This window comes from Streptomyces sodiiphilus, from assembly GCF_039529215.1.
Taxonomy (GTDB): Bacteria; Actinomycetota; Actinomycetes; order Streptomycetales; family Streptomycetaceae; genus Streptomyces; species Streptomyces sodiiphilus.
In genome coordinates, this window is the sequence record NZ_BAAAMJ010000054.1 from 1 (window position 1) to 56049 (window position 56049).

Annotated in this window: 55 protein-coding genes (1 of these 55 only partly in view); 39 read left to right on the forward strand and 16 right to left on the reverse strand. The window is 72.0% G+C overall.

Annotated elements, in window-relative coordinates:
• Positions 1-180 precede the first annotated feature (180 nt).
• The gene (locus ABD299_RS20455; protein ID WP_344264685.1) at positions 181-915 is read left to right on the forward strand and encodes an HAD family hydrolase; all 735 of its coding nucleotides are present in this window, start codon (positions 181-183) and stop codon (positions 913-915) included.
• A gap of 27 nt (positions 916-942) precedes the next feature.
• Here ABD299_RS20455 and ABD299_RS20460 read toward each other — a convergent pair whose 3' ends face one another.
• Together ABD299_RS20460 and ABD299_RS20465 are read right to left on the reverse strand one after the other, a co-directional pair.
• Positions 943-1611, reverse strand: coding sequence for a response regulator (locus tag ABD299_RS20460; protein WP_344264688.1), 669 nt, complete (start codon positions 1609-1611; stop codon positions 943-945).
• A 42-nt stretch (positions 1612-1653) separates the two neighbouring features.
• Positions 1654-2580, reverse strand: coding sequence for a RecB family exonuclease (locus ABD299_RS20465; protein ID WP_344264690.1), 927 nt, complete (start codon positions 2578-2580; stop codon positions 1654-1656).
• Between the two features lie 89 nt (positions 2581-2669).
• Between ABD299_RS20465 and ABD299_RS20470 the strand changes: the two genes are divergently transcribed.
• From ABD299_RS20470 to ABD299_RS20480, 3 genes are all read left to right on the forward strand, one after another.
• Positions 2670-3914 (forward strand): site-2 protease family protein, encoded by a 1245-nt coding sequence (locus ABD299_RS20470; RefSeq protein ID WP_425581384.1) that lies wholly within the window; start codon positions 2670-2672, stop codon positions 3912-3914.
• A gap of 42 nt (positions 3915-3956) precedes the next feature.
• Positions 3957-4856: a tRNA (adenine-N1)-methyltransferase gene (locus ABD299_RS20475; protein WP_344264693.1), complete on the forward strand. Its 900-nt coding sequence runs from the start codon at positions 3957-3959 to the stop codon at positions 4854-4856.
• Between the two features lie 100 nt (positions 4857-4956).
• Positions 4957-5517, forward strand: coding sequence for a hypothetical protein (locus ABD299_RS20480; RefSeq protein ID WP_344264696.1), 561 nt, complete (start codon positions 4957-4959; stop codon positions 5515-5517).
• Positions 5518-5535: 18 nt separating this feature from the next.
• On the opposite strand, the gene ABD299_RS20485 is transcribed toward ABD299_RS20480, so the two are convergent.
• The gene (locus ABD299_RS20485) at positions 5536-5847 is read right to left on the reverse strand and encodes a ferredoxin (RefSeq protein ID WP_344264699.1); all 312 of its coding nucleotides are present in this window, start codon (positions 5845-5847) and stop codon (positions 5536-5538) included.
• Between the two features lie 241 nt (positions 5848-6088).
• On the opposite strand from ABD299_RS20485, the gene arc reads away from it, so the two are divergent.
• From arc to prcA, 5 genes are all read left to right on the forward strand, one after another.
• On the forward strand, positions 6089-7855 hold the full coding sequence (gene arc, locus ABD299_RS20490; protein ID WP_344264702.1) for a proteasome ATPase: 1767 nt from the start codon (positions 6089-6091) through the stop codon (positions 7853-7855).
• A 167-nt stretch (positions 7856-8022) separates the two neighbouring features.
• On the forward strand, positions 8023-9534 hold the full coding sequence (gene dop, locus ABD299_RS20495) for a depupylase/deamidase Dop (protein WP_344264705.1): 1512 nt from the start codon (positions 8023-8025) through the stop codon (positions 9532-9534).
• A 120-nt stretch (positions 9535-9654) separates the two neighbouring features.
• Entirely contained in the window at positions 9655-9873 is a 219-nt protein-coding gene (locus tag ABD299_RS20500; RefSeq protein WP_344264708.1) for a ubiquitin-like protein Pup, read from the forward strand.
• Between the two features lie 253 nt (positions 9874-10126).
• The gene (prcB, locus tag ABD299_RS20505) at positions 10127-10972 is read left to right on the forward strand and encodes a proteasome subunit beta (protein ID WP_344264711.1); all 846 of its coding nucleotides are present in this window, start codon (positions 10127-10129) and stop codon (positions 10970-10972) included.
• Positions 10973-11003: 31 nt separating this feature from the next.
• The gene (gene prcA / locus ABD299_RS20510; protein WP_344264714.1) at positions 11004-11765 is read left to right on the forward strand and encodes a proteasome subunit alpha; all 762 of its coding nucleotides are present in this window, start codon (positions 11004-11006) and stop codon (positions 11763-11765) included.
• A gap of 49 nt (positions 11766-11814) precedes the next feature.
• Here the strand turns inward: prcA and ABD299_RS20515 are convergent, their stop codons facing one another.
• Entirely contained in the window at positions 11815-12870 is a 1056-nt protein-coding gene (locus tag ABD299_RS20515; RefSeq protein WP_344264717.1) for a LacI family DNA-binding transcriptional regulator, read from the reverse strand.
• A gap of 63 nt (positions 12871-12933) precedes the next feature.
• Between ABD299_RS20515 and ABD299_RS20520 the strand changes: the two genes are divergently transcribed.
• From ABD299_RS20520 to ABD299_RS20570, 11 genes are all read left to right on the forward strand, one after another.
• Positions 12934-14196 carry an MFS transporter gene (locus ABD299_RS20520; protein WP_344264720.1) on the forward strand — a complete coding sequence of 421 codons (1263 nt, stop codon included), beginning with the start codon at positions 12934-12936 and terminating at the stop codon, positions 14194-14196.
• 9 nt (positions 14197-14205) lie between these two features.
• On the forward strand, positions 14206-15567 hold the full coding sequence (gene pafA / locus ABD299_RS20525) for a Pup--protein ligase (RefSeq protein WP_344264723.1): 1362 nt from the start codon (positions 14206-14208) through the stop codon (positions 15565-15567).
• A 219-nt stretch (positions 15568-15786) separates the two neighbouring features.
• Complete coding sequence (locus ABD299_RS20530; protein ID WP_344264726.1) at positions 15787-16788, forward strand: FKBP-type peptidyl-prolyl cis-trans isomerase; 1002 nt, start codon at positions 15787-15789, stop codon at positions 16786-16788.
• A 76-nt stretch (positions 16789-16864) separates the two neighbouring features.
• Positions 16865-17236, forward strand: coding sequence for an FKBP-type peptidyl-prolyl cis-trans isomerase (locus ABD299_RS20535; RefSeq protein WP_344264729.1), 372 nt, complete (start codon positions 16865-16867; stop codon positions 17234-17236).
• Between the two features lie 145 nt (positions 17237-17381).
• Entirely contained in the window at positions 17382-18329 is a 948-nt protein-coding gene (locus tag ABD299_RS20540; RefSeq protein WP_344264732.1) for a helix-turn-helix transcriptional regulator, read from the forward strand.
• Positions 18330-18344: 15 nt separating this feature from the next.
• Positions 18345-19307, forward strand: coding sequence for a helix-turn-helix transcriptional regulator (locus tag ABD299_RS20545; protein ID WP_344264735.1), 963 nt, complete (start codon positions 18345-18347; stop codon positions 19305-19307).
• A 35-nt stretch (positions 19308-19342) separates the two neighbouring features.
• A complete protein-coding gene (locus tag ABD299_RS20550) occupies positions 19343-19567 on the forward strand; it encodes a hypothetical protein (protein ID WP_344264738.1) in 225 nt (74 codons plus the stop codon).
• A 139-nt stretch (positions 19568-19706) separates the two neighbouring features.
• Positions 19707-19988 carry a Sec-independent protein translocase subunit TatA gene (gene tatA / locus ABD299_RS20555; RefSeq protein WP_344264741.1) on the forward strand — a complete coding sequence of 94 codons (282 nt, stop codon included), beginning with the start codon at positions 19707-19709 and terminating at the stop codon, positions 19986-19988.
• Positions 19989-20044: 56 nt separating this feature from the next.
• Positions 20045-20980: a twin-arginine translocase subunit TatC gene (gene tatC, locus ABD299_RS20560; protein WP_344264744.1), complete on the forward strand. Its 936-nt coding sequence runs from the start codon at positions 20045-20047 to the stop codon at positions 20978-20980.
• A 17-nt stretch (positions 20981-20997) separates the two neighbouring features.
• On the forward strand, positions 20998-21900 hold the full coding sequence (locus ABD299_RS20565) for a diacylglycerol kinase (protein WP_344264747.1): 903 nt from the start codon (positions 20998-21000) through the stop codon (positions 21898-21900).
• A gap of 92 nt (positions 21901-21992) precedes the next feature.
• Positions 21993-24827: a DEAD/DEAH box helicase gene (locus tag ABD299_RS20570; RefSeq protein WP_344264750.1), complete on the forward strand. Its 2835-nt coding sequence runs from the start codon at positions 21993-21995 to the stop codon at positions 24825-24827.
• A gap of 26 nt (positions 24828-24853) precedes the next feature.
• Here ABD299_RS20570 and ABD299_RS20575 read toward each other — a convergent pair whose 3' ends face one another.
• Entirely contained in the window at positions 24854-25762 is a 909-nt protein-coding gene (locus ABD299_RS20575) for a 5'-3' exonuclease (protein WP_344264882.1), read from the reverse strand.
• A gap of 178 nt (positions 25763-25940) precedes the next feature.
• On the opposite strand from ABD299_RS20575, the gene ABD299_RS20580 reads away from it, so the two are divergent.
• Genes ABD299_RS20580 through ABD299_RS20595 form a run of 4 tightly spaced genes read left to right on the forward strand, consistent with a single transcriptional unit; the run spans position 25941 to position 30506 of the window.
• Positions 25941-27041 (forward strand): iron ABC transporter substrate-binding protein, encoded by a 1101-nt coding sequence (locus ABD299_RS20580; protein WP_344264753.1) that lies wholly within the window; start codon positions 25941-25943, stop codon positions 27039-27041.
• Positions 27042-27049: 8 nt separating this feature from the next.
• Positions 27050-28711 (forward strand): ABC transporter permease, encoded by a 1662-nt coding sequence (locus tag ABD299_RS20585; protein ID WP_344264756.1) that lies wholly within the window; start codon positions 27050-27052, stop codon positions 28709-28711.
• On the forward strand, positions 28708-29784 hold the full coding sequence (locus ABD299_RS20590) for an ABC transporter ATP-binding protein (protein WP_344264759.1): 1077 nt from the start codon (positions 28708-28710) through the stop codon (positions 29782-29784). The genes ABD299_RS20585 and ABD299_RS20590 overlap by 4 nt, the downstream gene beginning before the upstream one ends.
• The gene (locus ABD299_RS20595; protein WP_344264762.1) at positions 29784-30506 is read left to right on the forward strand and encodes a helical backbone metal receptor; all 723 of its coding nucleotides are present in this window, start codon (positions 29784-29786) and stop codon (positions 30504-30506) included. The genes ABD299_RS20590 and ABD299_RS20595 overlap by 1 nt, the downstream gene beginning before the upstream one ends.
• Positions 30507-30516: 10 nt before the next feature.
• Here the strand turns inward: ABD299_RS20595 and ABD299_RS20600 are convergent, their stop codons facing one another.
• Positions 30517-30957, reverse strand: a complete 441-nt coding sequence (locus ABD299_RS20600; protein ID WP_344264765.1) for a Rieske (2Fe-2S) protein — start codon at positions 30955-30957, stop codon at positions 30517-30519.
• 113 nt (positions 30958-31070) lie between these two features.
• Here ABD299_RS20600 and ABD299_RS20605 point away from each other — a divergent pair, with 113 nt between their 5' ends.
• The 7 genes from ABD299_RS20605 to ABD299_RS20635 all read left to right on the forward strand — a co-directional run bounded on the left by ABD299_RS20605 (position 31071) and on the right by ABD299_RS20635 (position 36498).
• On the forward strand, positions 31071-31898 hold the full coding sequence (locus tag ABD299_RS20605; protein ID WP_344264767.1) for a HipA family kinase: 828 nt from the start codon (positions 31071-31073) through the stop codon (positions 31896-31898).
• Positions 31895-32308 carry a DUF3037 domain-containing protein gene (locus tag ABD299_RS20610; RefSeq protein WP_344264769.1) on the forward strand — a complete coding sequence of 138 codons (414 nt, stop codon included), beginning with the start codon at positions 31895-31897 and terminating at the stop codon, positions 32306-32308. The genes ABD299_RS20605 and ABD299_RS20610 overlap by 4 nt, the downstream gene beginning before the upstream one ends.
• 120 nt (positions 32309-32428) lie before the next feature.
• A complete protein-coding gene (fabG, locus tag ABD299_RS20615; RefSeq protein WP_344264771.1) occupies positions 32429-33190 on the forward strand; it encodes a 3-oxoacyl-ACP reductase FabG in 762 nt (253 codons plus the stop codon).
• 15 nt (positions 33191-33205) lie between these two features.
• Positions 33206-33970: an SDR family oxidoreductase gene (locus tag ABD299_RS20620; RefSeq protein WP_344264775.1), complete on the forward strand. Its 765-nt coding sequence runs from the start codon at positions 33206-33208 to the stop codon at positions 33968-33970.
• 196 nt (positions 33971-34166) lie between these two features.
• Positions 34167-34847: a uracil-DNA glycosylase gene (ung, locus tag ABD299_RS20625; protein ID WP_344264884.1), complete on the forward strand. Its 681-nt coding sequence runs from the start codon at positions 34167-34169 to the stop codon at positions 34845-34847.
• A 141-nt stretch (positions 34848-34988) separates the two neighbouring features.
• Positions 34989-35444 (forward strand): hypothetical protein, encoded by a 456-nt coding sequence (locus tag ABD299_RS20630; RefSeq protein ID WP_344264777.1) that lies wholly within the window; start codon positions 34989-34991, stop codon positions 35442-35444.
• Positions 35445-35592: 148 nt separating this feature from the next.
• Positions 35593-36498 (forward strand): Gfo/Idh/MocA family protein, encoded by a 906-nt coding sequence (locus tag ABD299_RS20635; protein WP_344264780.1) that lies wholly within the window; start codon positions 35593-35595, stop codon positions 36496-36498.
• A gap of 34 nt (positions 36499-36532) precedes the next feature.
• Here the strand turns inward: ABD299_RS20635 and ABD299_RS20640 are convergent, their stop codons facing one another.
• Positions 36533-37435 carry an undecaprenyl-diphosphate phosphatase gene (locus ABD299_RS20640; protein ID WP_344264782.1) on the reverse strand — a complete coding sequence of 301 codons (903 nt, stop codon included), beginning with the start codon at positions 37433-37435 and terminating at the stop codon, positions 36533-36535.
• Between the two features lie 41 nt (positions 37436-37476).
• The gene (locus ABD299_RS20645; protein ID WP_344264784.1) at positions 37477-38229 is read right to left on the reverse strand and encodes a TVP38/TMEM64 family protein; all 753 of its coding nucleotides are present in this window, start codon (positions 38227-38229) and stop codon (positions 37477-37479) included.
• A 127-nt stretch (positions 38230-38356) separates the two neighbouring features.
• Between ABD299_RS20645 and ABD299_RS20650 the strand changes: the two genes are divergently transcribed.
• Complete coding sequence (locus tag ABD299_RS20650; RefSeq protein ID WP_344264786.1) at positions 38357-39202, forward strand: spermidine synthase; 846 nt, start codon at positions 38357-38359, stop codon at positions 39200-39202.
• 27 nt (positions 39203-39229) lie between these two features.
• On the opposite strand, the gene ABD299_RS20655 is transcribed toward ABD299_RS20650, so the two are convergent.
• On the reverse strand, positions 39230-40285 hold the full coding sequence (locus tag ABD299_RS20655; protein WP_344264788.1) for a DUF8017 domain-containing protein: 1056 nt from the start codon (positions 40283-40285) through the stop codon (positions 39230-39232).
• Between the two features lie 303 nt (positions 40286-40588).
• Here ABD299_RS20655 and ABD299_RS20660 point away from each other — a divergent pair, with 303 nt between their 5' ends.
• Together ABD299_RS20660 and ABD299_RS20665 are read left to right on the forward strand one after the other, a co-directional pair.
• Positions 40589-41260 (forward strand): DedA family protein, encoded by a 672-nt coding sequence (locus ABD299_RS20660; protein WP_344264887.1) that lies wholly within the window; start codon positions 40589-40591, stop codon positions 41258-41260.
• A 16-nt stretch (positions 41261-41276) separates the two neighbouring features.
• Positions 41277-42026, forward strand: coding sequence for an acyltransferase (locus tag ABD299_RS20665; RefSeq protein WP_344264791.1), 750 nt, complete (start codon positions 41277-41279; stop codon positions 42024-42026).
• Between the two features lie 162 nt (positions 42027-42188).
• Here the strand turns inward: ABD299_RS20665 and ABD299_RS20670 are convergent, their stop codons facing one another.
• Positions 42189-42617, reverse strand: a complete 429-nt coding sequence (locus ABD299_RS20670) for a CoA-binding protein (RefSeq protein WP_344264794.1) — start codon at positions 42615-42617, stop codon at positions 42189-42191.
• A 56-nt stretch (positions 42618-42673) separates the two neighbouring features.
• On the opposite strand from ABD299_RS20670, the gene ABD299_RS20675 reads away from it, so the two are divergent.
• From ABD299_RS20675 to ABD299_RS20685, 3 genes are read left to right on the forward strand one after another with little or no spacing between them, the layout of a single operon-like run.
• Positions 42674-43300: a YigZ family protein gene (locus ABD299_RS20675; RefSeq protein WP_344264797.1), complete on the forward strand. Its 627-nt coding sequence runs from the start codon at positions 42674-42676 to the stop codon at positions 43298-43300.
• A 54-nt stretch (positions 43301-43354) separates the two neighbouring features.
• A complete protein-coding gene (locus tag ABD299_RS20680; RefSeq protein ID WP_344264800.1) occupies positions 43355-44509 on the forward strand; it encodes an exonuclease SbcCD subunit D in 1155 nt (384 codons plus the stop codon).
• Positions 44506-47514, forward strand: a complete 3009-nt coding sequence (locus tag ABD299_RS20685) for an AAA family ATPase (protein WP_344264803.1) — start codon at positions 44506-44508, stop codon at positions 47512-47514. Before ABD299_RS20680 ends, ABD299_RS20685 begins: the two co-directional genes overlap by 4 nt.
• Before the next feature lie 80 nt (positions 47515-47594).
• On the opposite strand, the gene ABD299_RS20690 is transcribed toward ABD299_RS20685, so the two are convergent.
• Together ABD299_RS20690 and ABD299_RS20695 are read right to left on the reverse strand one after the other, a co-directional pair.
• Positions 47595-49283, reverse strand: coding sequence for a DUF885 domain-containing protein (locus ABD299_RS20690; protein WP_344264805.1), 1689 nt, complete (start codon positions 49281-49283; stop codon positions 47595-47597).
• A 66-nt stretch (positions 49284-49349) separates the two neighbouring features.
• Positions 49350-49835, reverse strand: coding sequence for an Lrp/AsnC family transcriptional regulator (locus ABD299_RS20695; protein WP_344264808.1), 486 nt, complete (start codon positions 49833-49835; stop codon positions 49350-49352).
• Between the two features lie 60 nt (positions 49836-49895).
• Here ABD299_RS20695 and ABD299_RS20700 point away from each other — a divergent pair, with 60 nt between their 5' ends.
• Positions 49896-51089, forward strand: coding sequence for a trans-sulfuration enzyme family protein (locus tag ABD299_RS20700; protein WP_344264811.1), 1194 nt, complete (start codon positions 49896-49898; stop codon positions 51087-51089).
• Here ABD299_RS20700 and ABD299_RS20705 read toward each other — a convergent pair.
• Positions 51022-51690, reverse strand: a complete 669-nt coding sequence (locus tag ABD299_RS20705; protein WP_425581381.1) for a GNAT family N-acetyltransferase — start codon at positions 51688-51690, stop codon at positions 51022-51024. The two genes, ABD299_RS20700 and ABD299_RS20705, sit on opposite strands and share 68 nt — an antisense overlap.
• A gap of 181 nt (positions 51691-51871) precedes the next feature.
• Positions 51872-52621 carry an SDR family oxidoreductase gene (locus tag ABD299_RS20710; RefSeq protein ID WP_344264814.1) on the reverse strand — a complete coding sequence of 250 codons (750 nt, stop codon included), beginning with the start codon at positions 52619-52621 and terminating at the stop codon, positions 51872-51874.
• A gap of 239 nt (positions 52622-52860) precedes the next feature.
• Between ABD299_RS20710 and ABD299_RS20715 the strand changes: the two genes are divergently transcribed.
• Positions 52861-53604, forward strand: a complete 744-nt coding sequence (locus ABD299_RS20715; RefSeq protein WP_344264890.1) for a GntR family transcriptional regulator — start codon at positions 52861-52863, stop codon at positions 53602-53604.
• 40 nt (positions 53605-53644) lie between these two features.
• On the opposite strand, the gene ABD299_RS20720 is transcribed toward ABD299_RS20715, so the two are convergent.
• Positions 53645-54814, reverse strand: a complete 1170-nt coding sequence (locus tag ABD299_RS20720; protein ID WP_344264817.1) for an ROK family protein — start codon at positions 54812-54814, stop codon at positions 53645-53647.
• A gap of 117 nt (positions 54815-54931) precedes the next feature.
• Positions 54932-56049, reverse strand: partial view of an adenylosuccinate lyase gene (gene purB, locus ABD299_RS20725; protein ID WP_344264820.1) — the 3' portion only. The gene runs 313 nt beyond the window's last position; only the last 1118 of its 1431 coding nucleotides appear in the window; the start codon falls outside the window, past its right edge; the stop codon is at positions 54932-54934.

A 56049-nucleotide genomic window follows, 5' to 3' on the forward strand; every position in this document is an offset into this window, starting at 1 on the left:
ATCGTCCTCCACCACCCCGAAGCCACCTACTTCAACGCCCGCTGACGTACTCCGATCAGGTGAGAGGCCGGGAGATCGCCGGTCAGCCGCAGTACACTGACCGGTCCGGTACTGGCCGTCCGTGCCCCGGAAGGGAAGCACGGGCGGCCTTCCCGTCCTCACGGAGGCAGGTGCACGCGGATGACGAGTACCCCGACCGCTGTCGGCAGGCGGACGCGCACCGGGCCGACGCCGCACGCCGTCCTGCTGGACATGGACGGAACCCTCGTCGACACCGAGGGCGTCTGGTGGGACGCCGAGGTCGAGGTCTTCGCCTCACTCGGACACCACCTGACCGACGAGCACCGTACGGTCGTCGCCGGCGGCCCCATGAGCCGCAGCGCCACGTACCTGATCGATGTCACCGGGGCGGACATCACCCTGGAGGACGTGAGCGTCCTGATCGACGCAGCGTTCCTCAACCGCATCGAGCGGGGGGTGACCCTGATGCCGGGCGCTCGCCGGCTGCTCACCGAACTGGTGGTGCACCGGGTGCCCACCGCCCTGGTCTCGGCATCGCACCGGCCGGTTGTCGAGCGCATGCTGCGGGCCCTGGGGCCGGAGAACTTCGAGATCACGGTGGCCGGGGACGACCTCGCCCGCTCCAAACCGCACCCGGACCCCTACCTCACTGCGGCCGGCCTGCTCGGGGCGGCGCCCTTGCACTGCGTCACAGTGGAGGACACCGCCACCGGAGTGGCCTCCGCGGAGGCAGCCGGCTGCCAGGTCGTGGTCGTGCCTTCGGTCAACCCCATCCGCCCGGCCCCGGGCCGGACGGTCGTCGACTCACTCGAGCAGGTCGACCTGCCCTTCCTGCGCTCCCTGCCCCCACCGCCCTCCCGGACCGCCGGCGCCCTCCGCCCCGCGACGGCATGAGCCGCGGGTGCCGGCGTGGGCCCGCCGTCAGCTCCCGGGGCGCACCAGCCCGCTCTCGTAGGCATAGACGGCGGCCTGGACCCGGTCCCGCAGCTCCAGCTTCGTCAGCACATGCCCCACATGGGTCTTCACCGTCGTCTCGCTGACGAACAGGTCCGCGGCGATCTCCGCGTTCGACAGACCGCGAGCCACCAGCTTCAGAACCTCGACCTCGCGCTCGGTGAGCGTGGCCAGGGAGTCCGGCAGCGACTCCTCGCCGGTGGGGAGCCTGCCCGCGTACTTGTCGAGCAGGCGGCGGGTGATGCTCGGGGCAAGCATCGCCTCTCCCGCCCCCACCACGCGGATGGCCTGCACCAGTTCGGCGGCCGGGGCGTCCTTGAGGAGAAAGCCGCTGGCACCGGCCCGCAGCGCCTCCACCACGTACTCGTCGAGATCGAACGTCGTCAGCACCAGAACCTTCACCGGGCCGTCCTTGGCCGGGCCGGTGATCCGGCGGGTCGCCTCCACGCCGTCCATCCGGGGCATCCGGATGTCCATCAGCACCACATCGGGCTGCAGAGCCCGCACCTGATCCAGAGCCTGCACACCGTCGCCGGCCTCGCCGACCACGGCGATATCCCGCTCGGCCTCCAGGATCATCCGGAAACCGGTGCGGAGCAACGGCTGGTCATCGACCAGCAGAACGCGGATCGGCACGGGCGAATCCTTCCCCGGGGCGGTGGACTCCTCCATTGTCGCTCACGCCGGGGCCGCGCCGGTGTCCGGGCGTTCCCCGGCCGGCTGCGCGCCGGAAGGGCCCGTCGACTGGCCGGGCAGCTCGACGGGGAGCGGCGGCTGCACGGTCAGCGGGTAGGGCGGCGGAGTGCCACCGAACTCCGGACACCGGGCGCGGTGATCGCACCAGTCGCACAGCCTGCTCCGCTTCGGCCGCCAGTCACCGGACTCGGTGGCCCGCGAGATCGCGTCCCACAGGGCGAGCAGCTTGCGCTCCACCGCCAGGAGTTCGGACTCCTGCGGGTCGTAGGTCAGGACGTCTCCGCTGCCCAGATAGACCAGCTGCAGACGGCGGGGCACCCGCCCGCGCAGCCGCCACAGCACCAGGGCGTAGAACTTCATCTGGAACAGCGCGTCCCCCGCGTACTCCGGCCTGGGGGCCTTGCCCGTCTTGTAGTCGACGATGCGCACCTCGCCGGTGGGAGCGATGTCCACCCGGTCGATGACACCGCGCAGCCTCAGCCCCGAGTCGAGCGTCGTCTCCACGAAGAGCTCCCGTTCGGCGGGCTCCAGACGCGAAGGATCCTCCAGACCGAACCACCGCTCGACCAGTGCCTCCGCATCGGCGAGCCACTCCGCCAGCCGCGGGCCCCCGGCCTGTGCCTCCTCCCCGGGAAACAGCTTCGCCAGCTCCGGGCGCCTGGCCAGCAGGCGCTGCCACTCACCGACGACCAGCGACCGCGCCCGCGGCACGCTGCGCTCCTCGGCCGGGACGTCGAACACCCGCTCCAGCACGGCGTGCACCACGGTGCCGCGGGTCGCCGCAGGATTCGGCTCCTCCGGCAGCTTGTCGATCACCCGGAACCGGTAGAGCAGCGGGCACTGCATGAAGTCGGCCGCCCTGGAAGGCGACAAGGACCGGGGAGGCGAGGCGGCGGAGGACCCGTTCATGGGAGGAACCCTACGGCCCGTGACCGACAGATCGGCGCATACCATCGACCGGGGCAGGCACCGCGCACGTGGCCGCGGAGCCCCGGCACCTGCCCGACAGGACCAGTGCGAGGGGAACCGTGCGAGACACCGAAAGCGACCGGCCGCAGCGCCCGAAGAAGGCCGGCGGCGGGCTCCTCATGGGGCGTGTCCTCGGCGTGCCCATCTATGTCGCCCCCAGCTGGTTCCTGGTCGCCGCCCTGATCACCTGGTTCTTCGGCAACCAGCTCGACCGGGTGCTCCCCGAGCTGGGGAACGGCCGCTACCTCGTCTCACTCTTCTTCGCGGTCGCCTTCTACGGCTCGGTACTGGTCCACGAACTCGCCCACACCGTCGCCGCGCTCCGTTTCGGCCTGCCCGTCCGCCGGATCCAGCTGCAGTTCTTCGGTGGCGTCTCGGAGATCGAGAAGGAGTCCCAGACCCCCGGCCGGGAGTTCACCCTCGCCTTCGTGGGCCCGCTGCTCTCGCTCCTGCTGGCCGGTGTCTTCTGGGCCGGACTGCTGGCGGTCGAGGCCGGCACGGTTCCCGGTGTGCTGCTCGCCGGCCTGGCCATCTCCAACCTCATCGTGGCGGTCTTCAACCTGCTGCCCGGCCTCCCGCTGGACGGCGGCCGGATGCTGCGCGCACTGGTCTGGAAGATCTCGGGCGACCCGATGACGGGCACCGTGGCGGCGGCGTGGACCGGCCGGGCCCTGGCCCTGGTGGTGCTCATCGGTCTGCCGCTGGCCACCCACGCCGGAGGGTTCACCGACCGGGACTCCTACACCGGGGCGGACTCGCTCACCGACGCCCTGCTGGCCGCGATCCTCGCCGCCATCATCTGGACCGGCGCGGGCAACAGCCTGCGGGTGGCCAGGCTCCGGCAGCGGCTCCCCGCTCTGCAGGCCCGCCGGCTCACCCGGCGTGCCGTCCCGGTGAGCCCCGAGACCCCGTTGTCGGAGGCGCTGCGCCGGGCCAACGACGCCGGCGCCCGCGCGCTGGTCGTGGTCGACGCCTCGGGGGACCCGGTGTCGCTGGTCCGTGAGGCGGGTATCGCCGAGGTGCCCGAACACCGCCGCCCCTGGGTCCAGGTCAGCACGCTCGCCGAGGATCTCACCGACGGGATGAGGGTCCCCGCGGAGCTGAGCGGCGAGCCGCTGCTGGAACACCTGAGGGCCACCCCCGTCACCGAGTACCTGGTGGTGGAGGAAACGGGCGAAATCTACGGCGTGCTCTCCACCGCCGATGTCGAGCGGGCGTTCGTCGAGGCGATGGCCAAGGACCGCCGGCCTCCCGGGGGACCGGCGGCGGACTGACGCCGGTGCGGAGGGCCCCACTCCCTGGACTAGGCTGGAGCCATGTCCGAACCGACCGGTGCTGCCCGCCGTCGCGGGCCCTTCCAGGTCGGGGACCAGGTACAGCTCACCGACCCCAAGGGCCGCCACTACACCTTCACGCTCGAAGCCGGGAAGAGCTTCCACACCCACAAGGGTGCCTTCCCGCACGACGAGCTGATCGGCGCCCCCGAGGGAACCGTCGTCCGGACCACCGGTAACGTCGCTTATCTCGCGCTGCGCCCCCTGCTCCCCGACTACGTCCTGTCCATGCCGCGTGGCGCCGCCGTGGTCTACCCCAAGGACGCGGGGCAGATCCTGGCCATGGCCGACATCTTCGCCGGTGCCCGGGTGGTCGAGGCCGGCGTCGGCTCCGGCTCGCTCAGCACCTTCCTGCTGCGCGCCATCGGCGACCACGGCATGCTGCACTCCTACGAGCGCCGGGCCGATTTCGCCGACATCGCCCGGCAGAACGTGGAGCGCTACTTCGGCGCCCCGCACCCCGCCTGGCAGCTGACGGTCGGTGACCTCCAGGACAACCTCACCGACACGGACGTGGACCGCGTCATCCTGGACATGCTCGCGCCCTGGGAGTGCCTGGACGCCGTTTCCAAGTCCCTGGTCCCCGGCGGAATCGTGTGCGCCTACGTGGCCACCACGACCCAGCTGGCCCGGACGGTGGAGTCCATCCGTGAGCACGGCACCTTCAACGAGCCGACGGCGTGGGAGACCATGGTGCGGACCTGGCACGTCGAAGGGCTCGCCGTCCGGCCGGACCACCGCATGATCGGCCACACCGGGTTCCTGCTCACGGCCCGCCGCCTGGCCGACGGTGTGGAGCCTCCCCGCCGCCGCCGGAGGCCTGCTCCGGGGGCTTACGGGGAGGACTACACCGGGCCTGGCTCAGGCAGCGGACGCGGCTGACCTTAGCCCCGGGCCGCCCCCCGGCGTTCCGCCCGGGTGTGAGATATGACACGATGCGGGCAACCCCGCTCCCGTTTCGTTCTCACAGGAGTTCCCCCGCGTGCAGCCTCCGGCCGGCCCTGCCCTCCCGCACACCCGAAGCCGCCCCGTCCACTGGGTCGCCACCGCAGCCGTGCTCGCGGCGGTCACCGGCGGTGCCGCGCTGATGCGGCCGCCCGAGGCGGCGGCCGGCCAGCCCGGCCCGGTCGCCGCGGGGCCGGACCCGGCCGCCGCGGAGTACCCCCTGGACTGCGGTCCGCACCCGGTGCTCGTCACCGACCACGTCTTCGTGGACTTCGACGGTGACGGGCGGGCGGAGACGGTCGCGGTGGTCCGCTGCGACGCCGGCAGCGGCACCCCGCCCAGCGGCATGTACGTCCTGGCCCGCCCGGCGGACGCCACTGCCCCGCCCCGGGTGGCGGAGGTCCTGGTGGATCCGGAGGAGGGCATGACCGTCGAGCGGCTCCAGGCGCGCGAAGACGGCGTCTCGGTGCGCCTGCTGGGCTACTCCTCCCCGGAGGTGCCGCGCTGCTGCCCGGATCTCCAACGGGACGTCAGCTGGCACTGGCAGGACGGCCGGCTCTCGGCACCCCGGGCCGCGGCGGTGCCGGCCCCCGCCTGACGGTGAACCGGAGCGCGGTCAGGCGGCGTCCGGCCCGTAGACCTCGGTGCCGTCCGAGACCCGGCGCACATGGATGCAATCCCCCGGGCACTCCTTGGCGGAGGCCACCACATCGGTGAGCAGCGGCAGAGGCACCGGCGCGGTCGCTCCCGGCTCGGTCAGCAGGTCGGCCTCCTCGCCCGCCGGCGCCGGCGGCTTGACGTAGGCCAGGCCGTCGATGTCGAGCTCGAAGACCTCCGGGGCGTACTGCGCGCAGATGCCATCACCCGTGCAGAGGTCCTGGTCGATCCAGACCTCGAGCTCCTCGGTGGCATCGTGCTGGGCGGTCATATTGCCTGCCGTTCCTGTGCGCGTGAAGAAAAGGACTGCTCCCCCGTGGGGGTTGGCCGTCCTCGACCTTACCGCCGGCCGCTTTCCCGCGGGGCGGTGCGGGTATTCCCCTGGCGTGAGGGAGTACGCAAGGGTGAAGATCGGACACACCGCGACCGTCTTTGTGATCTAGGGGTTTCGAACGACACCGGTCCAGGTAGGGTCTGAAAGCGTCCAGCTCCCCTTGGAGGAGGTGAGGACCGTGGCATCCCACGATGACGACAGCAACCGCGGCTTCCACGCCGGTCGGGGGTCCGACGACCCGGCCCGGCAGGTTGCCGATCTTGAGCAGGAGATCACCGTCCTGCGTCGCAAGCTGGCCGACTCTCCGCGGCACACTCGGATTCTCGAGGAGCGGATTGTCGAGCTGCAGACGAATCTCGCCGGCGTCACGGCACAGAACGAGCGCCTCGCGGGCACGCTGCGTGAGGCCCGTGACCAGATCGTGGCCCTCAAGGAGGAGGTCGACCGGCTCGCGCAGCCACCGGCCGGCTTCGGCGTGTTCCTCGAGGCGAACGAGGACGGTACCGCCGATATCTTCACCGGGGGCCGCAAGCTCCGGGTGAACGTCAGCCCGAACCTTGAACTCGGCGAGCTCCGGCGTGGCCAGGAGGTCATGCTCAACGAGGCGCTCAACGTAGTCGAGGCCATGGCCTACGAGCGTGCCGGCGAGATCGTCACGCTCAAGGAGGTCCTGGAGGACGGCGAGCGGGCCCTGGTGGTCGGTCACACCGACGAGGAACGCGTGGTGCGGCTCGCCGAGCCGCTGCTGGACACCACCGTCCGCGCCGGTGACGCCCTGCTGCTGGAACCCAAGTCCGGTTACGTCTACGAAGTCATTCCCAAGAGCGAGGTCGAGGAGCTCGTCCTCGAAGAGGTCCCGGACATCGACTACACGAGGATCGGTGGCCTGGGAGGCCAGATCGAGCTGATCCGCGACGCAGTCGAGCTCCCCTATCTGCACCCCGACCTGTTCCGGGAGCACGAGCTGAGGCCCCCCAAGGGCGTGCTGCTCTACGGTCCGCCGGGATGCGGCAAGACCCTCATCGCCAAGGCGGTCGCCAACTCCCTTGCCAAGAAGGTCGCCGAGGTGACGGGCCAGCCCGCCGGGAAGAGCTTCTTCCTGAACATCAAGGGCCCCGAGCTGCTGAACAAGTACGTCGGGGAGACCGAGCGGCACATCCGGCTGGTCTTCCAGAGGGCCCGGGAGAAGGCGAGCGAGGGGACCCCGGTCATCGTCTTCTTCGACGAGATGGACTCCCTCTTCCGCACGCGTGGCTCGGGTGTCAGCTCGGACGTGGAGAACACGATCGTCCCCCAGCTGCTCTCCGAGATCGACGGCGTGGAGGGCCTCGAGAACGTCATCGTCATCGGTGCCTCGAACCGTGAGGACATGATCGACCCCGCGATCCTGAGGCCCGGCCGGCTCGATGTGAAGATCAAGATCGAGCGGCCGGACGCCGAGGCGGCCAAGGACATCTTCTCCAAGTACCTGACGGCACGCCTTCCGCTGCACGCCGACGACCTCGCCGAGCACCAGGGCAACCGGGAGGCGGCGGCGGCCGGCATGATCCAGTCGGTCGTGGAGCAGATGTACGCGGAGACGGAGGAGAACCGCTTCCTCGAGGTCACCTACGCCAACGGTGACAAGGAGGTCCTCTACTTCAAGGACTTCAACTCCGGCGCCATGATCCAGAACATCGTGGACCGGGCGAAGAAGATGGCCATCAAGGCTTTCCTCGACCACAACCAGAAGGGCTTGCGGGTGTCCCACCTGCTCGCCGCCTGCGTGGACGAGTTCAAGGAGAACGAGGACCTGCCCAACACCACCAACCCGGACGACTGGGCCCGCATCTCGGGCAAGAAGGGCGAGCGGATCGTCTTCATCCGCACGCTCGTCACCGGGAAGCAGGGCGCCGACAGCGGCCGCTCGATCGATACCGTGGCCAATACGGGCCAGTACCTGTAGCACGATCAGTCCGGCTGCGGGCCCGCGGGAGCGGCCCCGCAGCCGGACTGTTTTCCCCGCACAGTCCAGAGGAAACCCGCAGTGATCTCCCCATCGCAGCCCGTGGCGCATACGCTCATGTGCGACGGCGCACCGGTGAGGGGGCGCCGCTGGGCAAGGAGGGCCGCATGACCGTACGGCGAGTGATGGGCATCGAAACCGAGTACGGCGTCTCTGTCCCCGGTCACCCGAACGCCAATGCCATGCTGACCTCCTCCCAGGTCGTGAACGCCTACGCGGCGGCGATGCACCGGGCGCGCAGGGCTCGGTGGGACTTCGAGGAGGAGAACCCGCTGCGCGACGCCCGCGGCTTCGACCTGGCCAGGGACAACGCCGACGCCAGCCAGCTCACCGACGAGGACATCGGGCTGGCCAACGTGATCCTGACCAACGGCGCCCGGCTCTACGTCGACCACGCCCACCCCGAGTACAGCGCCCCGGAGACGACCAACCCGTTCGACGCCCTGCTGTGGGACAAGGCGGGTGAGCGCATCATGGCCCGGGCGGCACAGCGGGCGGCGGAGGTGCCCGGTGCCCAGCCCATCCAGCTGTACAAGAACAACACCGACAACAAGGGCGCCTCCTACGGCACGCACGAGAACTACCTCATGCTGCGGGAGACGCCGTTCTCCGACATCGTCAGGCACCTGACGCCCTTCTTCGTCTCCCGCCAGGTCGTCACAGGAGCCGGCCGGGTGGGGATCGGCCAGGACGGCGGTGAGCACGGATTCCAGATCAGCCAGCGCGCGGACTACTTCGAGGTCGAGGTGGGCCTGGAGACCACCCTCAAGCGGCCCATCATCAACACCCGGGACGAGCCGCACGCCGATTCCGAGAAGTACCGGCGGCTGCATGTGATCATCGGGGACGCCAATCTCTCCGAGGTCTCGACCTACCTCAAGCTCGGCTCCACGGCCCTGGTGCTCTCCATGATCGAGGACGGGTTCATCGCCGTGGACCTTGCCGTGGACCAGCCCGTGCGCACCCTGCACCGGGTCAGCCACGACCCCTCGCTGCGGGAACTGGTCACGCTGCGCAGCGGCCGGACACTCACCGCGGTGCAACTGCAGATGGAGTACTACGAACTGGCCCGCAAGTACGTGGAGGACCGCTGGGGCGCGGACGCCGACGACCAGACGAGGGACGTGCTGGCCCGCTGGGAGGACGTCCTGATCCGTCTGGAAAGCGACCCGATGAGTCTGGCGGGCGAGCTGGACTGGGTGGCCAAGCTGGAACTGATGGAGGGCTACCGCCGCCGCGACGGCCTGGACTGGGACGCTCCCCGGCTGCACCTGGTCGACCTCCAGTACGCGGACGTGCGCCCGGACAAGGGCCTGTACAACCGGCTCGCCTCCCGCGGCCGGATGACACGGCTGCTGAGCGAGGAGGACGTGGAACGGGCCTGCGGCAGCCCGCCGGACGACACCCGCGCCTACTTCCGGGGCCGCTGCCTGGAGAAGTACGCGGACGACGTGGCGGCGGCCTCCTGGGATTCGGTCATCTTCGACCTCCCCGGGCGCGACTCCCTGCAGCGCGTGCCCACCATGGATCCGCTGCGTGGTACCCGGGCGCACGTCAAAGATCTTCTCGACCGCTGCGACCGGGCGGAGGATCTTGTCCGGGCGCTGTCCGGCGGCTGACCGGGCACCGGAGCGGGAATCCTGGAGGTGACCAGGCGTTGTAGCACTCGAGGGGCCGATGTCGGTCCGTGCGAGTAGGGTCTGATCTTGTACGTCCGAGCTGAGCATGGGGTGAGGGAGATGGCGACCAAAGACACCGGCGGCGGCCAGCAGAAGGCGTCGCGGAGCACCGGAGAGACCGAGGAGGAGACTCAGGAGGCGGAGGTCTCCGAGGAGCTCAAGGAGCGCCAGGAGGCGCTGACGGACGATGTCGACTCCGTCCTGGACGAGATCGACGACGTGCTCGAGGAAAACGCCGAGGACTTCGTCCGCAGCTTCGTGCAGAAGGGCGGGCAGTAGCCGGTCCCCGGCTGCCCGGAAGTCCGTGCCCCCGGCCGGTCCCTCTCTGACGGGCCGGCGGGCGGCCCGGGCCTGTCCGGGTTTCGGAGGCGGGCGTGCGGTACCGCGGGAGATCCCGGGAGTCCATGTGGATCATGGGTGCATCAGGGGTAGGGTCCGTGGCACACCCGCTTCGGCCCGGCAGCGCCGGGCGGGCGCAGCAGCAGCATCCGGACGTGTTCCAGCGGGCCGTCTCCTACTCGGAAGGAAACCTGTGGCAGCCAACTTCCACGATCAGGGGCGACTCCCGGCAGCCTTCCTGACCCCGGGCTCCTCCTCCTTCATGGATTTCTTGTCCCAGCAGGCCCCCGAGCAGCTTCCGGGCAACCGGAACCTGCCGCCGGTCAAGGGAGCCGTCGAGGCCCCGCACGGGACGACCATCGTGGCGCTCACCTACCCCGGCGGCGTAGTGCTCGCCGGGGACCGCCGCGCCACCATGGGCAACATCATCGCCCAGCGCGATATCGAGAAAGTCTTTCCGGCCGACGAGTACTCGGCTGTCGGGATCGCCGGGACCGCCGGGTTCGCGGTGGAGATGGTGAAGCTCTTCCAGCTGGAGCTGGAGCACTTCGAGAAGGTCGAGGGGGACCAGCTCTCCCTTGAGGGCAAGGCGAACCGCCTCTCCGCGATGATCCGCGGCAACCTGGGCATGGCCATGCAGGGGCTGGCGGTGATCCCGCTGTTCGCCGGATACGACATGGACCGCGAGAAGGGCCGGGTCTTCTCCTACGACGTCACCGGCGGCCGCTCCGAGGAGCTGGGCTTCGCCGCGGTGGGCTCCGGATCGCTCTTCGCCCGAGGCTCCCTCAAGAAGCTCTACCGGGAGGGCCTCACCGAGCAGCAGGCTGCCACCGCGGTGGTGCAGGCGCTGTACGACGCGGCCGATGACGACTCCGCCACGGGCGGTCCGGATCTGGCACGCCGGATCTACCCGATCGTCGCCGTGATCACCGAGGACGGCTTCCGCCGGCTGGGCGAGGAGGAGATCTCGGAGATCGTCCGCTCGGTGCACGAGGGCCGTCTCCAGCTGCCCGACGGGCCTCAGGCCCCGGTTCTCTGATTTTCGACGGACAGGAAGGGACGGATAGCCGGTGTCGACACCGTTCTATGTGTCACCCCAGCAGGCCATGGCGGACCGCGCCGAGTACGCCCGCAAGGGCATCGCCCGCGGGCGCGGTCTGGTGGTGCTGCAGTACACCGACGGCATCGTGTTCGTCGCGGAGAACCCCTCCCGCGCGCTGCACAAGGTGAGCGAGATCTACGACCGCATCGCCTTCGCGGCCACGGGGAAGTACAACGAGTACGAGAACCTGCGCATCGGCGGCGTCCGCTACGCCGATCTGCGCGGCTACACCTACCACCGGGACGACGTGACCGCCCGGGGGCTGGCCAACGTCTACGCCCAGACCCTGGGAACGATCTTCTCCAGCGTGGGGGAGAAGCCGTACGAGGTCGAGCTGCTGGTGGCCGAGGTCGGGGAGAGCGCGGAGGACGACCAGATCTACCGGCTGCCGCACGACGGCTCGATCATCGACGAGCACGGCTCGGTCGCGGTGGGCGGAAACTCCGACCAGATCGGCAGCTACCTCGACCAGCACCAGCGCGACGACATGACCCTGGGAGAGGCCCTGCGGCTGGCCGTCGCCGCGCTGGGGCGCGACGGCAACGGCTCCGTGCGCGAGCTGACCGCCGATCAGCTGGAGGTCGCCGTCCTGGACCGCACCCGGCCGCAGCAGCGCAAGTTCAAGCGGGTGCTCGGCAGGCGGCTGACCGAGCTTCTCGCCGAGGGCGAGAGCGGCACGGAGGGCGGCGCCCCGGAGGCGGACGCCTCCGGCGGAAGCACCCAGGAGTAGAGCCCGGCAGCCCGGAGGCGGGGGAGCGGCGGCCACGGAGGCCGGCTGTTCAGCTTCCCGCCTCCCGGCCGGCCGCGGGCCCCGTGGAGCCACGCGGGACGAGTTCGACCGGGAGTGCCCTCGTGCCCGGACGCTCCCCGCCCAGGACCGAGAGCAGGGCCGTCATCCCCGCGGCCCCCACCTGCTCGGCCGGCAGCCGCACGGTGGTGAGTTCCGGCTCCAGCGCGGTGGCGAGTGCGAGATCCGCGAAGCCGGTGACCGAGACGTCCTCCGGGACCCGCAGGCCCATGCGCCGCGCGGCCTTGCACGCGCCCGCGGCGAGGATGTCGTCGTCGCAGACGATGGCGGTGGGCCTGGAGTCCGAGGTCAGCAGCCGCCGCGCCGCGCGCAGCCCGTCCGGGACGTCGAGGGAGGCCCGTTCGGTGCGCACCGGTTCCGCCCCCGGAACCGGCCCCAGCGCGTCCCTCAGGGCCCTGGCGCGCACCTCGAAGGTCCAGGAGTCCACACGTGCGGCAAGGTGGCCGAAGCGCCGGTGGCCCAGGGCCAGCAGATGTTCCGTCACCAGTCGCATCCCCCCGGCGATGTCGGGGTTCACCGTCGCGGCCGCCTGCGGATCGTCCGGATCGCTGTCCAGCATCACCAGCGGCAGTCCGCCGTCCCGCAAGGCGGCCAGTGCCTTCGAGGCCATCGAGGAGGCGATGACCCCGTCGAGGGTGGCGCTGGCCGATTCGAACGGATCACGGGCCGGGCCCACGCCTTCCGGAGAGGCGTACAGGACCACTCCGAATCCGTGCTCGGCTGCGACCGCGGTGGCGCCGCTGTGCACCCGGGCGAAGAAGTCATTGGTGAGCGCGGGGACCACCAGCAGGGCCGTCCTGGTGCGGCCGGTGCGCAGCGTGCGGGCAGCCAGATTGGGCCGGTAGCCCAGTTCCCTGGCGGCGGCCCGTACGGCCTCGGCGCGAGCCGGGGAGACCCGTCCGCGCCAGCGGTCCCGCAGGACGAGCGACACGGTCGCCTGCGAGACGCCGGCGCGACCGGCCACGTCCCGGCTGGTCGGCCGGGACGGGACGGCTCCGGTTCCACGATCCGGTTCTGCTCTGCTCATGAGCCGCCATGGTACGTATAATCCTCTTCGTTATACGTAAAACTTCACGAGAGGACCGCAGCCATGGCCACGGGCTACCTGGAGTTGCTGCGCACCAAGCACACCCTGCGGTTGCTCGTCGGCACCCTCGTGGGGCGTCTGCCCTACGGCACGGCACCGCTGGCGATCGTGCTCTTCACCCGCTCCGAGGGCGGCAGCTACAGCCTCGCCGGGGTCCTCGCAGCTCTCTACGGCCTGGCCACCGCGGTCGGCCAGCCGCTGCTCGGCCGGCTGGTGGACATCCACGGCCAGCCGCGCGTCATGTTCCCCTCGGCGGTGGTCTCCGCCGCGGCCATGGGGGTCTTCGCGCTGGCAGGACTGTCGTCGACGGCCGTGGCCGCGGGGGCGATCCTGGTGGCCGGTGTGACCACTCCGCCGCTGGAGGGAGGACTGCGGGCGCTGTGGCCCAGCGTGCTGGGGCGCCCGGACCGGATCCACCGGGCCTACGCGCTGGACGCGGTCACCCAGGAGGTGATGTTCGCCGCAGGCCCGCTGCTGGTGACCGTGACGGTGGCGATGTGGTCGGAGGCCGCGGCGCTTCTGGTGATCAATGCGATCGGCGTCCTGGGAGCCCTGTCCGTGGTGATCTCGCTACCCTCCCGGCGGTGGCGCAGCGCCCCGCGCCAAGCCCACTGGCTGGGGGCGCTGCGCTCACCCGGCCTGCTCGCCCTGCTCGGGTGCTTCCTCTTCGTCGGCGCCGCACTCGGCTCCATATCGGTGGCGGCCGTGGCCTACGCGGACTCGCGCGGCAACGAGCTGATCGCCGGCTATCTGCTGTCCGCGCTGGCGGGCGGTGCCCTGGCGGGAGGCCTGGTCTACGGAGGGAGAACCTGGGCCTCGAGGCCGGAACGGCGGCTTCAGGTGCTGGTGGCTGCCTTGGCGGCGGGCTACCTTCCGCTGCTCCTGGTGCCGGCCGACGTGGCGGTCATGACCGCACTGGCCGGGTTGTCCGGGGTCTTCCTGGCGCCCGCGCTGGCCTGCGCCTTCGTCGCGATCGACGAACACGCCCCGGAAGGAACCGTCACGGAGGCGTTCTCCTGGCTGGTGACGACCTTCGGTGTCGGCGCCGCAGCCGGCACCGCCGTGGTGGGGCCGGTCATCGAGTGGGGCGGGGACGCGGCGGGCTTCGCGGTCGCCGCGGTCTCCGGTAGCGCCGGGCTGGTGGTCCTGCTGGCCACCGGAAGGGTCCTGGCTGCCCCCGTCAGGGCAGCCACGGCGGCGGCGTACACGGAAAATGATCGGAACACCACGCCCGAACCCGGTTTGCAAACCGGTCATCAGGCGTAATGTTCACTCATGGACCGCCGAATCTTCGGGCTCGAGAACGAGTACGGCGTCACCTGCACGTTCCGGGGGCAGCGCCGGCTGTCGCCGGACGAGGTGGCGCGCTACCTGTTTCGCCGGGTCGTGTCATGGGGCCGCAGCAGCAACGTGTTCCTGCGCAATGGCGCCCGGCTGTACCTGGATGTCGGTTCGCATCCGGAGTACGCCACGCCGGAGTGCGACGATGTCATCGAGCTGATCACGCACGACAAGGCGGGTGAGCGCATCCTGGAAGGGCTGCTGGTCGACGCCGAGCGCCGCCTGCACGAAGAGGGCATCGCGGGTGATGTCTACCTGTTCAAGAACAACACCGACTCGGCCGGCAACTCTTACGGCTGCCACGAGAACTACCTCGTCGCCCGGCACGGGGAGTTCTCCCGGCTGGCGGACGTCCTCATTCCCTTCCTGGTCACCCGCCAGCTCATCTGCGGAGCGGGCAAGGTCCTGCAGACCCCGCGCGGTGCCGTCTTCTGCGTCAGCCAGCGTGCCGAGCACATCTGGGAGGGGGTGAGCTCGGCCACCACGCGGTCCCGCCCCATCATCAACACCCGGGACGAGCCGCACGCCGACGCCGAGCGGTACCGTCGCCTGCACGTCATTGTGGGCGACTCGAACATGTCCGAGACCACCATGCTGCTCAAGGTCGGTGCCACCGATCTCGTGCTGCGCATGATCGAGGCCGGGACGGTGATGCGCGACCTCACCCTGGAGAATCCGATCCGGGCCATCCGTGAGGTCAGCCACGACATCACCGGGCAGCGCAAGGTCCGGCTCGCGACCGGCCGTGAGGCGTCCGCGCTGGAGGTGCAGCAGGAGTACTTCGACAAGGCGCTGGACTTCTGTGAGCGGAGAGGCATGCGCACCGGCCTCACCGAGCGGGTCCTGGAGCTGTGGGGCCGGGCCCTGGAGTCGATCCGCAACCAGGAGCTGGACAAGATCAACACCGAGATCGACTGGGTGATGAAGTACCAGCTGATCGAGCGGTACCGGGCCAAGCACAACATGACCATGTCCCACCCGAGGGTGGCCCAGATAGACCTTGCCTACCACGACATCCACCGCCGCCGCGGCCTGTACTACCTCCTGGAGCGCAAGGGGCAGGCCCAGCGGGTCTGCAACGACCTGAAGATCTTCCAGGGCAAGTCGGTCCCCCCGCAGACCACCCGCGCCCGGCTCCGGGGCGACTTCATCCGCCGGGCACAGGAACAGCGACGGGACTTCACCGTCGACTGGGTACATCTGAAGCTGAACGACCAGGCGCAGCGGACGGTCCTGTGCAAGGACCCCTTCCGTTCCGTGGACGAGCGGGTGGAGAAGCTGATCGCGGGCATGTGACGGGACGCCACCCGGTGTGGTCCGGGCCCTGGCGTTCGGGCGCCGAAGCCGTAGGGTGGGCAGGTCCGCGGGTCCTGCCCCGACCGTCCCCCTACGCGAGTTGGACTGATGATCTCCACCCACAGAGCGCGCCGCATCTCGGCGGCGCTGATCGTACCCGCTTTCCTTTTCTCGGTTACCGCCTGCGGCGACTCCCAAGACTCCGGTGGGTCGGAGCCGGTGGCCACCGTGTCGGGCGCGTTCGGGGAAGAGCCCCGGATCGAGGTCGAGGAGGACGCCGGCATCGGTGACGAGGTGATCGTCGAGGTGCTGGAGCAGGGAGAGGGCCCGGAGGTCGCCGAGGGCGACTTCCTGCGGCTGGGCGTCCTGGCCCGGACCTTGGGAGACGACGAGGAGGAAGACCCCGAGCTGGTCAACTCCTGGCGCGTGGAGGAGCCGCCGGCGGAGACCGGACAGGAGGACGAGGACACCTCGGGGGAGGACGGCGAGGACACCGCCGAGGACTCCGGGGAGGAGGGCTCGGAGGACGCGGAGGACGCGGAGGACGCCGCCGAGGACACCGAGGAGGAGGCTGAAGAGCCTTCCCCGGCCTATCTGGCCACCCAGGTGGGGCCGACGGCTCAGCTGCCCCAGGAGAGCATCGATCTCCTCGTCGGCCAGAAAGAGGGCAGCAGGGTCGTCATCGAAGGGCCCGCGGAGGAACTGCTCGGCGGCACCGCCGCCCAGCTCGGGCTCGGCGAGGACACCGGCATCCTGTGGGTCTTCGACATCGTGACCGTCATCGACGCCCAGGGCACCGCCGAGGGTGAGCAGGCGTCCCCGGAGGAGGGCATGCCGACGGTGGAGGCCGAGGGCACCGAGCCCGCGTCCATCACGATCCCCGAGGGCGAGGACGCCCCCGAGGAACTCCGGGAGCAGGTGCTGATCGAGGGCGACGGGCCGGAGGTCAAGGCGGGCCAGAACCTGATCGCCCAGTACACGGGTGTCAGCTGGGAGGACGGCGAGAAGTTCGACTCGTCCTGGGACCGCGACGAGGCCGCGATGTTCGGCATCGGGATGGGCCAGGTTATCGAGGGCTGGGACGAGGCGCTGGTCGGCAAGAACGTGGGATCCCGGGTCCTGTTGGTGATTCCCCCCGACATGGCCTACGGTGCCGCACCGGACCACGAGCTGGGGGAGAGCACGCTGGTGTTCGTCATCGACATCCTCGAGGCGATCTGAGCCCCTTCCGCTTCTGAGGCACTCCGCCTGGCAGACTGGACCGGTTGTCCCAGATCTTCGTTCTAGGAGCCATTTCGTGAGCATCGACAAGCCCGAGGTCGACTTCCCCGGCGGGGAGCCGCCCACCGAGCTGGAGGTCAAGGACCTGTGGGAGGGCGACGGTCCGGTGGCCGAAGCGGGAGCCCAGGTCTCCGTGCACTACGTCGGAGTATCCTTCAGCACCGGTGAGGAGTTCGACGCGAGCTGGAACCGCGGCACCCCGCTGCGCTTCCAGCTGGGCGCCGGCCAGGTCATCCAGGGCTGGGACCAGGGCGTGCAGGGCATGCGGGTCGGGGGCCGGCGCCAGCTGGTCATCCCGCCGCACCTGGCGTACGGAGACCGAGGTGCGGGGAACGCCATCAAGCCCGGCGAGACGCTGATCTTCGTCTGCGACCTCGTCTCGGCCTGACCGGCCCGGGCTCCCACTCGCGGAGCCCGGCAATCGGTCCTCCGCGGGCCCGCCCCTCCACAGGGGCGGGCCCGCGACTTTGCTCCAGGTGTGCGGGGCGGTACGGTCGGTCGTCGAGAGCTGAACGAGAGAAGGCGGCGCGTCGATGGCCATTGCCAAGGCCGAGCGGCTGATGAACCTGGCCCTGTGCCTGCTCGGCACCGGCCGCCCGCTGAGCAAGCGGGAACTGCGGACGTCCATCGAGGCGTACATCGAGGCCGGAACCGAGGATTCCTTCAACCGCATGTTCGAGCGGGACAAGGACGACCTGCGGGAGCTCGGCATGGTCATCGAGACCGTGGAAAGCGTGGACGGTGACACGGGCTACGTGGCCCGGCGGGACAGCAATCGGCTGCCCCCCGTCACGCTGGACGCCGAGGAGGCGGCCGCTCTGGGGCTCGCGGCGAAGGTCTGGCAGCAGGCCCGGCTGGCCGGCGCCGCCAGCGGAGCCCTTCAGAAGCTGCGCGCGGCCGGGATGCCCCTGGCGTCCGAGACGGAGATCAGCGCCCTCGAGCCGCGGATTCCCACCGGGGAGGCCGCCTTCGAACCGCTGATGATCGCCTGCCGTGACCGGCGGCCGGTCACCTTCGCGTACCGCAGGTCCAACGCCGCCCAGGCCCACACCCGCCAGGTGGAGCCCTGGGCGCTGGAGTGCTGGCGGGGCCACTGGTACCTGGCGGGCTGGGACCGGGAGCGGCAGGACCGGCGGGTCTTCCGGCTCTCCCGGATCACCGGCCCGGTCCGTTCCCGCTCCGGTACCTTCACCTCCGAGGTCCCCGACCAGGTCGCCGTGCGGGAGGCCGTCGCCGAGTGGGCGGGGGAGAACCCCACCTCCCAGGCGCGCATCCGGCTGCGGACCGGGGCGGGCTATCCGCTGCGGGCCCGGGCCACGGTCGTCCGGGGGCACGACGAGAGCTGGGACGAACTGGAGATCCCCTACGGTCACGGACTCGGTGCCTGGCTGGCGGAGTTCGGTCCCGACGTGGTCGTACTGGAACCCGCCGAACTGCGGGCGGACGTCGTGGACCGCCTGCGCGCGGTCGCCAAGGGCTGAAGGAGACACACAGACATGGCGACCAATGCCATCGACCGGACCAGGCGCCTGCTGTCCCTCGTGACCTATCTGCGCGAGCGGCCCGGAGCCCGGGTCGACGAGGTCGCGCGGGCGTTCGGGATCACCGAGGACGAGCTGATCTCCGACCTCAGCGTGCTGCCCATGTGCGGCACCAGCTTCCGGGGCGGTGACCTGCTCGACATCGACACCGACGGCGAGCACATCTGGTGGTACAACGCCGAGGCGGTCGCCTCCGAGGCCGGCCAGCCGCTGCGGCTGGCCGCGGACGAGGCGACGGCCCTGCTGGTCGCCGCCCGCGCGGTGGCGACCCTGCCCGGCCTCCGGGAGGGCGACCGGAACGCCCTGCTGAGGGCCACCGCGAAACTGGAAGCCGCCGCCGGGGAGAACGCCCGGGCCAGTTCGCGGCTGTCGGTGACCTTCGAGTCCGAGGGAGGCGTCTTCGCCGACGTCGACCGCGCGATCGCCGAACGCCGCCGGCTGCGGATCCGCTACTACTCCCCGGGCCGGGACGAGCTCACCGACCGCGAGATCGACCCCATCCGGCTCTTCGCCGTGGGCCACACCTATGTGGAGGCGTGGTGCCGCAGGTCGGAGGCGCGCCGCACCTTCCGGCTGGACCGGGTCGCCCGCATCGAACTGCTGGACACCCCCTCCGATCCGCCTCCTCTGGAGCCCCGGGATCTGAGCGCCGGCCTGGTGCAGCCCGCCCCCGCCGATCCGGAAGTGATCATCGAGGTGGAGCCCGGCGGCCGCTGGGTGGCCGAGTACTACCCCCACGACACGGCCGAGGAGCTTCCCGGCGGAGGGCTGCGCGTGACGCTGCGCACGCCGGACCCGGCGACGCTGCGCCGGCTGGCACTGCGCCTGGGCGGCGACGGCCGCATCGTCTTCCCCCCGGAGCTGGCGGAAAGCGCGCGCGAGGCGGCTCGCGCCGCGCTGGCCGCCTACGACGAGTGAGTCAGATCCTCCGCGGTCTCGGCTAAGCTCGCGGCATGTGGTGGCCCATGCTTCATCTGGCTCTCGCCTTCTGCGGGGTGGCCGTGCTCGGTGTCCTGGCGGTACGGGTCGGCCTGGAGGTGCGCCGCTTCTCCCGGGCCGTGGCGGACAGTGCCGAGCAGGTCGGCCGGGCCTGCGACAACCTGGAGCGGGCCGCCGGCCCGCTGGCGGCCCGCGGCCACGCGCTGCACCGGGAGGCCACCGGACGGACACACGGCTGAGGATGTGCTACGCCCGGGCATTGCCTTGGGTTCACCCCCTGGCGTTAGGATTGCCGAAGTGCGGGACGAATCCCCATCGCCTGTGTCCGGCACACCAAGCCAGTCCATCCAGTACCGGATGAGAGAGTAGACGGAAATTATGGGCCAGATCGGACCGTGGCAGATCGTTCTCATCCTCGCCATCATCATTCTCGTCTTCGGTGCCAAGCGTCTGCCGGACACCGCGAGGGCGCTGGGCAAGTCGCTGCGCATCCTCAAGAGTGAGACCGCGGCCATGAAGAGCGACGGCGAATCCAAGACCGACAACGGCAAGGCGGAGAGCTCCGAGACGCCTCCGGCTCCGCGCACCATCCAGGCCGCTCCCGGAGACGTGACCAGCGCCCGGCCTGTCGAGGAGCCTCGGGGCACCACCCAGGGCTGACCGGCCCACCGCTGCCGTAGACACAGGCGGCCGGCGCGTGCCGTCCGCCGCACGAGATGGGACGTGGGGTGCTCAAGTCCGCCCGGACGAAGAAGGACAAGGACCCCGAGGGGCGGATGCCGCTCGCGGAGCACTTGCGTGAACTGCGCAACAGGCTGGCGGTGGCCGTTCTGGCCATCGTGGTCGTCACGGTCGTCGCGCTGTTCTTCGCCAAGAGCATCATGAACTTCCTCACCGAGCCGCTTCCGAAGTGCCTCCAGCACGAGGACGTGAGCCCGACCGGCGGCAGTTGTGCCCGGCTCACGATGGACGGCCTCACCTCGCCGTTCACCACCTACATCAAGGTCTCGCTGCTCGCCGGGCTGGTCATCGCCTCACCGGTGTGGCTGCACCAGGCGTGGGCCTTCATGGCACCTGGGCTGCACCGGAACGAGAAGAAGTACACCCGGGCCGTCGTCGCGGTCGGCGCCCCGCTGTTCCTCACCGGCGCCTACTTCGCCTACTGGCTGCTGCCCCGGGCGATCCCGGTGCTGCTCAGTTTCACCGCGGACGACGCCGAGAACCTGGTATCCGTCGACAACATCCTCGACATCACCGTCCGGATGGCCATCGCCTTCGGTTTCGCCTTCGAGCTTCCGCTGATCCTGGTCCTGCTGAACTTCGGCGGAGTGGTCTCCGGCAAACGGATGCTGGGCTGGTGGCGAGGCATGGTCGTCGGCATCGCCGTCTTCTCCGCGATGGTCACCCCGACCGACCCGATGTCGATGGTCGCGCTGGCCGTGCCGATCACCGCGCTGTACTTCGTGGCCACCGGCATCTCCCTGGTGAACGACTTCCGGCGGCGGCGCAACGACCCCGACGCGAGCCTGAGCGACGACGAGGCCTCCGATCTCGACCTCACGCCTTCGGCCATCGGACCCACGGGCGGGGTCACTCCGTCCGCCGACGACGACGGTCCGCCCCGGCGCAACGGTTACGACGACGCGACCTGACCGGGTAGGGTCCGCGCGTGACAAGCGAGATCACCCTGTTCGTCAACCCCGGGTCCGGCCGCGGCCGTGGTGCGGGAGCCGCCGGGCCCGCCGCGCGGGCCCTTCGGGACGCCGGCTTCACCGTCCGCAGCGTCGTCGGCCGTGACGCGCCCGACGCGCTGGAGCGGGCCCGTGCCGCGGTCGCCGGGGGCACCGGGGCGCTGATCGCGGTCGGCGGGGACGGCATGGTCTCGCTGGCCCTCCAGGCGGTCGCGGGCCGGGACGTCCCGCTCGGCATTGTCGCGGCCGGCACCGGCAACGACATCGCCCGGTCCTGCGGTCTGCCACTGGGCGACCCCGGAGAGGCCGGGAGGACGATCGCAGCGGCCCTGAAGGCCGGCCATGTCCGGAGCATCGACCTGGGCAGAATCGGCGACAGGTGGTTCGCCGGGGTGCTCGCCTCCGGCTTCGACTCGCGGGTCAACGACCGGGGCAACCGGATGCACTGGCCCCGCGGCAGGCTGCGCTACGACGCGGCGATGCTCGCGGAGCTGGCCGCGCTGCGCCCGATCGGCTACCGGATCGGACTGGACGGCGGCCCGTGTCTGGAGACGCAGGCCACGCTGGTGGCCGTGGGCAACGGCCCCTGCTACGGCGGTGGCATGCGGATGTGTCCCGGGGCCCGGCTCGACGACGGCCTGTTCGACATCACCGTGGTGGGGCCCTGCAGCCGCACGACGCTGCTGCGCGTGTTCCCGAAGGTCTACCGGGGCTCGCACGTGGACCACCCGGCGGTCACCGTGCACCGGGCCGCCCGGGTGTCCCTGGAGGCGGAGGACGTGACCGGCTACGCGGACGGCGAGCCGGTGGGCCCGCTGCCGCTCACCGCCCGCTGTGTCCCCGGTGCGGTGCGGCTGCTCGTGACCGCCGGTGACCACTGACGGCCCCCTGCGTCCGGAAGACGCGCGGACGCCTGTGGCCCGCCGTTCGGGGAGGCGCTCTGTCCGCCCCGGCCGGTAGGCTCGATCACACGATGACCGAGCACATGTCTCCTGCCGAGCGCTACCGGGCCGCCCGGAAACGCGCCGCCGAGCAGGCCACCGCTCTTGCCCCGTTCCGTGAGATGTACGACTTCGAGCTGGACGGCTTCCAGGTCGAGGCGTGCCAGGCCCTGGAGGCCGGGGAGGGCGTCCTGGTGGCGGCGCCCACCGGGTCGGGCAAGACCATCGTGGGCGAGTTCGCCGTCCACCTGGCGCTGAGCCAGGGACGCAAGTGCTTCTACACGACACCCATCAAGGCCCTGTCGAACCAGAAGTACAACGACCTGGTCAAGCGGTACGGCGTGGAGCGCGTGGGCCTGCTGACCGGCGACAACTCGGTCAACTCCGAGGCACCGGTGATCGTGATGACCACCGAGGTCCTCCGCAACATGCTCTACGCGGGCTCCCGGGCCCTCATCGGGCTCGGCTACGTGGTGATGGACGAGGTCCACTATCTTTCGGACCGCTTCCGCGGTGCCGTCTGGGAAGAGGTCATCATCCACCTCCCCGAGTCCGTGGCCCTGATCTCACTCTCCGCGACCGTCTCCAACGCCGAGGAATTCGGCGACTGGCTGGACACCGTGCGCGGTGACACCCGGGTCATCGTCTCCGAGCACCGGCCGGTGCCGCTGTGGCAGCACGTGCTGGCCGGCCGCCGGATGTACGACCTCTTCGAGGAGAAGACGGTCGACGGCCCCGGCGGCCCGCGGACCAGACGCGAGGTCAACCCCGACCTGATGCGGATGGCCCGCATGGAGAACAGCCGCGTGACCGGCGCCCGGGAGCGGTACCGCAACGGCCGGGACCGGCGGCGCGCGGCCGACCGGGAGCGGGAGAAGCGCCAGCGCAGCCGGATCTGGACGCCCAGCCGGCCCGAGGTCATCGAGCGGCTGGACTCCCAGGGGCTGCTTCCCGCGATCACCTTCATCTTCAGCCGGGCCGGCTGCGACGCCGCGGTCCAGCAGTGCCTGGCCGCCGGACTGCGGCTGAACGACGCCGAGGAGCGGGCCAGGGTACGCGAGGTCGTGACCGCACGGACCTCCGTGCTCCGGAACGAGGACCTCCACGTCCTGGGCTACTTCGGCTGGCTGGAGGCCCTGGAGCGGGGCATAGCGGCCCACCACGCGGGGATGCTCCCGACCTTCAAGGAGGTCGTGGAGGAGCTGTTCGTCAAGGGCCTGGTCAAGGCGGTCTTCGCCACCGAGACCCTCGCCCTGGGCATCAACATGCCGGCCCGTTCCGTCGTGCTGGAGAAGCTCGTCAAGTGGAACGGTGAGCAGCACGCCGACATCACCCCGGGGGAGTTCACCCAGCTCACCGGCCGGGCGGGGCGGCGCGGCATCGATGTCGAGGGCCACGCGGTGGTGCTGTGGCAGCGCGGCATGGACCCGGCCGCGCTGGCCGGCCTCGCCGGCACCCGGACCTACCCGCTGCGTTCCTCCTTCAAGCCCTCGTACAACATGGCGGTCAACCTCGTCGCGCAGTTCGGGCGGCACCGCTCGCGGGAGCTGCTGGAGACCTCCTTCGCCCAGTTCCAGGCCGACCGCTCGGTGGTCGGGATCGCCCGCCAGGTGCAGCGCAACGAGGACGGCCTCGCGGGCTACCGCGCCTCCATGACCTGCCACCTGGGCGACTTCGACGAGTACGCCGCGCTGCGCCGGCAGCTGAAGGACCGGGAGAACGACCTGGCGCGCCAGGGCGTGGCCCAGCGCAGGGTCGCGGCCGCGGCCGCGCTGGAGCAGCTGCGCCCCGGCGACATCATCCATGTGCCCACCGGGAAGTACGCGGGGCTGGCCCTCGTGCTGGACCCCGGGGCGAGCGCCGGCCGCAGTCCCGGCCACCGGGGGCACGAGCACCACGACGGCCCCCGGCCCCTGGTGCTCACCGCGCAGCGCCAGGTCAAGCGGCTGGCCTCGATGGACTTCCCGGTGCCGGTCGAGCCCCTGGACCGGATGCGCATCCCGAAGTCCTTCAACCCCCGCAGTCCTCAGTCCCGCCGGGATCTGGCCTCCTCGCTGCGCACCAAGGCCGGCCATCACGAGCCCCGCAGGCACCGCAGGGGGCGAGCGGAGGCGGCCGACGACACCGAGATCGCGCGGCTGCGTGCCGCGATCAGGGCTCATCCCTGCCACGGCTGCGACGAGCGGGAGGACCACGCCCGCTGGGCGGAGCGCTATCACCGGCTCAAGCGGGACACCCGGCAGCTGGAGCGCCGGATCGAGGGCCGGACCAATACCGTGGCGCGCACGTTCGACAGGGTGTACGCCCTGCTGTCGGATCTTCACTATCTGCGTGGGGACGAGGTCACCGAGGACGGCCGCCGGCTGGCCCGCCTCTACGGCGAGCTGGATCTGCTGGCGGGCGAGTGCTTGCGGGAGGGAGTCTGGGAGGGCCTCGGTCCCGCCCAGCTCGCCGCGTGTGCCTCGGCGCTGGTCTACGAGTCCCGGTCCACCGAGGAGGGCCTGCCGCCGGAGGTGCCCAGTGGCAGGGCCAAGGACGCGCTCGGTGACATGGTGCGGATCTGGGGCCGGCTGGACGCCTTGGAGGAGCAGCACCGCATCGACCAGACGCCGGGTGTGGGGCAGCGTGAGCCGGACCTGGGCTTCGCCCTGCTCGCCTACCACTGGGCGCAGGGGCAGGGACTCGACACGGTGCTGCGGGCCACCGACATGCCCGCGGGGGACTTCGTCCGCTGGTGCAAGCAGGTCATCGACGTGCTCGGTCAGCTGGCCGCCGCGGCACCCGAGGGCAGCACGGTCCGGCCCACGGCCCGCAAGGCGGTGGACGCCATGCTGCGCGGTGTGGTCGCCTACAGCTCCGTCGGCTGACCGGGTGACCGGGCGCGCGCCGGGCGCTACCGGCCGGCCAGCACGGCCAGCAGCCGCTGGAGCGAGCCGCCCAGCCCCCACCGGTCCGCCAGCTCGGCCAGCGCCCCGGGGTCGCGCGGTGCCGCGGGCAGGGCCGGGTCGTGCTCCGGCAGGGGCACGTCCACAGCGACCCGCACCACCCGTGGGGCCACCGCCAGATACGGCCCGGCCTCGGCGAGCCGCCTGCGGCGGACCGGGGTGAGCCCGGAGAACGGGTCCTCGGCGGCGGCCAGGACCCCTGCCAGGTCCCCGTACTCGGCCAGCAGCCGGGCCGCGGTCTTCTCCCCGATGCCGGGCACCCCCGGCAGTCCGTCGCTCGGGTCGCCGCGCAGCACGGCGAGATCGGCGTAGCCGGCACCGTCCACCCCGTACTTGTCGCGCAGCGCCGCGGAGTCGAAGGCTGCCAGCGTTCCCATGCCCTTGACCGGGTACAGCACCCGCACAGCGCGGGCGTCGTCGATCAGCTGGAAGAGGTCGCGGTCGCCGGTGACGATGTCCACCGGACCGGGAGCCCGCACAGCCAGGGTGCCGATCACGTCGTCCGCCTCGTAGCCGGGCGCTCCCAGCCGGGTGATCCCGAGCGCGTCGAGTACCTCCTCGATCACCGGCACCTGGGGCGTCAGAGTGTCGGGAACTTCCTCGGTGTCCGGGCCGGTCGCGGTCTCCTGCGCCACCCGGTGGGCCTTGTAGGAGGGGATCAGCCCGACCCGCCAGTGCGGCCGCCAGTCCGCGTCCATGCAGGCGACGAGATCGTCGGGGCGGTGGTCCTGGACGAGCCGGGCGATGAAGTCCAGCAGCCCGCGCACCGCGTTGACCGGGGCGCCGTCCGGTGCGCGGACCGACTCCGGGACGCCGTAGTAGGCGCGGAAGTACAGCGAGGCGGTGTCCAGGAGCATCAGACGTCGGGTCATGCAGAGATCATGCCGCACGTGAGCTTGGTCTCCCGGACCCACACCGGCTTGACGCTTAGGTAAGGTTTACCTTAATCATGGTGCTGCTCCTGGAGCGTCCACCCTGTACCGCCCCTGGTTCCGGCTCGGCCGGGACCGTGGGCACCGTGAGAAAGGCCCGCTCATGTCACCCGCCCTCCCGACCTCCCTCTCCGGCCGGGGCAACCGCCGGAGCCCGGCGCGCAGCCTCCTGGCGGCGGTCGCCGGCGCCGCCCTGCTGCTCCCCGCCCTCGTGGCCTGCGGCAGCGACGACCAGGGACCGGAGACGGGCAAGGGGAACCAGGACGCCTCCGCCGAGGAGCTGGTCATCTACTCCGGACGCAACGAGGAACTGATCCAGCCGATCCTGGACCGGCTGGAGGAGGCCGCGGGCGTGGAGGTCAGCGTCCGCTACGGGGACAGCGCGGAACTGGCCGCGCAGATCCTGGAGGAAGGCGAGCGGACCAAGGCCGGCCTCTTCCTCTCCCAGGACGCCGGCGCTCTCGGCGCGCTGTCCAAGGAAGGGCTCCTGGAGGAGCTTCCGGCCGGGACGCTGGAGGGGGTCGACCCGGCCTTCCGGTCCGCCGGCGACGACTGGGTGGGCGTCTCCGGCCGTGCCCGCGTGGTGGTCTACGACCCCGAGCAGGTCGCCGAGGACGAACTGCCCCAGAGCGTCCACGACCTGACCGAGCCGCGCTGGAAGGACAAGGTCGGCTACGCACCGACCAATGCCTCCTTCCAGGCGTTCGTCACCGGCATGCGCGTGCTGGAGGGCGACGACACCACCCGTGAGTGGCTGACGGACCTTCAGGCCAACAACGCGCAGCAGTACGACAAGAACACGGCCATTCTCGACGCCACGGACAAGGGTGAGATCGAGCTGGGCCTGATCAACCACTACTACTGGTACCAGAAGCTCGCCGAGAACGAGGACGCGGTCACCTCCCGCCTGCACTTCCTCCCCGGCGGGGACCCGGGCTCGCTGGTCAATGTCGCCGGTGTCGGCATCACCGCGCACGGTGGCCAGTCCGAGGCCGCGCTGCGCGCCGTCGACTTCCTCCTGGCCGAGGAGGCCCAGCTCTACTTCGCCGAGGAGACCAAGGAGTACCCGCTGGCCGCCGGGGTGGCCAGCCCGGTGGAGGACCTTCCCTCGCTGGAGTCCCTGGAGATCCCCGAGATCGACCTGACGGACCTGGACTCCCTGCAGGAGACCCTGGCACTGCTGCAGGAAACCGGAATGGTCTGATAGGAATCATGAGTACCTCGGGCAAGCCTCTCCAGGAGGCACCGGCCGCCCGTGACGGCTCCGCCGGCCGCCCGGACGACGCACAGGCGTCGCCCGGGCGGCGGCGTGCCGTGACGGAGGTACCCGCTGCCCCGCCGGCGCACCGCCCGCGGTGGCGCCGACGGCCGGGGAACGTGCCCGCCGTGCTCGCGGTGCCCGCCGCCGTCACCGCCGTCTTCGCCCTGCTGCCCCTGGTCTATCTCGTGGTCCGGGCACTGGAGCACGGCCCCGCCCGGGCCCGGGACATCGTCCTCGCCGACCGCACCGCCGAGCTCCTGCTGCGCAGCCTGAACCTGACGGCCACCGTCGTCGTGGCCAGCGTCGTCCTCGGCATCTCGCTGGCCTGGCTCACCGAGCGCACCGCGCTGCCGGCCCCGCGCCTGTGGGCGGTGCTCGCCACCCTTCCCCTGGCCGTCCCCAGCTACGTCATGGCGTTCAGCTGGCTCTCCGCCTTTCCGTCGCTGGCCGGTTTCACCGGCGCGGCCATCGCGCTGAGCCTGGCCTGCTTCCCCTATGTCTACCTCCCCGTGGCCGCCGTGCTGCGCGGCATCGACCCGGCGCAGGAGGAGTCGGCGCGGGCCCTGGGACACAGCGCCCTGGGCACCTTCTGGCGGGTGACCCTGCCGCAGCTGCGGCCCGCGGCGGCGGGCGGCGGACTGCTCGTCGCGCTCTACGTCATCTCCGATTTCGGGGCCGTGTCGCTGATGCGCTACGACACCTTCACCCGGGCCATCCACCTCTCCTACCGTGCCAGCTTCGACCGGACCCCGGCCGCCGCCCTCAGCTGCGTGCTCGTCCTCATCACCGTGCTGCTGGTCGTCGCCGAGCGCCGGACCCGCGGCCGTGCCCGGCACGCCCGCACGGGCCGCGGCACCGCCCGGCCCGCGGCCCGCCTGCCGCTGGGCCGCCTGCGGTGGCCGGCGACGCTCTGGTGCGGCCTGGTCGCCGCCGTCGCCGTCGCCTTCCCGGTCGGCACCCTGGGGTACTGGCTGGCCACCGGGAGCTCCGCCGCCTGGCAGCCGGCCGAACTCCTCGGCACCGCCCGGACCACGGTGATGCTGGCCGCGGCGGGAGCCGCCCTCACCATGCTCCTGGCCCTTCCGGTGGGCGTCATCGCGGCCCGGTACCGCGGCCGCACCGCACACGTGCTGGAGCAGGCCTCCTACGCCGGCCACGCCCTGCCGGGCATCACCGTCGCCCTCGCCCTGGTCTTCCTGTCCGTGCGCTACGCGTACCCGCTCTATCAGCAGTGGCCGCTGCTGATCGCCGCCTACGCGGTGCTGTTCCTGCCTCTGGCGGTCACCGCCGTGCGTGCCGCCGTTCTGCAGGCACCGCCCGAACTGGAGGACATGGCCCGCTCCCTGGGCCGCGGACCGCTTGCGACCCTGCGCGAGGTCACTCTGCCCCTGGCGGCCCCGGGAGTGGCCGCCGGGACGGCGCTGACCTTCGTGGTGATCATGAAAGAACTGCCCGCCACCCTCCTGCTGCGGCCCACCGGAATGGACACGCTCGCCACCCGGTTGTGGACGCAGACCGACGTGGGCGCCTACGCGGCCGCCGCCCCCTACGCACTGGCGCTGATCCTCATCGCCGCCGTTCCCTCCTACCTCCTCGGGAGGCACCGCTCATGACCGACCTGCACATCAGCGGACTGACCGCGTCCTACGGCCGGGGGGCCCCGGTCCTGCGAGGTCTGGACCTGCACGTCCCCGCCGGCGAACTCACCGCGGTCCTGGGCCCCTCCGGCTGCGGCAAGACGACCCTGCTGCGGATCGTCGCCGGCTTCCTGCGCCCCGACAGCGGCAGCGTCGAGGTGGGCGGACGCACGGTCACCGGCCCGGGCGTCCACCTGCCCCCCGAGCGGCGGGCCATCGGGATCGTGGCCCAGGAGGGGGCGCTGTTCCCCCACCTGAGTGTCGCCCGCAACGTCGCGTTCGGCCTGACCGGTCTGGCCGGCGCGGCCCGGCTCCGGCGCCGCGCGCGGGTGGAGGAGATGCTGGAACTCGTCGGACTCGCGGGCTTCGGCAGCCGCATGCCGCACGAGCTCTCCGGCGGCCAGCAGCAGAGGGTCTCGCTGGCCCGCGCCCTCGCACCCAGGCCCGCTCTGGTCCTGCTGGACGAGCCGTTCAACGCCCTGGACAGCGCCCTGCGGACCGGGCTGCGCGCGGACGTCCGGGCTGCCCTGAAAGCCACCGGAGCGACCGCCGTGCTGGTCACCCACGACCAGCAGGAGGCCCTTTCGGCGGCAGACCGGGTCGCGGTGCTCCGCGACGGGCAGGTCGCCCAGACCGGCACCCCGCAGGAGGTGTACGAGCACCCCGCGGATCCCTGGGTGGCCGGCTTCGTCGGGGACGCGGTGCTGCTGCCCGGCAGCGCCGAGGGCACCGCCGCACGCACCGCCCTGGGCAGCATCCCCCTGATGGCCGGCTCCGGACGGGGCAGTGGAACCGTGGTGCTGCGCCCCGAACAGTTCGTGCTGCGTGACCCGGCGGGGGCGCCGCTGCGCGGCACGGTCGCCGACGTCTGCTTCTACGGCCACGACGCGGTGGTCTCGGTGGCCGTGGCCGGGCTGGACCGCACCGTCGATGTGCGTCACCCCGGCCCGGTGGCCGTGCGGCCCGGCCAGGAGACCGGGCTGGCCATCACCGGCCAAGCGGTTCTGCACCCGGCGACGGAGGCCGCCCCGCTGCTGGAGAAGGCCTGATGCCCAAGGTGGTGTCGCTGGTGCCCTCGCTCAGCGAGGCCGTCGCGGTCAGCGCCCCCGGAATGCTGGTGGGCGCCACCGACTGGTGCAGCGAGCCGGCCGGTCTGTACGTCACCCGGGTGCGCGGAACCAAGAACCCCGACCTGGAGGCCATCACCGGGCTGGAACCGGATCTCGTCCTCGCCAACGAGGAGGAGAACCGGCCGTCCGACATCGCGGCACTCCGCGACGCCGGTATCCGGGTCCTGGTCACCGAGGTGCGCAGCCTGCCGCAGGCCCTCGCGGAACTGGAACGGGTCCTGGTGGCCGGCTGCGGATTGCCCCGGCCCGGCTGGCTGGACGACGCGGAGGCCGCCTGGCGGGACCTCGGCACGGATTCCTGCTGGGCGACTGCCGTGGTGCCCGTGTGGCGGCGGCCATGGATGGTGCTGGGCAGCGACACCTTCGCCGGCGATCTGCTGCACCGGCTGGGCGTGCGCAACGCCTGGGCCGGGCATCCCGAACGCTACCCGCGCCTGCCGCTCGCCGAACTGAACCGGCCAGGCCGCGCGGATCTCGTGGTGCTGCCGGACGAGCCGTACGCCTTCTCCGCGGACGACGGACCGGAGGCGTTCGGCGACCTGCCCTGCGCGCTGGTCAGCGGCCGGTACCTCACCTGGTACGGCCCTTCCCTGGTGCGGGCCCCCGCCGTGCTGGCCGACGCGCTCGCCGCGGCTCGCTGACGGCGGGACCTCAGCCCAGCCGCAGCTCGTCCCCCTCCACGGTCAGCGCCTCCTCGGGCAGCGGGGAGGTCGCCGGCCCGCCGGTCACGCTGCCGTCCTCGATCGCGAAGCTGCTGCCGTGGCAGGCACAGTTGATGGTCCCACCGCTGACGTCGGAGACCAGGCAGCCGCGGTGCGTGCACACGGCGGAGAAGGCCCGGAAGTCTCCCGGCTCCGGCTGGGTGACTACCACCTTGTGCTCCTCGAGAATGATCCCTCCGCCCTCCGGCACCTCGGAAACCGTCGTCAGCACGTCGTTCCCGGGGGCCTCGGGGGTGGCCTCGCCCTCCTCGCCCCCGTTGCCGTTCCCCTCCCCGCAGGCGACGAGGGCACCGGTCAGGCCCAGAGCGCCCATGGCCGTCACCACGCTGCGCCGGGAAGCCGGGCCGGATGTCCGGGGTGCCGTGCTCATGCCGCTCCTCCAGGGTTCGTTGCCGTCCGGGTCGCTGCCCTACTCCTACCACCTCCCGACGGCGGGGAAGCCCCGTTCCGGCAGGCCGGGCATCCGGCCTCTAGGCTGGGCCGATGCTTCGGGAAACGGTCGCCACCCGCTACATCACCCCCCTGCGCGAGGGCGGGTCACTGCCCGGCCTGGTGGAGGCCGGCGATCTGGGCACCTACGTCATGAAGTTCACCGGGGCCGGGCAGGGGCGCAAGTCGCTGGTCGCGGAGGTGATCTGCGGCGGGCTGGCCCGGCGCCTGGGCCTGCGGGTACCGGAGCTGGCCGTCCTGTGGCTCGACCCGGTGATCGGCCTCGCGGAGCCCGACCAGGAGGTGCAGGCGCTGCTGAAGGCCAGCGGCGGTGCGAACCTCGGTATGGACTTCCTGCCCGGCTCCCTGGGCTTCGACCCGCTGGCCCATCCGGTCACCTCGGCCGAGGCGGGGCGGGTGGTCTGGTTCGATGCTCTGGTGAACAACGTGGACCGCTCCTGGCGGAACCCCAACATGCTGGTCTGGCACCAGGACCTGTGGCTGATCGACCATGGAGCCGCCGTCGTGTGGCACCATCACTGGCCCGGCGCGGCGGCCTCGGCTGCCCGTCCTTACGACGCCTCGGACCATGCGCTCGCGCCGTTCGCCCCGGACATCGCGCGGGCGGCCGCGGAGCTGGCGCCGCGGGTGACCCAGGATCTGCTGGCGGAGGTCGCCGCGGAGGTGCCGGACGAGTGGCTGGCCGAGGAGCCCGGCTTCGCCGGTTCCGACGAGGTGCGCCGGGCCTACGGGAGGATCCTCGCCGAACGGGCGGGCACGGTGCACGAGCGCATCAGGCTCGGGCCGCCGAAGCCGCAGCGGCCTCCTGAGCCGCCCGACTGGCTCACGGGCGGCCGCGGCGGCCGGAGGGCCGGGAAATGAGCGCGGAGGCCCACCGGGTTGCCGGGAGCGGCACGGGAACCGTCTACGAGTACGCCCTGCTGCGCGTCGTCCCGCGGATCGAACGGGGGGAGTGCCTGAACGCCGGCGTGGTCCTCTACTGCCGGCCGTTGTCCTTCGTGGCTGCCCGCACCCGCCTGGACACCGGCCGGCTGCGGGCGCTGGATCCGGAGGCCGACGCGGAGGCGGTGCGCGCCGCCCTGAAGGCGGCAGAAGCCGTCTGCCGGGGCGGTGCCGCGGCGGGACGGGCCGCGGAGGACGAGCCGGGGCGCCGGTTCCGCTGGCTGGTGGCCCCGCGGAGCACGGTGGTGCAGCCGGGCCCCGTGCACACCGGACTGACCACCGACCCGCGGTCCGAGATCGATCGGCTGTTCGATCGCCTGGTCGGCTGAACGTGCCCTGCGCCACCCCGGGGGCGGTCGGCGTTGACAGCGGGTGTCCGGGCTTCTAGCGTCACCTCTGCCGTAGGTACTAAGCGGTTGCTCATCACTCGAGGGCGAGGAGAACCAAGAATGTCCACCACCGACCAGCGCGTCGCCATTGTCACGGGCGCGGCCCGGGGCATCGGAGCCGCCACCGCCGTCCGTCTCGCCGAGGAAGGGCTGGCCGTCGCCGTCGTCGATCTCGACGAGGCCGCCTGCCAGGAGACGGTCGACACGATCACCGGGGCGGGGGGCAAGGCCCTCGCCGTCGGCTGCGACGTTTCCGACAGCGCGCAGGTGAATACGGCAGTGGCCCGGATCGCCGGTGAACTCGGCGCGCCGACCGTCCTGGTCAACAACGCGGGTGTGCTGCGGGACAACCTGCTGTTCAAGATGAGTGACTCCGACTGGGACACCGTCATGAACGTGCACCTGCGCGGCTCCTTCCTGATGTCCAGGGCGTGCCAGGCGCACATGGTCGACGCCGGTTTCGGGCGCATCGTCAACCTGTCCTCCAGCTCTGCCCTCGGGAACCGGGGCCAGGCCAACTACGCCGCTGCCAAGGCGGGTCTGCAGGGCTTCACCAAGACGCTGGCCAAGGAGCTCGGCAAGTTCGGGATCACCGCCAACGCCGTGGCGCCCGGCTTCATCGTCACCGACATGACCGCGCAGACCGCCGCCCGCGTGGGGATGGGCTTCGAGGAGTTCCAGCAGGCGGCCGCCTCCCAGATCCCCGTCCAGCGGGTCGGCAGGCCCGAGGACATCGCCAACGCCGTCGCCTTCTTCGCCGGCGAGGCCGCCGGCTTCGTCTCCGGCCAGGTGCTGTACGTGGCCGGCGGCCCGCTCAACTGAGAAAGGCGCACTGACATGGCAGAGCAGGGACAGCGGCAGGACAGCGGGAGGGTCGCCCTCATCACCGGGGGCAGCCGGGGCATCGGCTACGGGATCGCCGAGGCGCTCATCGCCCGCGGTGACCGGGTGTGCATCACCGGGCGAAGCGAGGACTCCCTGCGCGAGGCCGTCGGCTCGCTCGGCGCCGACCGCGCCATGGGCGTCGCCGGAAAGGCGCACGACCCGGCGCACCAGGCGGAGGCCGTCGAGAAGGTCATGGACGCCTACGGGCGGGTGGACTACCTGATCAACAACGCGGGCACCAACCCGGTGTTCGGCCCCATCGCGGAACTCGACCTGGACGTGGCCCGCAAGGTCTTCGAGACCAATGTCGTCTCCGCGCTGGCCTTCGCCCAGCGCACCTGGGCGGCCTGGCAGAAGGCTAACGGCGGTGCGATCGTCAACATCGCCTCGGTCGCGGGCCTTTCGGCATCCCCGTTCATCGGCGCCTACGGCGTCAGCAAGGCCGCGATGATCAATCTCACCCAGCAGCTCGCCCACGAGTTCGCGCCGGCTGTGCGGGTCAATGCCATCGCCCCGGCGGTGATCAAGACCCGGTTCGCCGCCGCGCTCTACGAGGGCCGTGAGGAGGAGGCTGCTGCCGCCTACCCGATGGCCAGGCTCGGGACACCGGAGGACATCGGCGGGGCGGTCGCCTTCCTCACCTCCGGGGACTCCGGGTGGATCACCGGCCAGACCCTGGTGGTGGACGGCGGCAAGTTCCTCAACTCCGGAGTCTGACGCTCCGGCGGAACCGGACACCGGCTCCTTCCCCTCCTCTCCTCCTTCGCCGCGGGAGAGGAGGGACCGGGACCCGTGGCAGCGGCCCCTCCCGAGCCGGCCCCGGCACGGCCCGGGAGGGAAGTGTCCGAGCCGGACGGTAGGTTCGCGTGCGTTGAAACCGATCCACGCACCGGAGGTTGCCGACGTGCACGACATGCTGCCCGAGTCCTGGCGGGAGGTTCTCGGCGGAGAACTGGACGAGCCCTACTTCAAGGAGCTCGTCGAGTTCGTCGAGGAGGAGCGCGCCCGGGGGCCGGTGTACCCGCCGCGCGAGGAGGTCTTCGCGGCTCTTGATGCCACTCCCTACGACCGGGTGAAGGTCCTCGTCCTCGGGCAGGACCCGTACCACGGCCCTGGCCAGGGTCACGGCCTGTGTTTCTCGGTGCGCCCCGGGGTGCGGGTTCCCCCGTCCCTGCGCAACATCTACAAGGAGCTGCAGGCCGACCTCGGCCATCCGGTACCGGACAACGGCTACCTCATGCCCTGGGCGGAACAGGGCGTGCTGCTTCTCAACGCCGTCCTGACGGTGCGCGAAGGGCAGGCCGGCTCGCATCAGCGCAAGGGCTGGGAGAGGTTCACCGACGCCGTGATCCGCGCCGTGTCCGGCCGGCCGGACCCGTGCGTCTTCGTGCTGTGGGGCAACTACGCCAAGAAGAAGCTGCCGCTGATCGACACGGCGCGCCACACGGTGGTGCAAGGCGCCCATCCCTCCCCGCTCTCGGCGAAGAAGTTTCTCGGTTCCCGTCCCTTCTCCGCGATCGACGCGGCCCTCGCGGCCCAGGGACACACCCCCGTCGACTGGCGTATTCCGGACCTGGGAGCCGCCGGTTCGTGACCGGGAGGGTGCCGGCCCTGCGGCGTTCGGGCCAAGACGAGCGACGGCCGCGCGGCGGCGGCACCGGTCCGGGACCGGGGCGGTTAGCGTGAGCCTGACCGCCCGCCCGGTCCCCAAGGCGCGGGCAGCGCAGGAGGGCCCGTGTCGCGAGGAGAGGACGCCGCGGTGCCGACGCGCCTCGGCCAGGCTGTGCTGCTGCACCGCGCCGGAGACAGGGAAGAGGCCCGGAACCGTCTGCTGGCGCTGTGGGAGGAAGCGGGCCGCGCGGGGGACGCCTTCCACCGCAGCGCCATCGCGCACTACCTGGCCGACACCCAGGACGACCCCGCGGTCGCGCTGGTCTGGGACCTGCGGGCGCTGGCCGCCGCAGACGGAGCGGCCGCCCGGGACGGGGATCAGGGCCCGGCCGCGGCTCTCTACCCCGCGCTCTACACCCGGCTCGCCGCCGACCACGCGCGGCTCGGCGACGGGCGCGCGGCCCGCAGGGCGCTGCAGCGGGCCCGCGGCGCGGCGGCCGGCCTGGCCGACGGACCCTACGCCGGGGAGATCCGTGCCGCCATCGAGCGGCTCTCACGGCGCCTGGCCGGGGGCGGATGAGCCGGAGACCGGAGCGCACCGCAGAGCGGCGGGAGCGCCAGCGCCCGAGAACACGGAAGGACAAGCAGCCGGCCGGCCCGCGTATGCTGCCGGGCACACCGTACGGGACAGTACGGCCCCCGGTTCCCGAGAAGTCGGAGGAGTGTCCGTGAAGGTCGGCGTGATCGGATTGGGCGACATCGCACGCAAGGCGTATCTGCCGGTGCTCACCACCCTGCCGGGAGTCGAGCCGCACCTGCACACCCGCACTCCCGCCACCCTCGCGGAGGTCGCCGAGGTCCACCGGGTGCCCGCTCAGCACCGGCACACCGTCCTGGACTCGCTGATCGGCGCCGGCATCGACGCCGCCTTCGTGCACGCCCCCACCGAGACGCACGCACCACTGGTCACCGCGCTGCTGGAGGCGGGAATCCCCGCCTTCGTCGACAAGCCTCTCGCCTACCGCCTCGATGACGCCCGCCGGTTGGTGGAGCTCGCCGAGGAACGGGAGATCCCGCTCGCGGTGGGCTTCAACCGACGCTTCGCGCCCGGGTACGCGCAGTGCCTGGAGCATCCACGGGACCTGATCCTCCTGCAGAAACACCGGGTGGGCCTGCCCGAGGAGCCGCGCCGCATGATCTACGACGACTTCATCCACGTGGTGGACACGTTGCGCTTCCTCGCCCCCGCCCCGGTGGACCGGGTCGACGTCAGGAGCCGGGCACGTGACGGCCTGCTGCACCATGTCGTCCTGCAGCTGGCAGGGGAGGGGTTCACCGCCATCGGCGCGATGAACCGGCTGTCCGGCTCGGCCGAGGAGATCCTGGAGGTCTCCGGCCAGGACTCCAAGCGTGAGGTCCGCAACCTCGCGGAGATCATCGATCACAAGGGCCAGCCGAGCGTCCGCCGCCGGGGCGACTGGGTACCCGTCGCCCGGCAGCGCGGCATCGAGCAGTCCGTGCATGCGTTTCTCGACGTGGTCAGGACCGGCCGTCCGTTGTCCGCCCGGGACGCGCTGCGCACCCACGAGCTGTGCGAGCAGATCGTCGTATCGGTGGAGGAGCAGGCGGTCTGACCGGCCCGGGCCCCGTGGCGACCCGTAGTGGTCACTAGCCCGTCTCGGCCCCGATGGTGTCCCCGATCTGCTCACCGGCGTACGGGTCGAGCACCCCGAACCAGATCAGGACCAGCAGCGCCACACCCACCACGATCCGGTACCAGACGAACGGCATGAAGCTGCGGGTGCTGATGAAGCTCATGAACCAGGCGATCACCGCGTAGCCGACGAAGAACGAGACGATGGTCGCGACGATGGTCGGACCCCAGGAGACGTTCCCCGTCTCGCCCCCGATGCCGCCGAGCTCGTACAGGCCCGACCCCAGCACCGCCGGGATGGCCAGGAGGAAGGAGTAGCGCGCCGCGGCCTCCCGGTTGTAGCCGAGGAAGAGCCCGCCCGTCATCGTCACCCCCGAGCGGGACATTCCGGGGATCAGGGCGAGCGCCTGCCACAGCCCGAAGAGGATCCCGTCCCGTGTGTTCAGCTGCTCGATAGTCTTGCGCGGCTTGGCGGCGCGGTGGCGGCCACCGTTTTCGGCCTGTGCCGCCAGCCGGTCCGCGATGCCCAGCGCGATGCCGAGGACGATGAAGCTGAGCGCGATGAGCCGCAGGTCGCGGAAGGGGCCCTCGATGGCGTCCTTGAAGGTCACGCCGAGCACCACGATGGGAATGGTGCCGATGATGACCAGCCAGCCCATTCTCGCCTCCAGCTGGCTGCGCACCTCTTTGTCGTGGAGGGACCGGAACCACGCGGTGACGATCCGGGCGATGTCCTTGCGGAAGTAGATGAGGATGGCCAGTTCGGTGCCGATCTGGGAGACGGCGGTGAACGCGGCCCCCGGGTCGTCCCAGCCGGCGGCGACGGCGACCAGCCGCAGGTGTGCGCTGGAGGAGATCGGCAGGAACTCCGTCAGCCCCTGGACGAGCCCGAGAATGATCGATTCGAACCAAGACATGGCGCGGTGTGCTCGTCCTTGTGATCGTCAGACAGGTTGGGTCAGATGCTAGAACGGTGTGCCGTCTGCAGGACGCGTGGGTCCGTCCGGCCGGGAGCCGTCACCCGCAGCCGCTCGCGGCCGCGCCATGCGGTCAGACCGGTGGCCAGCGCGCTCAGGGCGACGAATCCGGAGGCGATCAGGAAAGCGGGGGAGGACGGCGTGGTGGCCTGGCTCCCCGCGATCACGTAGGCCGCGGTGTTGGGGATGCTGCCCAGGGCCGTGCCGCCGAGGAACGACCTCCAGGACATCCGCGAGACCGCGGCGGCGTAGTTGACCGCCGCGAACGGAATCCCCGGCACCAGCCGCAGCACCAGCGCGGAACGGAACCCGTGCCGGCTGAGCACCCGGTCGACCGCGGCCGACCGGCGCCCGCGCAGAAGAGGCCGCAGTGCCTCCTGGCCCAGCAGCCGCCCCAGTCCGAAAGAAGCGGCGGCGGCCAGGACCGTACCTGCCAGGGCCGAGAGCAGTCCCGACTGCGCACCCAGCAGCGCGCCGACGGCGAGATTCAGCACCGGGCGTGGGAGCAGCGCCGCCGCGCAGACGGCATACCCCAGCATCACCAGCACGACGCCGAGAGTTCCGGGAGCCACTGCCCAGCCCTCGTGAAGCAGTTGCTGCGGCTCGTACAGCAGCATTATCGCCGCCGCAGTGGCGAGCAGGCCGACGAGGAGGGCGAAGCGGGACCATGGCGACGGCAGCGTCCGGAGGCGCCGGGCGCTTCGTTCGCCCGGTGCGGAGGCGATGGCGGGCACCGAAGGAGACTATCCGACCGGCGTGTCCCGTCGGCACGCACATTCGTCCGGAGGCCGGGGAAACGTCCGGCGGCACCCGAGCGCACCCCCGGCCGCTGCCCGGATACGCAGCGGGGACAATGGAGCGGTGGCCGAACCTCTCCCCGTCGCCCGAGCCGTCGACCACGGCATCGCCCGGCTGCTGCCGGACCTCGACCGGAAAAGCGCCTGGCTGCTGACCGTCGACGGGGCCCCGCAGTCCTATGTCGACCTCGAGGACCCGGCCCATCTGGAGTTCGAGTACACCCGCTGGATCGCCCATGTCCTCCGGCTCGCCGGCGAGCCGGGCCGCCCCCCGGACCTGCTCCATCTGGGCGGAGGAGCGCTGACACTGCCACGCTGGGCCGCCGGATGCCGCCCCGGCTCGCGGCAGCATGTCGTGGAGGCGGACCGCGGGCTCGCGGCCCTGGTGCGCGAGAGGCTCCCCCTGCCGGCAGGCTCCCGGATCACCGTCGAGGTGGCCGACGCCCGCGCCGCTCTGGAGGCCACCGGGGCCCGGGCCTGGGACGCGGTCGTGGCGGACGTGTTCGGTGGTTCCCGTGTCCCGGCCCACGTCACGACTCTCGGCTTCGCGCGGGCGGCCGCCCGTGCGCTGCGGCCGGCCGGAATCTACCTGGGGAACCTGGCCGACGCCGCCCCGTTCGGCTTTCTCCGCTCCCAGCTCGCCACCTTCGCCGCCGTGTTTCCCCACCTCGCCCTGCTCGCCGAGCCCGCGGTGCTGCGTGGCCGTCGCTTCGGCAACGTGCTGATCGTGGCCTCCGGGGCCGTCCTTCCGCTGCCGGACATCGTCCGCCGGGCCGCCGCGGACGCGTTTCCCGCCCGGGTGGTCCACGGCGACGCGCTCGACCGCCTCCTGGACGGGGCCGCGCCGGTGGCCGACGGCGCGGCCGTCCCCTCGCCCAGGCCACCGGCTGGGGCCTTCAGCCTGGACTGAGCCACCGGCCGGCCGGAGTGGTGAACCTCAGCTGTCGGCCGGGTAGGGCCGGAGGCTGTTCATCATCTTCTCGATGGTTTCCTCATCCACCTCGTCGTCCACGCCGGTGTCGGTCAGCAGGACCCAGGTCGCCAGGTCGTTGCGGGCGTCCAGATAGGAGACCGTCACGACCTTGCCGTCCGCGGCCTCGCACTCCGCGTCCGGGTCCTTGGGGACACCCGTGATGAGAGCCGTCGCGGTGTGGCCCGAGATGCCGTGCTCGCTCTCGAAGGGCTCGGGGTCGGAGACCTCGAGAGTGCCCAGCTGGTTCTGGTCCCAGGCCGACAGGGCCCACTCGACGGCCTCCGACCGGGCCGCTTCCTCGGTACCGGTGGCGCCCTGGCCCCCCTTGGTCCCGGCCATCGCACGGCTGCTGTGGCCGCACCAGTTGTCCTTGTAGGTGGCCACGGCGGACATGGCGACGAGCAGATCAGGGATCTCGAAGGAGAACTCGTCCTCGTCCTCCGCCGGTTCCTCCTCTTCCTTCTCCCTGTCGTCGGTGAACCCGACCATGTAGTCCTCGCTGTTCACCTTCCAGTCCGGAGGCACGTCGAAGGCGTTGTAGCGCTTGGAGATCGTCTGGACCTGCCAGTCCGGGGCGACCACCGGCTCCGGCCTGTCCTGTGGCCCGCGGCGCGGGTCGTCCGGTGCCCGGTCCTCGTCGTCGAGAGCCTCCTCCTCGCTCGGTTCGGGCTCGGGAGCCGGGGTCTGCTGCCCCTCGTACGACGGGTTCGCGCTGTCATCACCGAGCACCACCACCGCGGTGACCACACCGGCGGCCACCACCGCCGTGGCCACGGCCACCGCGATGATCGTGCGGGCCTTGCGGCTCCCGCCCGGAGGCGGAGGAGCGGCGGCGGGGCCCTGCCATCCCACGGTCGGCTGCTGGTACGGGTTGGGCTGCTGGTAAACGGGCTGTGTGTACGGGTTGGGCTGCTGGTAACCGGGCTGCTGGTAGGGGTTCGGCTGCTCCGCACCGCTCCGGCCGGGATCCGCCTCCTGCGGACCCTGGCCACCCCCGGGCTGGTGTTCACCTGGGCTCATGGCCACAGACATTAGGGCGCGGCCGGCTCCATGGAGCCGTCGGCCCCCGGATCGCTACGCAGCTGCGACATTCCGGCGACGCCCACTGAACAATTACCGATGGGTAATATGTCGTGGTGTCCCGGACCTCTCAGCCCGCCACTCGTGGGGGAGCGGGGACGGGCAGTCGCCGTCCCCGATTGCCGGCCCCCGCAACCGCTGTCCCGGCAGGCTCCCGCATCCGATCGGCTAAGCTTCCCGGCGTGCGCCAGGTGTGTGTGCGCCGCGGCGAACAGCATGACCACGGGGAGGGGCCTGCGGGCGATGGATATCCAGGTGTGGCTTGCGACGATTCCCCCTCTGGCGGTCTACACGCTGGTCACGGTCGTCATCCTGATCGAAATGCTGGGAGTCCCACTCCCAGGCGAGATCGTCCTGCTCAGCGCGGCTCTGCTGGCCTCCCAGGGACACGTCGACCCGGTGTGGGTCGGCATCTGCGCCATCTTCGGGGCGTGCGTGGGCGACTCGCTGGGGTACCTCATCGGCAGGAAGGGCGGCAGACCGCTGTTCGGATGGCTGGGGGAGAAGTTCCCCCGGCATTTCTCCCCGCGCAACGTCGCCCTGGCGGAGCGGTCCTTCGAGCGCTGGGGGGCGTGGGCCGTCTTCTTCGGCCGTTTCGTCGCTCTGCTGAGGATCTTCGCGGGCCCGCTGGCAGGCGTCCTGCGGATGCCCTACGGGAAGTTCCTCCTCGCGGACGTGCCCGGCGGCATTCTCTGGGCCGGCGGTACGACCGCGGTCGTCTACTACGCCGGCGTCGTCGCCCAGGACTGGCTCAGCCGCTTCTCCTGGGTCGGCCTCACGGCCGCAGTGGTGTGCGGCATCGCGGGGGTCGCCGTGGTCCGATGGCGGATCGCCCGCCGGGAGAAGCAGGAGCCGCTCCCGGAGCTCTCCCCGTCGCCGGTGGCCGCCGAGCCGGCCGCCGTGGCCGACCGGTGACCGCGGCGGCGGACCCATGCTGAGCAGAGCCGGCCGCGCCGTGTCCCGGCTGGGCTCCCGGACCGTGCACCGACTGTGGGAACGCGCACAGCGCGCGGGCGCGGTCAGCGCCGCGAACCCGGGCCCCTACGCCTTCCGCCGGCTCGGGCACGGCACGAAACTGGCCTTCCCGCAAGGCACCCTCTTCGGCACCGGGTGGATCGAACTCGGGGACCACTGCGTGATAGGGCAGCACGTCACCCTCACCGCGGGCCTCCTGCCGGGCCCGGCCGACCTGGGCCCCGACACGGTGCTGAGACTGGGGGACGGCGTCGTCCTCGGCCGCGGCAGCCATGTCGTCGCGACCGCGCCGGTGACCATCGGAGACAACGTCTTCTGCGGCCCGTACTGCTACATCACCTCGACCAACCACTCCTACGACGACCCCGCCACACCGGTGGGCGTCCAGTGGCCGCGGGCCGAACCCGTCGAGATCGGGCCCGGCAGTTGGCTGGGAGCGGGAGCCATCGTGCTGCCGGGGGCCAGGCTGGGCCGCAACGTGGTGGTCGCCGCCGGATCGGTGGTGCGCGGAGACGTGCCCGACCACGCGGTCGTCGCCGGCGCCCCGGCCCGGATCGTGCGCCGCTGGGACCCCGCGGACGGCTGGCAGCCGCCGCTGCGTACGCCGCCGCCCGCGGCACCCGCCGAGGAGCCGGGCACCGGGCGGGGCACCTTGGTGGGCATGGACGAGGACCCACCGGGAACGGACACCGGCGAAGACCGCTGACGGCCCTCGGGCCCCGACCCCAGGGAGGCCCCCGTGTCCCGGGACCCCCGGCACCGCTCCTGGAGCAGCCTGCGCATCATCCTCGCCGCCGCTGTGGCCCTCCACGGCCTCGCTCTCCTGGGCTACGTGGTCCAGCGGTGGTGAGCGGCCGGCCCTCCGTGGCTACCCGCCGCCCGCCGGGTCGCCTCCGAGACGCGCGTACTCGATGGCCGGGCACCGGTCCGCCACCACCTCCAGCCCGGCGGCCCGGGCCCGCTCCACGGCGGCCTCGTCGATGACCCCCAGCTGGAACCACACAGCCTTCGCCCCCACCGCCACCGCCTCGTCAGTCACCGCGCCCGCCGCCGCACTGTTGACGAACACATCGACGACATCCACCGGGAACGGGATGGCGCTCAGCGAGGCGTAGCCCGGCTCACCGTGTACCGTCTCGGCCCGCGGATGCACCGGCACGATCCGCTTGCCCTTGCGCTGCAGCAGCGCGGCGACTCCGTGGGCGGCCCGCATCCGGCTGGACGACAGCCCCACCACGGCCCACGTGTCGCCGGTCGGGGTCAGCAGCCGGCGGATGATCTCGTTCTGCGTACGCATGATCCGCACAACCCGGCGGCGAGCTTTCGCATTCCTGCGCCGCGTAGGGTGGCCGGATGCAGGACGAGTACCTGACCATCGCCCGGGCGGGCGTCCACGAGACCGAGGTCAAGGGCTCCCGCTTCATCTGCTCGCTCGCCCCCGCCGCCACCGAGGAGGAGGCCCGGGCCTTCGTCGCGCGCCTCCGCCGTGAGCACCCGGCAGCGCATCACACCTGCTACGCCTACGTACTCGGGGCCGACGCGGGCGTGCAGAAGTCCGATGACGACGGGGAGCCCGGTGGCACCGCCGGTCTTCCGATGCTTCAGATGCTCACCCGGCGCGGCGTCCGCTGCGCCGTGGCCGTGGTCACCCGGTACTTCGGCGGGACCAAGCTCGGCGCAGGCGGGCTGATCCGGGCCTACGGGGGAGCCGTGGGCGAGGCGCTGGACGAGGTGGGCACCGTCACCCGCAGGCGGTACCTGCGGGCCACCGTCACCGTCGGACACGACCGGGCCGGAAAGCTGGAGCACGAACTTCGCACCGCTGGGCTCACGGTCCTCGCAGTCGGATACGGAAGCCGGGTCGCCCTCGAGGTCGCGCTGCCCGCGGCGGACCTCGAGACCTTCCGGACCTGGCTGGCCGATATCACCGCAGGCGCCGCCGGGCTGGAGACGGGCGAGGAGACCTACCTGGCCGGCTGACGCCGGCCACGGCCGCTCACGCGCTGTCCGAGGACCCCCGTACAGTCGTGCAGCATGCGACTGCTGCACACCTCCGACTGGCATCTGGGCCGCAGCCTGCACCGGGTGAGCCTGCTGGAAGCCCAGGCCGCCTTCCTGGACCACCTGGTCGTCACCGCCCGGGAGGAGAAGGTCGACGCCGTCGTCGTCGCGGGAGACATCTACGACCGGGCCGTCCCCCCGCTCGCCGCCGTCCGGCTCTTCGACGAGACCCTGCACCGCCTCGCCGCCCTCGGCGTTCCCACGGTCATGATCTCCGGCAACCACGACTCCGCCCGCAGACTGGGCGTGGGCGCCGGCCTCATCGAACGGGCGGGAATCCACCTGCGGACCGACCCCGCCGGCTGCGCCCTCCCGGTGCTGCTGTCCGACGGGTCGACGGAGGTCGCCTGCTACGGACTGCCCTATCTGGAGCCGGTGCTGGTCCGCGACGAGTTCGGCACCGACGGCGGCGGGCACACCGCTGTGCTGCGGGCCGCCATGGACCGGGTGCGCGCCGATCTGGCGACCCGCCCGCCCGGCACCCGCTCCGTGGTTCTCGCCCATGCCTTCGTCGCCGGCGGACAGGCCAGCGACAGCGAGCGGGACATCACCGTCGGGGGAGCGGCTTCCGTTCCGGCGTCGGTGTTCGACGGCGTCGACTATGTGGCTCTCGGCCATCTGCATGGCTGTCAGACCCTCACCGACCGGGTGCGTTACCCGGGTTCACCGCTGGCCTACTCCTTCTCCGAGGCCGGGCACCGCAAGAGCATGTGGCTCATCGATCTCGACGCGGCGGGGAACCTCCGCTCCGAACGCATCGACTGCCCGGTCCCGCGCCCGATGGCCAGAATCCGCGGCAGAATGGAGCAGTTGCTGACCGATCCCGCGCTCGAAACGTCCGCGGACTCCTGGGTCGAGGCGACACTCACCGACCCGGTCCGGCCGGAGGAGCCGATGGCCCGGCTCACCTCCCGGTTCCCGCACCTCCTCAGCCTCGTCTTCGAGCCCGAGCAGCCCTCCGGAACGCTGGACCTCTCCTACGTACAGCGCCTGCGCGGTCGCAGCGACCAGCAGATCGCCGAGGACTTCGTCGCCCACGTCCGTGCCGGAACCGGCCCCGACGCCCACGAGCGTGCCGTGCTCGGGAAGGCCCTGAACGCCGTCCGTCTCCAGGAGACCGGGCGATGAGACTGCACCGCCTCACCGTGCGCGCCTTCGGTCCCTTCGCCGGCACGCACCACATCGACTTCGACCGGCTCGCCTCCCAGGGCCTCTTCCTGCTCCACGGCCCCACCGGTGCGGGAAAGACCGCCGTGCTGGACGCCGTGTGCTTCGCCCTGTACGCCGAAGTCCCCGGTGTCCGCCAGGGACACCGGCACGCGCTGCGCAGCGACCACGCCGCCCCGGACACCCCCACCGAGGTGGTCCTCGACCTCACGGTCGGTGGCCGGAGACTGGAGATCACCCGCAGGCCCGAGCAGACGCGTCCCCGCAAGCGCGGCACCGGAACCACCCGCGACCGTGCCGCCGTCACCCTGCGGGAACGCGACGCGGCCACGGGAAACTGGAGTGCGCTCAGTCGTTCGCACCAGGAGACAGCCCAGGAACTGGGGCAGCTGCTCGGGATGAGCCGGGACCAGTTCTGCCAGGTCGTCCTGCTGCCCCAGGGGGACTTCGCCCGCTTTCTGCGCGCCGGGGCCGAGGACCGGGCCCGGCTCCTGGGCCGGCTGTTCGACACCCGGCGCTTCGCCGCCGCGGAGCGCCACCTGACCGAACTGAGAGCAGGTGTCCAGCAGCGCGTCCGGGAAGGCGACGACATCCTCCTCTCCCTCCTGCACCGCATACGGCAGGCCGCCACGGGCCTGGCCGGCCGGGGAGAACCGCCATCCGACGCTCCGGCACCGGGCACCCCCCACCTGGCCGAAGCCGTGCTCGTCCAGTCCGCGATCGCCCGCAGCGCGGCCCGGGAAGGCAGGGACATCGCGGCACTGGCGCTGAGTGCGGCCGAAGCAGCCCACGACCTGGCCGAGCACCGGCTGGCCGAGGCCCGCGAACAGCACCGGCGGCGGCAACGGCACCAGGAGGCGCTGCGCCGCCGCACCGCGCTGGCACAGCAGCGCGAGCACACCGACCGCGACCGTGACCGGCTCGACCGGGCCAGGGCGGCCGACACGGTCGCTCCGGCTCTGGCCCTGCGCGACGCGGCCGAAGCTGAGCTCCGTGCCGCCGCCGAGGCCGAGCGCCGCGCCCGGCTCTCACTGTCCGGGCCGTCCGACGAACCCGCCGAACGGCTCGCCGAGCGCGAGCGGTCGGTGCGCCGGCACCTGGGGGCCCTCGCCTCGGCCCGCCGGGCGGAGGACCGCTCGCGTCACCTCTCCGCGGAACTCCACAGGCTCCAGGACGAGGACCGGGCGGACCGTGACCTGCTCACCGAAGCCGCACGCAGGCGCGCCTGTCACCAGGAGGAACACGACCGGCTGCAGGCCCGCGTCGAGCAGGCCAGGCAGGAGGCACACCGCGCCGACCGGCTCGCCGAGGAACTCGCCCGGGCCAGGGAACGGGAGACCGCCGCCCGGAACCGTGACGACATCGCCGGACGGCTCCGCGCCGCCGAAGCGGACCTGCTGCGGGCGAGAGAACTCGCCGCAGCGGCGTACGACCACTGGCTGGGACTGAAGGAACGACGTCTCCAGGGTTTCGCGGCGGAGTTGGCCGCCGGCCTCGGCGCGGGCCGGCCGTGCCCGGTCTGCGGGTCGTCGGAGCATCCTGCTCCCGCCCGTCCGGACGCCGGGCACATCGACCGCGCGGCGGAGGAGAGGGCCAGAGCCGGCCATCAGCAGGCACAGACCGATCGCGACCGGGCCGCGGCGGCTCTCGCCGCTCTCCGCGAGCAGCAGGCGGGCTGGGTGGCCGCCTCCGGCGAGGACGCCCTCGAGGACCTCACCGCCCGCGTCACCGCTCTGCAGGACGCACACGCGTCCGCCCTGGCACAGGGGGAGGACCTGGGCCGCGCGCGGGAGGAACTCCGGCTGGCCGAGCGGGAGCACGCCGGACTGCTCACCGCCGAGCGGGAGGCCGAGCGCCGCATCGCCGCCCGTGCCTCCCGCATCGAGACCCTCGGGGCCGAACTCGACGCCCTGCGCGAGGAGACCGAACAGGCCCGGGACGGAGCACCGAGTGTGGCCCACCGTGTCGCGGTACTGGAGGAGGAGGCCGAGGCGCTGGCCGAGGCCGCCCGGGCAGCTCTCGCCTCGGAGGAAGCGGCAGTCCGGCTCAAGGAGGCCGATGCCCGGCTGGCCGACGCCGCCTACCGGGCCGGGTTCGGCACTCCGCGGGCGGCCCAGGAGGCTCTGCTCGACCCATCGGAGCAACGTGTTCTCCAGCAGCGGCTCGACGCCTGGCGGGCCGAGGAGGCGGCGGTCGCCGCCGCGCTCTCGGACCATACCCCCGGCGCGGAGGGGGATGCGGTGGCCGATCCGGACTCCGCCCGGGCCGCAGCCGTCGCCGCCACCGGCCGGCTACGGAAGGCAGCCGCGGCCGACGCCGCCGCCCACAGCCGTTGCGCCGAGCTCGACGCACTCTCCGGACAGGCCGCCCGGGAGGCCGTGCGGCTGGCCCCGCTGCGTGACGAGTGCCGCCGCGTCACCGCGCTCGCGGACCTCGCGGCGGGCACCTCCTCGGCCAACGCGTATCGGATGCGGCTGGAGACCTACGTGCTGGCGGCCCGTCTCGAGCAGGTCGCCGCGGCTGCGGGGGCCCGGCTGCAGCGCATGTCCGCCGGGCGCTATCTGCTGACCCATTCCGATGCCCGCAGCGGCCGCGGCCGCTCGGGTCTGGGTCTGCATGTGCTCGACGGCTGGACGGGCCGCGAACGGGACACCGCGACCCTCTCCGGAGGGGAGACCTTCTTCGTCTCCCTGGCGCTGGCCCTCGGACTGGCGGACGTCGTGGCCGAGGAAGCCGGCGGCCGGAGGCTGGACACCCTGTTCATCGACGAGGGCTTCGGCAGCCTGGACGAACAGACCCTCGACGAGGTGCTCGACGTCCTGGACTCCCTGCGCGAACAGGACCGCAGCGTCGGCATCGTCAGCCATGTTCCCGACCTGCGCACCCGCATTCCCGCGCAACTGGAGATCGTCAAGTCCCGTCGGGGCTCGACGGTCCGTCACCGCACGCTCCTGCCCGGCGGCTGACCTCCTCCGGGCCGGCCGCAGACCCTGCCGCCCGCCGCGGCCTTCGCGGTGGGCGGCAGGGGCCTGCTGTGGGTCGGTGTTCACAGCACCGACAGTTCCGCCTCCAGATCATCCAGCCCCAGCGAGCCCTGCGACAGCGCGGCCATGTGCCACTTCTTGGCGTCGAAGGCGTCCCCGTGCGCGGCCCGGGCGGCCTCCCGGCCGCGCAGCCAGGCCCGCTCCCCGAGCTTGTATCCGATGGCCTGGCCGGGTAGGCCCAGGTACCGGACGATCTCGCTCTCCACGAAGGCGGCCGGGCGGCTGCTGTGCAGGCCGAAGAACTCCTGCGCCAGTTCCGGCGTCCAGCGCTGACCGGGCCGGAAGGGCGAGTCCGCGGGGATTGCCAGCTCCAGGTGCATGCCGATGTCGATGACGACTCGGACGGCCCGCATCATCTGGCAGTCCAGATAGCCCAGCCGCCGCTCGGCACTCCCGAGGAAACCGAGTTCGTCCATCAGCCGCTCGGCGTACAGCGCCCAGCCCTCGGCGTTCGCGCTGACCATGCCGACCGTCGTCTGATAGCGCGACAGCTCATCGGCCACGTGTGCCCACTGAGCCAGCTGCAGGTGATGACCCGGCACGCCTTCGTGATACCAGGTGGACACCAGGTCGTACACCGGAAAACGGGTCTCGCCCATGGTCGGCAGCCAGGTGCGCCCGGGGCGGGAGAAGTCCAGGGACGGCGAGGTGTAGTACGGCGCGGCCGCGCCCCCCGGCGGGGCGATCATCGACTCCACCCGCCTGACACGCTCGGCCAGATCGAAGTGCGTCCCGTCCAGCGCGGCGATCGCGTCGTCCATCAGCTGCTGGAGCCAGACGCGGACCTCCTCGACCCCTTCTATCGCCTCGCCGGCGGTGTCCAGATGACGCAGTGCCTCCCAGGGGCCGGCTCCCGGAAGGATGCCGTCGGCCTCGGCGCGCATCTCGGCGTGCAGACGGTGGAACTCGGCCCAGCCGTAGGCGTAGGCCTCCTCCAGGTCCAGGTCGGTGCCGTTCCAGTAGCGCACCCACCGGGCATAGCGCTCCCGCCCCGCGGTCTCCGGCGCTCCCGCCACGGCCGGGGTGTAGGTGTCGCGCAGCCAGTCCCGCAGCCCGGCCAGGGCACCCGTGGCCAGTTCGGCCGCAGCGTCCAGCTCCCCTCGCAGCGAGTCCGGACCGGGGGCCGTGAAGGCGGAGGCCCAGCTTCCCGCCGAGCTCTCGCCGGTCCACTCCGCCAGCTGCTCCAGCACCGTGGCGACCTGCCGGGGCCCTGCCTTCAGACCCCGCGTGAGGCCTTCGGCCAGCGAGGCACGGTACCCCTCCAGGGCAGCGGGCACGGCTCGCAGCCGCCGGGCCACGAGAGCCCAGTCCTCCTCCGTGGCCGTCGGCATGAGAGAGAAGACGCCCCGGACCGAGTGTGCGGGGGAGTGGAGGTTGCTGACGGCCCGCAGTTCCTCGCCGGCCTCGTGGACCGCCAGGTGAGCGGTCAGCCGCTCACGCAGCAGGCGGGCGCAGCGGCGTTCGGAGTCGCTGTCCGCCCCTGGCCGGGTTTCGGCCGCAGTGAGCTGACGCAGGGTGTGCCGTGCAAGGTCGGCGATCGCCTCCCGGCCGGCGGGGGAGTAATCGGGCAGCCGCCCGGCGCTCTCCGCCACTCCGAGCGACGTACCGATGATCGGGTCGAGCGCGATCAGGTCGTCGACGTAGCGGTCGGCGAGTTGCCGGGGCAGCATGGTGTCGGTGTCTTCGGACATGGATCACATCCTGGTACCTGCGGACTCATCCGTCACTACTGTGAAGGAAGAGAGGGCCCCGGGGGGTCAGCCCGGTGCCGTCCCCGGCGGCAGCAGCGGACCGCACTCCCACTGCTGGAAGATCAGCCGCGTCTCGACCCTGGCCACTTCCCGGCGGGAGGTGAACTCCTCCAGGACCAGTCGCTGGAGGTCGGCCATATCGGCCACCGCCACCTGCACCAGATAGTCGTCGGGGCCCGTGAGGTGGAACAGCGCGCGGGATTCGGGGATCTCCCGGATCCGCTCGACGAACGGCCCGATGAGTTCCTTGCGGTGCGGCCGCACCTGTACGAGCAGCAGCGCCTGCAGCGGACGTCCCAGTCTGCCGGGGTCCACGCGCAGCTCGTGGCCCAGGATCACACCTGTCCGGCGCAGCCGTGCCACCCGGTCGAGGCACGTCGAGGGAGCGATGCCGACCATGGCGGCCAGGTCCCGGTAGGTGGTCCGGGCGTCGTTCTGCAGCAACCGCAGAATCTCCAGGTCGACCGGATCGAGAGCGGCAGAATCAGCCATCGGCCGAACGTAGCACGGCACACGGTCTCGAAGACCGGAGACTGCCCGACAATCCCCGGCATGGACACGACCTCAGCGGTACCCCGCTCCCTCGCCACCGAGGCCGTGCACGCCGGCCGCGAAGACCTCGCCGCACTTGGCCTGCACGCCGCCCCCCTCGACCTGTCCACCACGTATCCCAGCCACGACAGCCGGGCGGAGGCCGCGCGGCTGGACGAGTTCGCCCAGACCGGTGCCCGGCTCCAGGGACCGCCGGTCTATGCCCGGCTGGACAACCCCACCGTGGCGCGTTTCGAGGAAGCGCTGGCCAGACTGGAGGGCACCGAGTCGGCCGTCGCCTTCGCCAGCGGCATGGCGGCGCTCACCGCCGTGCTCCTGGCGCGCTCCGCCGAAGGGCTGCGGCACGTGGTCGCGGTCCGGCCGCTCTACGGCTGCAGCGACCACCTGCTCAACAGCGGGCTGCTGGGCACCGAGGTCACCTGGACCGACCCTGCCGGGCTGGCTGCCGCGATCCGCCCCGACACCGGGCTGGTGATGGTGGAGAGCCCGGCCAACCCCACACTCGCCGAACTCGACCTCGCGGCCCTCGCCGAGAGCTGCGGATCGGTCCCGCTGCTGGCCGACAACACGTTCGCCACCCCGGTGCTCCAGCGCCCGGCCGAGACGGGCGCGCGCATCGTGCTGCACAGTGCCACCAAGTACCTGGGCGGTCACGGGGACGTGATGGGCGGCATCGTCGCCTGTGACGAGGAGTTCGCCCGCCGGCTGCGGCAGATCCGTTTCGCCACCGGAGGCGTGCTGCACCCCCTGGCCGGATACCTGCTGCTGCGCGGACTGTCCACCCTTCCGGTGCGCGTGCGCGCCCAGTCCGCCACCGCGGCCGAACTCGCCCGCCGCCTGGCTGCGGACCCGCGGGTCTCCCGGGTGCACTATCCGCGGATCGGTGGAGCGATGGTCGCCTTCGAGGTCGGCGAGGACCCGCACCAGGTCATCTCCGGCGTCCGGCTCATCACCCCCGCGGTCAGCCTCGGCAGCGTCGACACCCTCATCCAGCACCCCGCTTCCATCAGCCACCGGATCGTGGCGGAGAACGACCGGCACACCGGCGGGATCAGCGAGAACCTGCTGCGCATGTCCGTCGGACTGGAGGACGTGGAGGACCTGTGGCGCGACCTCGACGCCGCTCTCAGCGCCGGCCGCCGGAGGCCGGACGCGCCCGGGAGGGAACCGCTGGCGGAACGAGTCGCGCCGTGAGTACCAGGGTGCCCGCGGCCAGCTGACGCTCCAGGGGGAGACCGGTGCCCAGCATCGCCGAGATCATCCCCGCGTTGGAGGCCTGCGTGACCGCGTACACGCTCTCGCAGCCCTCCCGCTCCGCAAGAGCGACCAAGTGGTTCAGCATGGCAGCGCCGAGACCGCGGCGCTGCCATGCGTCCTCCACGAGCAGGGCGACCTCGGTTTCCTCGCCGTCCCACAGCAGGTGCCCCAGGGCCACCAGTTCGCCTCCGGGAGCCTGCACGGCCACGGTGTGGCCGAACCGCGGGCTCAGCAGGTGCGCCAGGTAGCGGTCGGCCTCTCCCACCGGGCCGTGATACCGGCGGGCCAGCGTCTCGGGCGAGCAGCGCCCGTGCATGGCCCGGGCGGCGCCCGCGTCCTGCGGTCCGGCGGGGCGAAGGACGGCCCCGGACGGCAGCCGGAACTCCTGTGACGGGCGGTGCCGCAGTGCGGCGGACGCTCCGGCCGGCGCGATTGTCGCATAGCGGCCGCACAGCCCCGCACCGTGCCTCGAGGCCGGATCGTGCGGCCGGCGGCGAGTGCGGCGGGCGATGCGGTGGAAAGCGTCCGAGGGAGCCATGACGGCATCCTGGCGCGCTGGTGTTGCCTGACCGCGAACCCACTGTGACCTTCGGGTTAAGGATGCACATGACAGGATCTGCCCAGTGTGCCCCTTGTGTCCCGGCGGTTCCGTGCCTGGCAGGCGCGCAGCGGCAGGCCTCAGGACGGGAGACCGGCCCCGGTCCTGCGTCTGTCGCCGGTCACAGACCGCCCGCCACCCGCAGGACCGCTCCGGTGGTGTAGGAGGCCTCCGGCGACAGCAGCCAGGCCACCGCGCCGGCGATCTCGTCGGGCAGGCCGGGCCGGCGCACCGGGATCCTGTCCGGATCCCGCCACGGCCGCTGCGGATCTCCCATGGCGGCATGGATGCCGGTTACCACCATCCCCGGCTGCACCGAGTTCACCCGGACCCCCTCGGTGGCCAGCTCCCGGGAGAGCCCCGTCGTCACCGCGTCGACGGCGGCCTTCGAGGCCGCGTAGTGCACGTACTCACCTGCCCCGCCCAGGGTCGAGGCCGCGGAGGAGATGTTGACGATCGCCCCGCCCCGCCCTCCGTGCCGGGCGGACATCCCGCGCGCGGCGCGCCGGGAGCACAACAGCACACCCATGACGTTGACATCGAGGACACGCCTCATCACCTCGGGCGAGGTCTCCGTCAGACGCCCCAGCGGCCCGGTGATCCCGGCATTGTTCACCAGACCGGTCACCCGGCCCAGCTCCGCCTCCGACGCGTCGAAGAAGGCGTCCACATCGTCCTCGGCGGCGGTGTCCACCGGGAAGATCATGGCCTTGCCGCCCAGTGCCCGTACCCGCTCCGCGGTGTCCAGGGCCGCCGCCTCGTCCCGGTGGTAGCCGATCGCCACATCGTGCCCCGCCCGGGCCAGCCGGACGGCGACAGCGGCCCCGATACCCCGGCCGCCACCCGTGACCACGGTGACCTCCCGTGTCATGGGCCCTCCCACCCGTCGGCCTTCTGTGTCCTGCCCGGGACTCTATCGGGGACGCCCGGGTGAGCCCATTGGTCTTGACCAAGGCGCCGCGGCAGCTCTACGCTGAACAATACGAAACAACCTTTCATAAGCGTCCGTCACCGACCCCCACGGGCCGCACGTGCTCCCGGCGACGGTCAAGGCACCGTGCGCACCGGCGGCATGATCCGGTGCCGGACGTCGGCGAGTTGGAGGCCAGGGTGGGGACCACCGAGTTGGAGCGCGTGCCGGAGCCCAAGCACCGGCATCTGAAGACGGTGCTCTCCGAAGCGCTGGACTCCGAGTTCTCGGTGGGTGAGATCCTGCCGAACGAGCGGGAACTGGCCGCCCGTTTCGGCGTCGCCCGGGCAACGCTGCGGCAGGCACTGGAGCAGCTCGAACTCGAAGGCCGCCTGCAGCGGCGCCGCGGCGTGGGCACCACCGTCGCTCCGCCACGGGTCGGCGTGGACGTCAGCCCCACCCAGCACAGCTGGCCCGGAGAGAACGGCGAAGCCTGGATCACGGCCGACTGCTCCCGCATCGTGCCGCCACCCTCCGCCGCCCGGCTCCTGGATCTTCCCCCGGGCGAGCCGGCCGAGGCCGTCCGCCGGACCCGCATGACGCACGGCCAGTCCGTCGCCACCGAGATCCTCTACGTCCCCGCCGCCTCGCTCGCCGCCGGATGGGACGAGGCGGGGCCCGAGGGCGCCGAACGCGGACGCGCCGTGCTCCGCGAACTCCAGCACTTCGAGCGCGGCGGCCAGGACCGGGCCGTCGAACTCGGCTCCGCCCGCTCGGAGGACGCCCGGCAGCTCGACCGCCTCCCGGGCGCACCCGTGCTGATCGTCACCACCCGGTACTTCGCCGACGGCCGCACCGTCGCCGCCTCAGTGGCCACCTACCGCGCCGACACCTGCCGGCTCACCTTCGGCAACCAGGGGGGCGTCTCACTCCTCGCGGGCTGAAAGGGCAGGGCCCGAAACGCTCACCAGGGCCCTGCCACCGTCACCGCCCCCGCTCACCCGCCGGCAACGCGCCCTGCACGGCGAACAGCCGCTCCTCGACGTGGTCGAGCGCCAGGCGCAGCGCGCCGGTGTCCACCGCCGCCTCGCCGAGCCGGGAGAGCACGACATCCGGCGTGCGCAGACAGTACAGCCGCAGCTCACGCCGCAGCGGTTCGAGTACGCCGTTCAGCCCCGCGGCCCAGCCACCGACCACCACCAGTTCCGGGTCGAGCGCCAGCACCAGTGCCGTCACGTCGTGCACCAGCCGCTGGATGAAGCGGTCCACCGCCGCCACGGCCCGCCGGTCACCCTCCCTCGCCAGGGCGAAGACCTCGGCCACCGCCGTCTCGTCCAGCGGGTGCAGCGGCTCTTCGGTCGTGGACAGCAGCCGCTCGGGGGTGACCTCACGCCCCAGCAGATGCAGGGCCCCGATCTCCCCGGCGGCCCCGCCGTGCCCGCGGTGCAGCCGGCCGCCGATCAGCGAGCCGGCCCCCGGGCTCAGGCCGGCCAGAACCATCACCACGTCCCCGGCCCCCGCCGCCGCTCCCCGCCAGTGTTCCGCCAGGACGGCCGCGTTGGCGTCGTTCTCCACCAGGACCGGACAGCCCAGGGCATCCCTCAGCCGCGTCCCGAGATCCAGCCCGGTCCACCCGGGCAGCGCGGTGCACAACCGCACCGTCCCGTCGGCTCCGACGATGCCCGGCGTGCCCACGCCCGCCGCACGCAGCGAATCCCGGCCCACCGAAGCGTCCCGCAGCAGCTCGTCCACCGCGGCGTGCACCGCCTCCAGCCGTACGGCGACCGTGTCGCCCTCCGTGACGAACCGCCCGGCACGCCCCAGGACACGGCCGGCGAGATCGGCCACCACCGCCGTCACGCGGTGCGGGCCGACAGCGATCCCCAGCAGGTGCCCGGCCTCCGCCCGGAAGCGGAACCTGCGCGCCGGGCGCCCCAGCCGAGGCGCACCCCCCGGCTCGGCAGCGGCCTCCGCGGCCAGCCCGGCCTCCGTCAGCCCTTCGACGACACCCTCCACCGTGGGCCGTGACAGCCCCGTCTCCCGGGCGAGACCGCTGAGCGTGGGGGCGTCCTCGGCCCTTCGCAGAGCGCGCAGCACCACCGCGGAGTTGATCCGCCGCAGCAAGGACGGATCCCCGCCCGTGAGCCTCCCCACCGTCTGCCTCCCTGACCGCGCTGCGTGGCCGGATGCTATCCGCTCGCCCGCGAGCCCGCGAGCACCCGGCCGGCGGCGTGCCCGGTGCGCATGCAGCCGGCCGGGCTCACCGGCAGGTCAGAGAATCGCTCCGGGGGAGTAGCCGGCCGCGGCGGGGTAGCGCTTGCAGACCGCCTCCACCTGCGCCACCACCGAGGCCACCTGATCGGCCGCGGCACCGGTGAACGACAGCCGGTCCGCCATCACGGCCGCCAGATCCTCCGAGTCCAGCGGCAGCCGCTCGTCCGCCGCCAGCCGGTCCAGCAACTCATTGCGCTCGGCACCCGCCCGCAGCGCCAGGGCGGCGGCCACCGCGTGCTCCTTCACCGCCTCATGGGCGACCTCCCGACCGACACCGGCCCGCACCGCTGCCATCAGGACCTTGGTCGTCGCCAGGAACGGCAGATACCGGTCGAGCTCCCGGCCCACGACCGCAGGGAAGGCCCCGAACTCGTCCAGCACCGTCAGGAAGGTCTCCAGGAGGCCGTCGAAGGCGAAGAAGGCGTCCGGCAGCGCGACCCGGCGCACCACGGAGCACGACACGTCTCCTTCGTTCCACTGGTCGCCCGCCAGCTCGCCGGCCATGGACGCGTAGCCGCGCAGTACCACGGCAAGGCCGTTGACCCGTTCGCACGACCTCGTGTTCATCTTGTGGGGCATGGCCGAGGAGCCGACCTGGCCGGGCTGGAACCCCTCCGTCACCAGCTCGTGCCCGGCCATCAGCCGGATCGTCTTCGCCAGCGACGAAGGAGCGGCCGCCAGCTGCACCAGGGCCGTCACGACCTCGTAGTCCAGCGACCTCGGGTACACCTGGCCGACGGAGACCATGGCCCTGCCGAAGCCCAGGTGGGTCGCGACCCGCTCCTCCAGCTCCGCCAGTTTCCCCGCGTCGCCTCCGAGAAGGTCCAGCATGTCCTGAGCGGTGCCGACAGGTCCCTTGATTCCCCGCAGCGGATAGCGCTCCAGCAGCGCCTCCAGCCGGCCGAAGGCCACCAGCAGCTCATCGGCAGCACTCGCGAAACGCTTGCCCAGCGTCGTCGCCTGCGCCGCGACATTGTGGGACCGGCCGGCCATTACCAGGCCGGCATGTTCGCCCGCCAGCCTTCCCAGCCGGGCCAGCACCGCCACCGTGCGGTCGCGCGCCAGCTCCAGCGACAGCCGGACCTGCAGCTGCTCCACGTTCTCCGTCAGATCGC

Bases quoted from the DNA above. Each gene is read 5' to 3' on its own strand.
- ABD299_RS20695 (WP_344264808.1), bottom strand. From the start codon at position 49,835: ATGGCTGATTCTGCCGCTCTCGATCCGGTCGACCTGGAGATTCTGCGG.
- ABD299_RS20575 (WP_344264882.1), bottom strand. From the start codon at position 25,762: ATGCTCCTGGACACCGCCTCGCTGTACTTCCGCGCCTACTACGGCGTC.
- ABD299_RS20680 (WP_344264800.1), top strand. From the start codon at position 43,355: ATGCGACTGCTGCACACCTCCGACTGGCATCTGGGCCGCAGCCTGCAC.
- ABD299_RS20455 (WP_344264685.1), top strand. From the start codon at position 181: ATGACGAGTACCCCGACCGCTGTCGGCAGGCGGACGCGCACCGGGCCG.
- ABD299_RS20670 (WP_344264794.1), bottom strand. From the start codon at position 42,617: ATGCGTACGCAGAACGAGATCATCCGCCGGCTGCTGACCCCGACCGGC.
- ABD299_RS20660 (WP_344264887.1), top strand. From the start codon at position 40,589: ATGGATATCCAGGTGTGGCTTGCGACGATTCCCCCTCTGGCGGTCTAC.
- ABD299_RS20485 (WP_344264699.1), bottom strand. From the start codon at position 5,847: ATGACCGCCCAGCACGATGCCACCGAGGAGCTCGAGGTCTGGATCGAC.
- ABD299_RS20620 (WP_344264775.1), top strand. From the start codon at position 33,206: ATGGCAGAGCAGGGACAGCGGCAGGACAGCGGGAGGGTCGCCCTCATC.
- ABD299_RS20550 (WP_344264738.1), top strand. From the start codon at position 19,343: ATGTGGTGGCCCATGCTTCATCTGGCTCTCGCCTTCTGCGGGGTGGCC.
- pafA (WP_344264723.1), top strand. From the start codon at position 14,206: ATGGACCGCCGAATCTTCGGGCTCGAGAACGAGTACGGCGTCACCTGC.
- fabG (WP_344264771.1), top strand. From the start codon at position 32,429: ATGTCCACCACCGACCAGCGCGTCGCCATTGTCACGGGCGCGGCCCGG.
- ABD299_RS20580 (WP_344264753.1), top strand. From the start codon at position 25,941: ATGTCACCCGCCCTCCCGACCTCCCTCTCCGGCCGGGGCAACCGCCGG.
- dop (WP_344264705.1), top strand. From the start codon at position 8,023: ATGACCGTACGGCGAGTGATGGGCATCGAAACCGAGTACGGCGTCTCT.
- ABD299_RS20475 (WP_344264693.1), top strand. From the start codon at position 3,957: ATGTCCGAACCGACCGGTGCTGCCCGCCGTCGCGGGCCCTTCCAGGTC.
- ABD299_RS20540 (WP_344264732.1), top strand. From the start codon at position 17,382: ATGGCCATTGCCAAGGCCGAGCGGCTGATGAACCTGGCCCTGTGCCTG.
- ABD299_RS20585 (WP_344264756.1), top strand. From the start codon at position 27,050: ATGAGTACCTCGGGCAAGCCTCTCCAGGAGGCACCGGCCGCCCGTGAC.
- ABD299_RS20685 (WP_344264803.1), top strand. From the start codon at position 44,506: ATGAGACTGCACCGCCTCACCGTGCGCGCCTTCGGTCCCTTCGCCGGC.
- ABD299_RS20640 (WP_344264782.1), bottom strand. From the start codon at position 37,435: ATGTCTTGGTTCGAATCGATCATTCTCGGGCTCGTCCAGGGGCTGACG.
- ABD299_RS20600 (WP_344264765.1), bottom strand. From the start codon at position 30,957: ATGAGCACGGCACCCCGGACATCCGGCCCGGCTTCCCGGCGCAGCGTG.
- ABD299_RS20690 (WP_344264805.1), bottom strand. From the start codon at position 49,283: ATGTCCGAAGACACCGACACCATGCTGCCCCGGCAACTCGCCGACCGC.
- ABD299_RS20605 (WP_344264767.1), top strand. From the start codon at position 31,071: ATGCTTCGGGAAACGGTCGCCACCCGCTACATCACCCCCCTGCGCGAG.
- ung (WP_344264884.1), top strand. From the start codon at position 34,167: ATGCTGCCCGAGTCCTGGCGGGAGGTTCTCGGCGGAGAACTGGACGAG.
- ABD299_RS20570 (WP_344264750.1), top strand. From the start codon at position 21,993: ATGACCGAGCACATGTCTCCTGCCGAGCGCTACCGGGCCGCCCGGAAA.
- ABD299_RS20700 (WP_344264811.1), top strand. From the start codon at position 49,896: ATGGACACGACCTCAGCGGTACCCCGCTCCCTCGCCACCGAGGCCGTG.
- ABD299_RS20710 (WP_344264814.1), bottom strand. From the start codon at position 52,621: ATGACACGGGAGGTCACCGTGGTCACGGGTGGCGGCCGGGGTATCGGG.
- ABD299_RS20590 (WP_344264759.1), top strand. From the start codon at position 28,708: ATGACCGACCTGCACATCAGCGGACTGACCGCGTCCTACGGCCGGGGG.
- ABD299_RS20520 (WP_344264720.1), top strand. From the start codon at position 12,934: ATGGCCACGGGCTACCTGGAGTTGCTGCGCACCAAGCACACCCTGCGG.
- ABD299_RS20705 (WP_425581381.1), bottom strand. From the start codon at position 51,690: ATGGCTCCCTCGGACGCTTTCCACCGCATCGCCCGCCGCACTCGCCGC.
- ABD299_RS20665 (WP_344264791.1), top strand. From the start codon at position 41,277: ATGCTGAGCAGAGCCGGCCGCGCCGTGTCCCGGCTGGGCTCCCGGACC.
- ABD299_RS20595 (WP_344264762.1), top strand. From the start codon at position 29,784: ATGCCCAAGGTGGTGTCGCTGGTGCCCTCGCTCAGCGAGGCCGTCGCG.
- ABD299_RS20655 (WP_344264788.1), bottom strand. From the start codon at position 40,285: ATGAGCCCAGGTGAACACCAGCCCGGGGGTGGCCAGGGTCCGCAGGAG.
- ABD299_RS20500 (WP_344264708.1), top strand. From the start codon at position 9,655: ATGGCGACCAAAGACACCGGCGGCGGCCAGCAGAAGGCGTCGCGGAGC.
- tatC (WP_344264744.1), top strand. From the start codon at position 20,045: ATGGGACGTGGGGTGCTCAAGTCCGCCCGGACGAAGAAGGACAAGGAC.
- ABD299_RS20515 (WP_344264717.1), bottom strand. From the start codon at position 12,870: ATGAGCAGAGCAGAACCGGATCGTGGAACCGGAGCCGTCCCGTCCCGG.
- ABD299_RS20610 (WP_344264769.1), top strand. From the start codon at position 31,895: ATGAGCGCGGAGGCCCACCGGGTTGCCGGGAGCGGCACGGGAACCGTC.
- ABD299_RS20675 (WP_344264797.1), top strand. From the start codon at position 42,674: ATGCAGGACGAGTACCTGACCATCGCCCGGGCGGGCGTCCACGAGACC.
- ABD299_RS20465 (WP_344264690.1), bottom strand. From the start codon at position 2,580: ATGAACGGGTCCTCCGCCGCCTCGCCTCCCCGGTCCTTGTCGCCTTCC.
- ABD299_RS20545 (WP_344264735.1), top strand. From the start codon at position 18,345: ATGGCGACCAATGCCATCGACCGGACCAGGCGCCTGCTGTCCCTCGTG.
- tatA (WP_344264741.1), top strand. From the start codon at position 19,707: ATGGGCCAGATCGGACCGTGGCAGATCGTTCTCATCCTCGCCATCATC.